Genomic DNA, 57,086 nt, shown 5'->3' with positions numbered 1-57,086 from the left:
GGACCGATCGCGGTCAACGCACAGACGCTGCTGAACGACGTGGTCTGGGGAAACAAGGGCGACACGTATTGGAGCGTCGTCTACACGCAGCCCCTGCCCTACGACCTGACCTTCACCGGCACGCTGGGCGCCTACACCTACAGCAAGGAAGGCACCTACCTCGGCACACGCGACACGGCCTTCGGCGTGAACTGCGCAGCCAACGAAGCCTTCGTCGTCAACGGCTGCTTCGTGGGCACCCGGCCGATCGGCAGCGCCTTTCGTCACCTGACGCTCGCGCTGTCAGGCCCGATCCCGACCACGCCCGTCAACTGGAACGTGGCCGTGATCATCGGCGGCGACAACCGCTTCGGCATCAAGCAGGACACGAAGATGACGGGCTCGGTCAGCGTCGTGTTCTGATCCTGGCTCACAGTGGCGTTCGCAGGTAAAGAATGACCTGCGTCAGCCGGATCGACAGCGCCACATAGAGCAGGACCGCTGAGAACTTCAGGAACCGGGGCTGGCGCAGCCGCGTCAAGCGGCGCAACCCGTCGAAAAGGTTGAGCCCCAGCAGCAGCGCGCCCAGGGCCGCGATCGCGTAGCCCGCGGTGTGAATCGCCCACATGCCACGCAGCGGCGACACGCCGACGTGGTTGATCGCATAGAGGCCCGCGCCGACGATGGCGGCGCCGGTCAGCACATTCCTGGCGTGCTGGAAGAAGGTGTTGAGGCCATCCTTCTCGAACAGTACAACGGCCATCGACCGCCAGGTGCGCCTGAGATTGACGCGTACGCCGGCAACGACAGGCGTGCGCTTTCCGGCAGGTTCCAGGTCGGTCTTCATACGGCCTCCTTCTCGCTCGCAAGCCCGCGCCCCGCGTCTTCGCGCCACCGATCGGCCATCGCCTGCGGAAACGCGCAGGCCTTGCGTGCCGAGGCGTCCATGAACACGGCAGTGAGCGTGCTCACCGCCACGACGTCATCCGCCTGGTCACCGCGCCGCATCTCGTGGCGGATGCGCAGCACTTTCGCCTTCACGTCGATCAGTTCGGAGTGGATCGACACCAGGTCGCCCGCGTGCAACTCGCGCCGGTACTGCGTCAGCTGCTCGACCGCCGCCATGCCGCGCCCAGCCTCCTTCAGCCAGGCCGGCGTGAGGCCGAGCGAGCCGAAGAACTGCCAGCCCGCCTCGTCGAACTTGCCCGTGTACCACATGACGTTCATGTGGCCCATGTGGTCGCACTGCCAGGGGTAGACGGTGCCGCGGTAGGTGAGTTGTTGCATCGCTGCGCTCCATTGGGTTGTCTGCTTGAGCGCTCAAATCTATGAGGCGACCACACGGCGTGCATGTCGAAGGCGACGCGTCTTGATTTCAAATGAAACGCAGCGCCCCGATTTCAAATGACACACACCGGTCGCCGGCGAGAAATGTGCAGTCAACCGGTCGTCCGCACGATTCGCCTCCATCAGCAACCCATCGCATGGAGCGCGACATCCCATGACAGACAAGCCATCGAATCCCGCACAGCAAGGCGCGGGGGCAACCCGAACCCTCTCGGCCGCGCTCGCGACCATCACCGCCGCCATGATCTCCGCCTGCGCCCAACTGCCGGCGCGCGAAGCGGAACCGCAGGTCAAGCCGGTCACGCAGTACGCCACCGCGCAGAGCTTTGCGGCCGCCCCGGCCCCGTGGCCTGTCGACGCATGGTGGCGCAACTACGAAGACGCTCAACTCGACCAGTTGATCGCCGAAGCGCTCGCCGACGCACCGAGCGTGGCAGCCGCGGACGCGCGACTGCGCCGTGCGCAAGCCTTCGTGCAGTCGGCCGATGCCGCACTGATGCCGCAAGTCGGCGCCAACGCGTCGATCACCAGCCAGAAGCAGAGCTACAACTACCTGAGCCCGCGCAACGCGACACCCGAAGGCTGGAACGGCTACGGCCGCGCCACGCTCGACTTCTCCTGGGAGATCGACTTCTGGGGCAAGAACCGCGCAGCCCTGGCCGCCACCACCTCGGATGCCGATGCGGCGCGCGCCGACGCGGCGCAGGCGCGGATCATCCTGGCGACGTCCATCGCCTCGGCCTATGCGGAACTGGCGCGCCAGCATGCCGCGCTCGACACGGCCCAAGCCGCGCTCACGGTTCGCAGCAAGACCGCCGATCTGCTGACGCGCCGCTTCGACAACGGCCTTGAAACCCTGCCAAGCGTCAAGCAGGTCGATGCGCGCCGCGCCTCGGCGCAGGCAGAGGTGCTGTCCATCGAGGAGCAACTGGCGCTGCAACGCAACCGCATCGCGGCACTGGTCGGTGCCGGACCCGATCGCGCGCTGAGCATTTCCCGCCCGACCGTGCGCCTGCAACGCGCCTTCGGCCTGCCCTCGCAACTGCCTGCCGAACTGATCGGCCGCCGGCCCGACGTGGTGGCCGCCCGCCTGCGCGCGGAAGCCACCGCCAAGCGCATTGACCAGGCACGCGCCGCCTTCTATCCGAACGTGAACCTCGTCGCCTTCATCGGCGTGCAGTCGCTCGGCCTGGACATGCTCAGCAAGAACGGCTCGTCGATCGGCAGCATCGGCCCGGCCATCTCCCTGCCGATCTTCGACGGCGGCCGGCTGCGTGCCCAGTTGGGCGGTGCCAATGCCGACTACGCGCAGGCCGTGGCGAGCTACGACGGCACGGTCGTCCAGGCGCTGCAGGACGTGGCCGATGCAGCCGTGAGCCAGAAGGCGCTCGGCCCGCAACTGGCGCGCACCGACGAAGCCGTGGGCGCCGCGCGCGAGGCGTGGCGGCTGCAGAACAACCGCTACGAAGGCGGCCTGTCGAACTACCTCGAAGTGCTGTCCGCCGAAGACACGCTGCTGGCCAACCTGCGCACGCAGAGCGACCTGCAATCACGCGCTTTCACGCTCGACGTCGCACTCGTGCGCGCCCTTGGCGGTGGCTACGTCGCCACACAGAACTGAACCCCTCTCTCTCGAACCTGAACAGGAGATCACCATGTCCAAGATGAAAACCGACCTGCTGCAAGCCGCTGGCGACGCCGTCGTCGCGCATGAGGATGAAACCGTCAAGCCCGCCGGCCCCAGCCGCAAGCGTCTCTTCGTGATGCTGGGCTTGACGGTGCTGACCGCAGCCACCGGCTATGGCGGCTACGAGTACATCCACGCCTCGCGCTTCATCTCGACCGACAACGCCTATGCCGCGACCGAGACGGCGCAAGTCACGCCCGCGATCAGCGGCATCGTGCGCGAAGTGCGCGTCGCTGACACGCAAGCCGTGCAGCGTGGCGATGTCGTGGTCGTGCTGGACGACACCGATGCGCGCCTGGCACTCGACCAGGCCGAAGCCGAACTCGGCCGCGCGGTGCGGCGCGTGCGCGGCTACGTCGCGAGCGACAGCAGCCTGGCGGCGCAGATTGCCGCTCGCGCGTCCGACCAGCAGCGCGCCGCGGCGCAAGTCGCCTCCGCGCAAGCCGACTTCGAACGTGCACGCGTCGACCTGTCGCGGCGCCAGGCGCTCGCCGACTCGGGCTCCGTGTCGGGCGACGAACTCACCAAGGCGCGCAACGCCTTCGACACCGCGCAGGCCAGCCTGGCGGCCGCGCAGGCGAATGCGCTCCAGTCGCGCGCCAACCACAAGGCGGCGATCGGCTCGCGCGAAGCCAACGCGGTGCTGATCGCCGACACCACGGAGGACACCAACCCCGAAGTCACGCTGGCCCGCGCCCGCCGCGACCAGGCGCGCGTGAACCTCGAACGCACGGTGGTCCGCGCGCCGGTCGACGGCGTGATCGCCAAGCGCACGGTGCAACTCGGCCAGCAAGTGCAGCCCGGCGCGGCGCTGCTGTCGGTCGTGCCGGTGGGCGACATGCATGTGGACGCGAACTTCAAGGAAGTGCAGCTCGACCGCGTGCGCGTCGGCCAGCCGGTCACGCTGGCGTCGGACCGTTACGGCAAGAAGGTGACGTACCACGGCGTCGTCGAAGGCTTGGCCGGCGGAACAGGCGCGGCCTTCGCGACCATCCCGGCGCAGAACGCGACCGGCAACTGGATCAAGGTCGTGCAGCGTCTGCCGGTGCGCATCCGCCTGGATGCGCAGGAGCTGGCGAAGCGTCCGTTGCAGGTGGGCCTGTCGATGCACGCCACCATCGACACGCGCAGCGTGCATTGAGGAGACCTGCCATGTCGCGAAACTCGACATCGGCTTGCGAAGCCGAAGCGCCGCTGCAAGGCGGCATGCTGTGGCTGGCGGCCATCGTGCTCGCGGCCGCGAACTTCATCGCGGTGCTGGACATGACGATCGCCAACGTCTCGGTGCCGAACATCGCCGGCAGCCTGGGCATCAGCAGCAGCCAGGGCACCTGGGTGATCACCTCGTACGCGGTGGCGGAGGCCATCATTGTGCCGCTCACCGGCTGGATCGCCGGGCGCTTCGGCGCGGTGCGCGTGTTCGCCACCGCGATGCTGCTCTTCGGCGCCTGCTCAGCGCTCTGCGGTGTTTCCAACTCGCTGGGCATGCTCGTGCTGGGGCGCGTGCTGCAAGGCCTCTCGGGTGGCTCGCTGATGCCGCTGTCGCAGACGCTGCTGCTGCGCATCTTCCCGAAGGACAAGGCGCCCGCTGCGATGGCCTTGTGGGCCATGACGACGCTGGTCGCGCCCATCCTCGGGCCGATTTTGGGCGGGTGGCTGTGCGACAGCTTCTCGTGGCCGCTGATCTTCTTCATCAACGTGCCGATTGCGATGTTCGTCGCGCCGATCGCGTGGCGCATGCTCAAGCGCTACGAGGCGCCGCTGGTGCGCGCACCGATCGACACTGTGGGGCTGATGCTGCTGATCGTCTTCGTCTCGGCCTTGCAACTGATGCTCGACCTTGGCAAGGAGCATGACTGGTTCGCCTCGACGGAGATCTGCATGCTGGCGGTTGTCGCGGCGGTGGGCTTCGTGGCCTTCCTGATCTGGGAGTTCACCGAGGAGCACCCGATCGTCGACTTGCGCGTGTTCCGCCATCGTGGCTTTACAGCCGGTGTCATCACGATCTCGCTCGGCTTCGGTGCGATGTTCGGTGCCAACGTGCTGACGCCGCTGTGGTTGCAGTCGTACATGGGCTACACGTCCACATGGGCGGGGTTGACGACGGCGTGGTCGGGCGTGCTCGCCGTGTTCTGCGCGCCGATTGCCGGCAAGCTGATCGCGAAGGTGGACCCGCGCCTGCTCATCTTTGCGGGGCTGCTGTTGTTGGCCGGGGTGATGGTGCTGCGCACCGTCGCGACCACCGACATGACCTACTGGCAGATCGCGATTCCGCTGATCCTCATGGGCCTGGGCCTGCCCTTCTTCTTCGTGCCGCTCACCGCGCTCACGCTGGGCAGCGTCGAAGAGCATGAGACGGCCGCGGGCGCCGGCTTGCAGAACTTCATGCGCACGCTGTCCGGCGCGTTCGCGACCTCGATGGTCACCACGATGTGGGAAGACCGCACCAGCGCGCTGCACGCCGAGATGGTGGGGATGATGGACCCCATGGGCGAGACCGCCGGCAAGCTCGCCGCGTCGGGCCTGTCGGGCGACCAGGTGCGCAGCATGATGGACAACCTGCTGCAAGGCCAGAGCGTGATGCTCGCGACGAACCAGATCATGTGGCTCGTGGGCGCTGCCTTCCTGCTCTCCGCGGTGGTGATCTGGATTGCGCCCAAGCCCAGCCGCAGCGTGGACATGACGCAGGCGGGGCACTGAGCCCGCGGGCCGGCGAGGCGGTTGAAAGAGTCTGGCTACCTCAACGCGTCAACAGGCGCGTCAAAGAGGTAGCCAGCGCCCCGCTCCGTGCGGATGTACTGCGGATGCGCCGGATCGACCTCGATCTTTCTGCGAAGGCGCAATATTTGCACGTCGATCGAACGGTCATAGACCTCCGCGTTGTGCATGCGGGAGAGTTCCAGCAACTGGTCGCGCGTCAGCACCCGGCGCGGCGCCGACAGGAAGGCGGTGAGCAAGCTGAACTCGCCGTTCGTCAGTTCCACCGGCTCGCCCTGCGCCGACTTCAGCCGCCGCAAGCCGACGTTCAGTTCCCACCCGCCAAAGCGGTAGGCGCGCACTTTGGAAATCTCGTCGGCCACGGTGGCGCGGATCCTGGCGCGGCGCAGCAGGGCGCGCACGCGCGCCAGCAGTTCGCGCGGGCTGAATGGCTTGGTCAGGTAGTCGTCGGCGCCCAGTTCCAGCCCCATCACGCGGTCGGCTTCGTCCGCCCGGCCGGTCAGCATCAGGATCGGGATTTGCGATTCCTCGCGCAGGCGGCGCGCGATCTGCATGCCGTCCTCGCCGGGAAGCCGGACGTCCAGGATGACCAGGTCGACCATCTCGCGCGACATGATGTCGGCCAGTTCCCGGCCCGACGCCACCGCGGTCACGCGCAGTTCGTTGTCGGCAAGGTATTCGGCGATCAGGTCGCGGACGGCGGGATCGTCGTCCAGCGCCAGCACATGCGGCAGCACGCTCGATACAACTTCCATGATGACCCCCACTTGGGTGGCCCGACGTCGGTGCCGGGCCCGCGCGGCCAATATCGTAGACGCGTCGAAGCGGTTTGGGCGATGTCCGCGACGGCTCTCGCCACGCGCCCGATTGCAGATGTAATCTTCGCGCTGTCGTCCTGCAACGCAGCCGCAATGGATCGAGGACTCAATGAAGCATCCAACGACGCTCCGGAGATCACGATGTGCCCCCGAACGCCAGCCACGCGCGCCCTTCGCGCGCCAGGGCGACCATGAACAACGCAGGCCCGACCGTGCTGGTCATCGACGCCGAACGGCAGACCTTCGAGCTGCTGCGCGAGTGGCTGACCGAATCGGGATGGCGGGTCGCCGACGAAAGCACGGGCGGCGCCTGGGCGCCCTTTCAACTGGTGCTGGTGGACGTGGCCTTTCCGCGCCGCGACGGCGCCGCGACCTTGCACCGCATCACGGCCGAACATGCCGGCACGCCGGTGCTGATGCTCTCGGCCATGTTTCACGCCAGCGTCGAAGCCTGCGGCGACTTGGCGCGCTCGCTGGGCGTGGCCTGCGTGCTGCCCAAGCCGGTGCGGCGTGAGGCGCTGACGGCCGTCGTTCGCCGCGTCTCGAACCCCCCGCTGCCATGAAGATCCCCACGTCCCTCGATGGCTGGCTGGCCCAGCGCTCGCTGCGGCGCAGCGTGCCGTGGATCGGGGCGCTATTCATCGCGGCGATCGTGGGATTTGCGGCGCTCGACATCGTGCGCGGCTACCGCGCCACGGTCGCGCAGACCGGCAGCGAACTCGACACGCAGGCACGCACCATCGCCGAGCAGACGGCCCGCACCTTGCAGGCGGTCGATGTGGTGCTGCGCCACATCCAGGACCAGTACCGCCAAGGCGTGGTCGATGCCATGGAGCCGGCGGCACTGCATGCCTACCTGCGCGACCAGGCCGTGGGCCTGGTGCAGATCGACGGCCTGGTGCTGGTGCGCGCCGACGGCATCGCCCGTGCCAACTCGCTGCGGCACCCGCTGCCCGAAGGCGTGCCCAGCGCGGCGAACGTCGATGTGTTCCAGGCCGCGCGCGAAGACATGACCGGCAAGCTGCTGGTCGGCAACGTCACGATCAGTGCCATCGATCGCGCGGTGGTGTTTCCGATGGCGCGCCGGCTTGAGACTGCCGATGGCAGGTTTGCCGGCGCGGTCGGGGCGCGGGGGCGTGTCGACTACTTCCAGCAGTTCTACCGCGACGTGCAGGGCGAGCCCAGCACCAAGATCTCGCTGCTGCGGCGCGACGGCATGCTGCTCGCGCGCCAGCCGAGCGCGGATGCGTCGCTGGGCAAGCGCCTGCCGCTGTCCGATGAGTTGCTGGCTGCGCAGGCCGGTGGCGCCGGGCCGGTTCGCACCGTGAGCCCGATCGACGGCGTGGAGCGCTTCGGCTCGTTGCAGGCGGTGCCGGACTATCCCCTGGTCGTGGCCATCACGCGTGATGTTTCCGCGGCGCTGGCTCCGTGGCGCGAAGAAGCCATCAGTTCCGCGGTGCGCACGCTGGCGCTGGCTGGCCTCGCCGCCGCCCTGCTGGCGCTGGCCACGCGGCAGCTCCGGCGCATCGACACGACACGCCGTTCGCTCGAAGCGGCGCGCGAGCGCTTCGCGCTGGCCGTGAGCGGTGCCGACGTCGGCATCTGGGACTGGGATCACGCCAGCAACCGCATGTTCGGCTCACCGCGGACGCGCGAACTGCTGGGCATGCAGCCGGGCCCGGATTCGGAGCCGGCGCGCGACTGGTTCAACCAGATCCATTGCCATCCGGACGACGAAGCGATCCGCTGGTCAGCGCTCGACGACCACCTCGCCGGCAAGACGCCCGCGTACGAAGAGGAGTACCGCGTGCTGCATCCCGACGGCGTCTACCGCTGGGTGCGCGTGCGCGGCGTCTGCGTGCGCGACGGGGCCGGCGGTGCGGTGCGCATGGCCGGCTCGGTGAGCGACGTCGATGCGCGACGGCGTGCCGAAGAAGGCTTGCGCCAGAGCGAAGAACGCTTCGCGCTCGCGGTCGCGGGCTCGAAAGACGGCGTCAGCGACTGGGACATCGTCAACGACCGCATGTTCACCTCGCCGCGGGCGATGGAGATCTGCGGCATCCAGTCCGACCTGACCGTGCGCACGCGCGCCGAGTGGCTCGCGTTGCTGCAGTTGCATCCGGACGACGCGCAACGCTACACCGATGACCTTGACCGCCATTTCCGCGGCGAGGTCGATGTGCGCGACGGCGAATACCGCGTGCGCCAGCCCGACGGCGAATACCGTTGGGTGCGCATCCGCGGCAAGTCGGTGCGCGATGCGGAAGGCCGCGCCATCCGCTGGGCCGGATCGTCCAGCGACATCGATGCGCAAAAGCGGGTCGAGCAGGCCTTGCGCCAGTCCGAAGAGCGCTACCAGCTCGCGGTGGCCGGTTCCAACGAAGGCCTGTGGGACTGGGACCTGCGGCGCGACATGCTCTTTCTTTCGCCCCGCGCGCAGACCCTGCTGGGACGCGAGCCCGGGGAGCCGCTGCGGCCACGGCGCGAGTGGATCAACAGCGGCCAATACCACCCCGACGACGAGGCCGCGATGCGGCAAGCGCTCTCGCAACATTTGCGTGGCCTGACGCCGCACTTCAGTTGCGAATACCGCATCCGCCACACCTCGGGCGAATGGCACTGGTATCGCCAGCGCGGCGTGGCGGTGCGCGACGCGCGCGGGCGCGCCTACCGCGTGGCCGGCTCGATGGAAGACGTGACCGACCGCCGCACCGCCGAGGCGGACCGCGACCGCTTCGAGGCGCAACTGCGGCAGGCGCAAAAGCTGGAGGCCATCGGCACGCTGGCCGGCGGCATCGCGCACGACTTCAACAACATCCTTGCGGCCATCCTCGGCTATGGCGAAATGGCGCAGAAGGAAGCGGTGCCCGGCACCGCGCAGCAGCGCCACATCGACGCGGCCATGAGCGCCGCGATGCGCGCCAAGTCGCTGGTCGAACGCATCCTCGCTTTCAGCCGCAGCGGCGTCGGCGAGCGCGTGCCGGTGCACGTGCAGACCATCGTGGCCGAAGCGCTGGAAGTCGTCTCGGCCTCGTTGCCATCGGGCATGGTGCTCGAACATCACATCGACGTGGGCGATGCCGCGGTCATGGGTGACCCGACGCAGCTGCATCAGGTGGTGGTGAACCTGTGCGCGAACGCGGCGCAGGCAATGCGCTCAACGGGTACGTTGCGGGTCGGCGTCTCGACCATCGAACTGGCGCAGCCGTTGGCCGTCACGACCAGCATACTGACATCCGGCAAGTACGTGCGCCTTGTCGTGGAGGACAGCGGCGCCGGCATCGCGCCCGGCGTGCTCGAACGCATCTTCGATCCGTTTTTCACGACCCGCGAAGTGGGTGTCGGCACCGGGCTGGGCCTGTCGCTGGTGCACGGCATCGTGACCGACTTGGGCGGCGGCATCGAGGTGCAAAGCCTGGTGGGGCACGGCACGACGATGACGGTGTTCGTGCCATGGCAACGCACGGTGGCGGCACCCGCGAGTGCGCCGCAGGAATTGCCCTCCGGTGCGGGCGAAACCGTGCTGCTCGTGGACGACGAGGAGTCGCTGGTGCGGCTGGGCGAAGAGATGATGGCGGACCTCGGCTACGAGCCCGTGGGTTTCGCGTCGAGCACGGCAGCGCTCGCGAGCTTCCGGGCCACGCCGCACCGGTTCCAGGCCGTGCTGTCGGACGAGGCAATGCCGGAGATGACGGGCTCCGAACTCGCGCGGGAACTGCGGCGCATCCGGCCGGACATTCCGATCCTGTTGATGAGCGGCTACGTCACGCCGGCGCTGACGACGCGTGCGCGCGAGATCGGCGTGCGGGATGTGTTGGCGAAGCCGTTGGTTGCTGGGGATATTGCTTGCAGCCTGGCGAAGGCGTTGCATGGGTGAGAGGCGCATTTTGGCCAATCGCGCACGCAGGGGACAGCATTCACGCCACCGCCCGATTGCGCCCCTCCCAATAGCTCGCCCGCAACGCCTTCTTGTCCACCTTGTCCAACGCAGTCAACGGCAGCGCCTCCGCGAACTCCAGCACCTTCGGCGCCTGCACCACGCCCTTGCGCTCGGTGACAAACGCGATGAGTTCATCAGCGGCTACCCGCGCGCCCTCCTTCAGCACCACCACCGCCATCACCGCCTCGCCCCACTTCTCATGCGGCACGCCGATGACGGCCGAGAGCGCCACGGCCGGGTGCAGCGCAAGGCAGTTCTCCACCTCGCTCGAATACACGTTGAAGCCGCCCGAGATGATCATGTCCTTGGCGCGGTCGACCAGGTACAGATAGCCATCCGCGTCGCGCCGCGCCATGTCGCCGGTGTGCAGCCAGTTGCCGGCGAAGGCCTTCGCCGTTTCTTCGGGACGGTTGAGGTAGCCCGACATCAGCAGCGGACCGCGCACGCACAGCTCGCCGATCTCGCCGACGGCCACCTCCTTGTGGTCGGCATCGAGCAGACGCACCTGGTTGCCCGGCAGGCTGCGGCCGCAACTGCCGAGCAGGTGCGGACGATCCAGGTCGTGCTCATCGCGGCGCAGGTAGCTGATGGTCATGGGCGCCTCGGCCTGGCCGTACACCTGCGCGAACACCGGGCCCATGCGGCTCAACGCCTGTCGCAGCCGCGCCGGCGCCATGGGTGCGGCGCCGTAGAGCACCAAGCTCAGGCTCGCGATGTCGTGCTCGCCCAGTTCGGGTGAATCGAGCAGGCCGTAGATCTGCGTGGGCACCAGGAAGGTCGTGGTGATGCGTTCGGCGGCCACCATCTTCAGGAAGCCGCCCGGCGTGAACCGGTCCAGCAGATGCACCGTGCCGCCTTGCAAAAAGGTCGTGAGGATCATCGCGCCCGCCGCGTGCGACACCGGCGTGGCCGCCAGGAAGCGCACCTCCTGTGGCCACTCCCAGCCCGCCAACTGTTGCAACGCCGACGTCACCACCGTGCGCTGGTGATGCACGATGCCCTTGGACTTGCCGGTCGTGCCGCCGCTGTAGGCGATCTTGAGGATGTCGTCGGGCCGCACCTGCAATTCGATGTCGCTGCCGTCCGATCCGGCCGACGCAACCAGCAGATCGGTGCCGTAGATGGCCGGCCCCAGCGTCAGAACATGCCTGACGATGCCGCGCTGTGTGAGCGCCAGCCCACGATCGGCATGCCGTGGCACATCGACGACCAGCGCCATCACCTTGGCATCCGCGAGGATGAAAGCCTGGTCATCTTCCGAGCCCAGCGGATGCAGCGGCGTGTACGTCAGGCCCATCAGATGCGCTGCGATGATGGTCGCCACCGACTCGGGCCGATTGGTCGCGAGCACCGCGATGCCGTCTTGCCGCTTCAAGCCCATTGACTCGAAGCAGCGCACCATGCGATGGCAGGCCTCTTCGAGTTGCCGGTACGTCATGCGCACACCGCCGCCAACCAGCGCCTCGCGCGTCGCGAAGCCCTTGAACGCGGAGCGGTACAGCTCGGCGAAGGTCGAGCCGTGAAAGAGCGCTTCGTCTGGATGTTGCATCCACCCAGTAGACAGGCCCTGCGCCGCCGCCCGACCACCCTCATCGGGGGGCCGGGGCCAGCCCTTTGTCAACGCGCCAACTATTGCAAGACCACGCCTCAGTCGACCAGATCCGGCTGCTCCTTGGTGATGCGCGCATACAGCAGCTGGAACTGGAACCAGCCCGCGACCGGCGTACCGATCACCTCCCGCGTGGCCAGTGCGTGCTCACGCGCAATCTGGATGGGCGTGCCGGCTGCCGAGGCGAGCAATTGCGCCTGGCAAGACCTTTCCATGGTGATGAACCACCAAGCCGCCTCGTCCACCGTGCCGCCCACCGTGATCAAGCCGTGGTTGCGAAGGATGGCAGCCTTGCCTTTGCCCAGCGCATTCGCAATGCGTTCGCCTTCGCTCAAATCCAGCACCACGCCGGTGAAGTCGTCGAACAGGCTGTGATCCTCGTAGAAGGCACAGGCGTCCTGCGTGATCGGGTCGAGCAGCCGTCCCAGCGAAGAAAACGCCTTGCCGTGCAGCGAATGCGCATGGGCTGCGGCCACGCAGTCCGGGCGCGCCTGATGCACCTGCGAATGGATGGCAAATGCCGCGGCGTTGACCGGGTGCCTGCCCTCCACCACTTCGCCATGATGGTTCACCAGGATCAGGTCCGATGAGCGGATCAGGCTGAAGTGCATGCCGAACGGATTGACCCAGAAGTGATCCGGCTTCTCGGGGTCTCGGGCCGTGATGTGGCCGGCCGCGCCTTCGTCGAAGCCGAATTTCGAGAACAGCCGAAAAGCCGCCGCCAGCTTGCGCTTGCGATTGATCCGCTCTTGCGCGGGGTCCTCGATCTTGGGAATGGCGGGCATGGGCATGATGCCCTTCGCAGGCGACGCGTTCGGGGGGTTTTGCATTCGTGGGCCTCCGGGTTTTGATGCGCGCAAAGCGGACCGCCAGATGCGCGGGCTGGCTGAAGCGATCGGCAAAAGCGGATCGTTCGAACGCATCGTAGCGCTGATGGGGGCGGCGTGCGGCGGCCGACCCCTCGCCTGTCAGCTTCTGACACTAAACCAAAGGAGAGGGCCACTCTCACCCAAAGACTAGTTTCCAGAGGGATGGTGCACCGGTACAACCTCTACACGATTGAGCAATGTGAAGGCGCCCATTTCCAGCGTTGCGGACTGCGGCCACAAGGCCGGCCATTTTCACGATGGTGCCCGCGTTTTTGGCGACTTCGATTTGAAGGAGAGCGCAATGGCCTTGCTTCGCCAATGCCTGCGGGAACTGCGTGTACAGCGTCATGAATGGGATGCCGCAGAGTTTGACTGGCCAGCGACCAGATCCGAGCGCGAGGAGGCCTTGCTGACGCTGCCGCGCTTCGACCAGATGGGCGCATGGCCGGCACGGTTCATCACCCAGGGCGGGATCCTTTCCGGTTGCGCGTTGGGGGTGGTCAATGGCACGTCGGAGTTCATCGCCCACTGGATGAAGGAAAAATTCATCTCGATCAAGTCGAGCGAAACGCTGCCGGAAGACAAGGCGCGCGTCCACTTCGAATTCGCCTACGAAGTGGGTGGTGCGCGCAAGGAGGGCATTGGCACGTTGTCGATCGGGGACAAGAAGGTCGAAGCCCCGCCGAAGCCGGGCAGCATGGGCGAGTGAGGTCGCCCGGCGCGCGCGCGGCGGACAACTACAGCTTCTGCTTTTCGATTGCCATTGGCATTCTCGGCAGATCCGCTTGCGGTGGGTTGCCCTGCAAGCTAGTGCGCCGCTCCTGCGTGCGCCCCAGCGCCGTTGACAGCAGCGCCCACAACAATGCCACCGGCAGCGCACACAAGGCGATGGCGCCAATCTTGAGCCCCATTGCCTGCAAGCTGCTGAAAACCCAGCCATAGAGCGCGTCGGAGCCGCGATAGACCACCACGTCGATCATGTTCTTGGCCTTGTACTTCTCCTCGCGCCCGACGACCGTGAAGAACACCTGCCGCGCCGGATTGGCGATGGCGAAGTTCATCCACCGCTGCACCACCTGGAACACCAGCACGACCATCAGCACGGGGCTCCACCACAGCACCACGAAGCCGACCACATACACCGCAGGCAGCGCAGCCGCCGCAATGCCGGTGCCGAAGCGCTTGAGGAAGTGCCCCGTCGCGAAGACCTGCGTGGCCAGCGTCAGCAGGCCCACGATCAGGTCGACGCTCGCGAAGATGCGGGTCTGCGCGCCGGCGCCCTGCACGCTGGATGACACCAGGTTCGCCTGCATCAGATAGAGGATCGTCGCGCCGAAGGACAGCAGGCTCACCCACGCGGCGACACCCAGCAGGTACGGCGAGCGCAGCAACCCCGACAGGCCGGCGAAGACACTGCCGCCCACACGCTGCGCCGCATCGCCATCACGCCGCTGCGCCGACCCCTGCGACGTGCCCGCGCTGCGCTCCAGGCGCGCCGCGCAGAACACCGCGATCTCCAGGAACACGATCGCCGCGATCAGCAGGTTGTGCGGCCCCAGCGGCACCGCGAGCGCAATGGTGATCACCGGCCCCAGCAACGCGCCGGCCGTACCGCCCGCGCCGATAAAGCCGAACAGCCGCTTGCCCTGCTCGCTCGTGAACAGGTCCGCCATGAACGACCAGAACACCGCGACGGCGAACAGGTTGAACACGCTCACCCACACGAAGAACACGCGCGCCACGATCACCGGCGCGACGTCCAGCGCCAGCAGCAGCCAGAACACCGCCAGGTTGAGCACGAAGAAGTGATAGACGATCGGGATGAAGCGCGCCCTCGGCAGACGCGCCACCAGCGCGCCGTACACCGGCTGCGCCGCCAGCAGCGTCAGGAAGGTTGCGGTGAACAGCCACGGCAGCGCGCGCGTGCCGCCGGCAATGCCCATCTGGTCGCGCAGCGGCCGCAGCACGTAGTAGCCCGCCAGCAGCGCGAAGAAATAGCCGAAGGACCACAGCGCGGCGGCCAGTTCCTGCGGCGTCGCCGGCACGGCCTTTCGCAACCAGCCTTGCAACACGCCCGGCAGCCCGCGCTGAGGCGCCGCCGACGTCATGGCGCCAGCGACAGCTTCTGCTTCAGTTCCGCCGCACTCACCGACTGCCCATAGCCCGGCCCGCCGCGCTGGAAGCGCTTGGCGTCGGCCAGCTTGCCGACCACCACCGGATCGAAGCCGGCGTCGCGCACCAGTTGCGCCGCCACCTTCAGGGCTTGAGCGTCGTCGCCGGCGATCGGGATCGCCAGCTTCGGATCGGGCCGGTTGGCCTCGCGCGCGAAGATCGTGTACGACATGGTGTTGAACGCCCGCACCAGCCTCGCGCCGGAAAGGTATTTTTGCGAGACGACACCGATGCCCTCCTGCTCCACCTCGTCGGCCACGGATGACCCGTCACGCCCTGCCACGGCGTTGCAGGCGTCGAGCATGACCTTGCCTTTGAAGCTGCCGCTGAAGTCCTTGCCGATCTGTGGCAATGCGCCGTAGGGGACGGCGATGAAGAGGGCTTCGCCGAAGGCGATGGCTTCGGCGACGGTGCCCGCCTTGGCGAGCGGGCCGAGACCGGCGACGAGGTCCTTGAGTTCTTCGGGGTGGCGGGAGGAGAAGAGGACCGGGTGGCCGGATTTGACCCAGAGGGAGCCGATGGTGCCGCCTATGCGGCCGGAGCCGATGATGCCGATGGGGATGGGGCGGGGGGTTGGTTGGGCACCCGCGTGATTCGGCCATAACACTGTGAAGCCAGCACAGGCGCCGACCGCCATGACCAAGCGGCGACGAGTAAGGTCGAGGGAAAGATGTGGAAGCATCGAAACCTCCTGGATTGGCGAACACAAGGTGCGTGTTACCCAAACATCTTGGCTCACGGGAACCAGGCGCGCAACCCCGCGGCCGTATGGCTCACTTCGACCCAGGAAATGGCGGGACGATAGGCCCCCCCGCCCGACAGAGCTATATCAAGCGGATGCTGGGTCGCTCGAAGTCATAGGGGCGTCGAACGAAACTATGTGCGAGGCCAAATCGACAAGGCGTGAAACAGGAGATGCCGACCACGCTTGTCGATTGCAGCCTCATCCCACGTTGCTTCCGTTCGAATTTGGAGATTCAGAGGAAGCAGACTGTTCGCTTCAATTGCGGCTCGCTTCGTGAGCCAATCACCATTTGAAATCGAACTGTTGAGACTACCAGTGACAAGTGTGAGATTGCCAAAAGTCTGCAATGCGGCGTTTCGAGCGCGGGTAGCTTGAACCCTCTCATCTGAAGCAGATTGGTCCCAAGGATTTTCAACACCGGCGGATCCGTCTGCAAGAGGCCAACGCTTTATCCATGACTGAGGCATCAGATGCTCTACGGTCAGCGGACCACTCAACCTCACCTGCTCAGACTTCGACGTGCGATACGCGTCACTTATCCTCTTGAGGATATGCACGATTCGGGCATTGTTCAACGCCGAGTACGCGTGTCCTGTCATCCACGCGTTGGTGAACTCCTCGTCACTTGGCCAATGATCCGTAGCACTTTACGTTGCATTGCCGTGCAACCAAGCGACACCTTGATCGCAATTTTGAAAGGCCTTGCGCTATCGTTGGGCGCCGCGCATTCCGGAGATCTGCCATTGTCTGAGAACCTTACGCAGAAACAGTGGGCCTCGCGAGTCTTGGACGTGTTGGAACAGAGAATCGACTCCAACACACATCGAGTTCGCTCGATCACGAGCATCCAAATGTGTGACGAATTGGGTGTGCGACGCCAAAGCGGAATGGCACTTGGGCAGGCGCGAAGCCTCCTCGATCTCGTCTGCATTCAGCTCGGATTGCCGCAAATTGGACGGTGTATGAGCTTTCAGAGCGAACGTGTTGAAGAAGGCGCGTGGGTTGATTGGGCGGAGTTCACGCCGATATTGGTTCATTCAGCACAGGTCCACGCGTGGCAAGCCACCGAGATCACCAAACTTCGAGCGGGGATTTCAGCCCTGCCAGACAGGGCGGTCAAATCGCAGTGGACAGAGCTTGAAAGCCAGAGTTCTTCACTTCTGCGAAGAATGCTGCTCGTAGCCCAGGGTGACGTACTTGCTTCTCATGCTGCGTCCGCGGCTCTCATCCACGCCACCGCCTCGTCTCGCCCTGCGACACCCAACTTACCGTAGATGTTTTTCAGATGCCACTTCACGGTATCGATGGACAAACCGAGCGCCAGCGCAATTTTCTTGTTAGGCATCGCTTGCGCAAGTAAGCCCAGCACGTCTCGCTCGCGTTCACTCAATGGTTCAACGGGACGCCTTCCCCCACTTGTCTCCACATTGATCGCGGCTTTCGCATCGGTCGCGTGCAGCCCTCTCCCCGCACTCCCCAACCTCTCCGCATAAAACCCCAACACCGGATCCAACTGCGCATCCCTGGCAACTTCAGCGACGAGTTCGAGCACCCCCGGATCCGCATCCAGCAAACTCCTCACCAACCCCAGCCGATGCCCGCGCCGCAGCGCAGCCACCGTGCATTCCCTCGCCGCATCCATCCGCCCGCGCCGCCGCTCGATGGTCGCCTGGATCAACTTCAACTGCGCAATCAACCGCTGCCGTCCGCGCAGCTCGATGTTCGCAATCAGCGGCTCGATGCGCCTTGCCGCGTCGTCAAGATCCCCGCGCGCCATCGCCCACTTGATGCGCGCCCGCTCGGTGACGATGGCGATCTCGCCCAGCGCGCTTTGCGCCGCGTTCGCATGCCGCGCGTCGATCTCGCTGGCGCGGGTCAGCGCCACTTCGGCCTCGGCCACGTCGCCTATCTGCAAGCGGTATTGCATCTGCAGGACCAGGCTGTGCACCAGCAGGCGGTCCAGGCCCAGCGCGGCGCTGTAGTCCTCCAGCCGCTCCAGCCAGGCCATGGCTTCCATCCTTCGCCCCGCCACCCAGTGCGATCCGGCCAGCGTGCGGTGCACGCGCAGCACGGAGTCGGGCATCGACACGCGCTCCAGCGCATCGACGCGGTCTTCCAGCAGTTGCAAGGCGGCGGCGGCTTCGTCGTGTTCGTAAAGCACCTCACCCAGCAGCGCGGTCGCGAGGTAGGCCGGGTCGATGCAACTGCTGCCGCCTTCGTTGGCTTCGCGCAGCACGTCGCGGTAGATGCGCTCGGCCTGCGTCATGCGGCCTTCCATGGCGTAGCTCAGGCCGACCAGGGCACGGCCTTGCAGCGTGCCCGATGGCGTGCCGCGCAAGGGCACCCCGTTGATCAGGCGGATGGGGTTGTCCTGCTGGATGCGCCGGGCGTGGTCGTATTCGCCGCGGTGCATGTAGAGCCACGACAGGATGTTGTCGCGCCCGCCGATGGCCATGGCGTCCGCGCCTTCGGGCGCCGCGAGCAGGCGCGGCAGCAGCGCGATGGCGGCGTCGGTGTCGTCCTGCTGCACGGAGAGCGTGGCCTGCATCAGCGTGAGCGAGAAATGGCTGATGGCGTCGTCGGGCGGAATGTCCTTGCGCAGGCGCTCGATGTTGTCGGCAAAGGCGGCGAACTCGCGCGCGAACAGCTCGACGCGGATCATCCACAGCCGCAGGCCGACGCGCGCCTGCACCTGGGCGGCCGGCAGCTGGCGCACCAAGCCGATGAGCTTGCGCAGTTCGCCGCGCACGGCCAAGCCGTTGGCGGACTTTTCGACCAGCGCCGCGGCGGCTGCGCCCTCACCCGCGGCCACGGCCTGACGCACGGCTTCGTCGATGTGGCCGTGGTCGCGAAACCATTGCCAGGCGATGTGGTGCACCTGTTGCTGGTCGGCCTCGCTGCGCGCGTCGAGGCGCTCGCGCAGGGTTTCGCGCAGCAGCGGGTGCAGGCGGTACCAGGTCTCGCGCTCGGTGCTTTCCACGGGCACGATGAACAGGTTCTCGGCCTCAAGCCGTGCGAGCAGGGGCGCCATGGCGGGATCGCCTTCGGGACGGCCGAGCAGCACGGCGCACAGCGGCGCGCAGAAGCGGCTGCATGCCGACACGCTGATGAGCAGGTCCAGTTCCAGCGGCGAGAGGCGCGACAGCACTTCCTTTTCGAAGTAGGCGGCGAAGGCCTGCGGGTCTTGCACGTGCGTGCGCACGAAGTCGCCGGGGGCCTTGGCGTCTGCTGACGACGTGCCGGCTACCAGTTCCTGCCGGCGCTTCTTCCAGTTGATGGCCAGCAGTTGCAAGCCGGCGGCCCAGCCGTCGGTGAGTTCGTGCAGCAGCATCGCGTCGCGGTGGTCGATGCTGCCGAGCTGCGATTGCAGGAAGCGCTCCGATTCCGCGGGCGAAAAGCGCAGGTCGCGCACGTCGAGTTCCAGCACCTGGCCTTCGGCGCGCAGGCGCTCAAGCGACACGGGCGCGCTGCTGCGCGAGGCCAGCATCAGGTGCAGGTTGGCGGGCGCGTAGTCGAGCAACCATTGCAAGGCCTCGTGGATGCGCGGGTCGTCCAGGTGGTGCAGGTCGTCGAGCACCAGCACCAGGTCGCGCGGGTGGGCGGCGATGGAGCGCACCAGGGCGATCAGCGTGCGCTCGACGGCCTCGCTATCGACGCCGCGGCCGGCGAAGTCCGCCGCCTCCTGCGTGACGCCGGGCGCGGTCTGGGCGAGGCTGGCCAGCAGGTAGTCGAGCAGGCGGGTGAGTTCGTTGTCCTCGGGCGTCAGGGTAAGCCAGGCGACGTCGAAGCCCAGCGGCAGCAGGGCCTGGCGCCAGGCCACGAGGGTGGTGGTCTTGCCGGCGCCTGCCGGGCCTTGCAGCACCAGGCAGCGGCGGCGGCGGGCTTCCATCAGGCGGGTCAGCAGCGCGTCGCGCGCGACGATGCGGCCGGCGCTGCGCGGGGGGACCATCTTGGTGGTGACCAGCGGCTTCAGCGCGGAGGCGTCGGGTGCGCGTTCGGGTTTGCGGGGCTGGGGCTTGGTGGGCATGTGTCCGCGGCATTGTGACTCGCAGGAGCCAGTCAACGTCAAATCCGCAGGCATCCGCCCGCCGCCCCCCTGATTCATCGTCGGAACGGCCGAGCGCGTGCCATCGGCCATCAACCCATTGCCGGACCCGACAGTTCAACCCGGCCGGGTCGCTGAACAGAGCAGAAGCTCGTTGGGCCCGCTCCAGCCCTGCGCGCTTTGAAATGTCTGGAGTGCCGCCTCCATCTCCTGCCAGGCCGCCTGCCTGGCGGGCGCATCCAGCGGCGCGAGGACTTCCATGATGGGCGAACCCGAGCTTCGAACGAAGGCGATGTAGGCGGCGGCATCGGGGAGTTCGAACGGTGCGTCCAACGACGCCACCGTCACGTCGGCATATCCCGCTGCGGTCAGCAGGCTTGCCATCCTTCCGGGTGCAGACAGGCTGAACAGGCCACCTTCGGCGCAGGGCGAGGCGCTGGCGTCCAGGCCCCGGTGCTTGCGGGCCAGCTTCATCATGGTCGAGATGCAGGGGTTGTTCGCGGGTTCGCCGAACACCAGGGCGACGAATCGACCTCCCGGCCGCAATGCCTGGAACGTCGCAGCCAGCGCAGCGTCCGGACGCATGCAGAACATGAGCCCGAGCCTGCACAGCACCGCATCGAAGGGCGCCTCGCCGTGCAGGGGCTGCTGGGCATCGGCGACGGCGAAGCGGACATTCGGCAGGCCGGCGTCCCGGATGTTCTGTCGGGCGAAGTCCAGGATCCTCGGGGATATGTCGGTCGCCAATACGTCGCCGGACGACCCGACGGCTTGTGCGATGTCCTTCGTCTGGTCGCCGGCACCGGCGGCCAGGTCCAGCACGCGCGCGCCTAGTTGCAGCCGTGCTTCGGCCAGCATCGCCGCGGTGGCCTGGCGCAGCCAGGCACGGACGAGCGGCGTGCTCCGGCTCCAGCCCTCGGCCGCACGGTCCCAGGCGTCGATAACGGTGCCCGTCATGCGTCGCCCCGAATGCCGGCGCTGACCAGCAGCGGTGCCCACGTCCTGCGGTCGCCCTCGATTTTCGCGGCCAGTTGCGCAGGCGTGCTGTGCACGGCGACCATGGCCGAATCCTCCAGCCGCCTCGCCAGTTCGGCGCGCGCGACCGCGCTACGCACCGCCTCCGACGCCTCGTCCGCGACGTTTGCCGATGCGCCGCCCGGCAGGAAGAAGGCGAACCACTCGCGCATCACCGATCGCGCGTAGCCCTGCTCGGCCAGCGTGGCCACTCCCGGCGAGAACCGGCTGCGCTTGCGACCGGAAGTGCCGAGCAGCCTCAGGCGACCGCTGGCCAGTTGCGGCAGCAGCAGGCCTTCCGGCAGCGCGAGCACGGCCACCTGGCCGCCGATCAGCGCCACCATGGCGGGGGGCCCGCCGGCGTACGGCACATGGCGCCAGTCCAAGCCGGCCTGATTGAACAGCATGACCTCCAGGATGTGCGGCAGGGTGCCCGTTCCCGGTGACGCCGCGTTGGCTTCGGCGGGGTGACGCCGCATCCACTCGACCAGCGCATGCATGTTGGCGACTTCCGCAGGCACGGCAGGACCCACGAGCACGCCGAGGTCCATCTCCGCGGCGAGCGACACAGGAAGCAGGTCGCGCACGGGGTCGTAGCCGAGCTGCTCGTACAACGTGGGGTACAGGCTCGCGATTGCTCCCTGCCCGAGCAGCCAGGTCGATCCATCGGCCGGCGCCGACCTGAGTGCCTGGACGGCGATCTGCCCCGCTGCACCGGGTCGGTTGTCGACGACGACCTGCTGCGCAAACACGCCCGTGAGCTCCTCGCCGAAACGCCGCGCCACGATGTCGGGCACGCTGCCCGCGGGGCCGGTGCAAATGATGCGAAGGCGTTCGCGCTTCGCTGCGGAATGGGTTTGCGCGAAGCCGGCCGGGGCCAGGATCGCAGCGGCGGCACCGGCGATCAGCACACGGCGCCGTGGCAAGTGGCCATTCGCAAGGGGGCGTGTCTTCATGGTGTGCTGCCTCGAAGTGATGGAGTGTTTGGACGAGCCAGCGTAGGGCCGCAACGATTCGCCGAAAAGGCGCGGACTTGCGGAACGGGGCCGCAATAGTGCATAACGGACCATGCTCGACTGGAACGACCTGAAGTACTTCGTCGCGGTGGCGCGGCATGGCAGCACGCTGGCGGCGGGCCGCGCGCTGGAGGTCGATCAATCGACCGTGCAGCGGCGGCTGACCGCGTTGGAGCGGCACATCGGGCGCGCCCTGGTTCAACGCCACACCAGCGGCTACAGGCTCACCGACTTCGGCATGGAGATGCTCGACACCGCCCGGCAGGTCGAGCAGGCGGTCGATGGCTTCGAGCAGGCGCTGGTCGTCTCAAGGCGCAATGCGGCAGGCGTGATTCGTCTCACTTGCCCGGAGCCATTGGTCAATCGGCTGACCAAGTCGGGGCTGCTGGACCGCTTTCATGCGCAGCATCCCGACATGCACGTGGAATTCGTGATGAGCGACAAGTACGTCGACCTGCGCACCGGCGAGGCCGACGTTGCGCTGCGATCGGGCGACACCGACGATGCGGCGCTGGTGGGGCGAAAGGTGGGCGACTCGCTGTGGGCCGTCTACGCGAGCAAGGACTATGTGGCGCGCCATGGCAAGCCTTCTTCCATCGAGGAGTTGGCGCTGCATCCGCTGGCGGGGTTCGAAGAAAACATGTCAGGCCACCGGGCGAGCCAGTGGCTGCGCCAGGTGGCACCGAACGCGAACGTTGCGGCCCGTAGCGGCAGTGTGCTCGGCTTGCTGCTGTCGGCGAAGGCCGGCGTTGGCGTCGCACCCCTGCCGACGGCTCTCGGCGACTCGGAGGCAGACCTGGTGCGGGTGCTGGGGCCCATTCCTGCACTGTCGCGGGACTGGCGGCTGCTGGCGATGCCGGAGATCCGAAAGACGGCACGCGTCAGCGCATTCTTCGACTTCATGGTTGCTGAGATCGAGGCGCTGAAGCCGATCATCACGGGGTAGGCCTGACCCCGCCACCTTGCCGCATGCCCGGCGTCCGTCCTTCCGCACAATGCGTTCATGACGCCGACGAAGACGCAGTAGCGACGGACGGCCGCCTTTACCCTTTCCACGGGTTGATCACCGCTGCACCGGCGGCCTCGAAGGGGGCGGTGTCGCGGCTGGCAACTGTGAAGCCGTTGGCTACGGCGATGGCTGCAATGCAGCCATCGGCCGTGGCAATGGCACGTCCCATTGCCCGGGACTTGGCCATCAGTGCGGCAAAAGCCGGGGTGCAAGCCAGATCGAAGGGCAACACGCGCCCAGCAAACAGCGGCAGCACCTGCTTCTCCAGGTTTTGCTGCAAGCCTGATCGCCGCTTGCCGGCGGGCAGGAGTGCAACGCCGGCGCGCAGTTCGGCAACTGTGATGGCAGACAAAAAGAGGGTTTCCAACGGCTGGGCGTCGATCCATTCGATGACCCGGATGTCGGGCGCATGGCGAAGTGGCTCCGACACCACGTTGGTGTCCAGGAGGATCATTCGAAGCTCACCGGACGGGCGGGAGCCGTGTCGCGCACCTGCTCGAAGACGACAAATTCCTCATCGGTCAATCTGGCCTGCCGGCCCATGGCGGCAAGCAGCGAGCCAAGCTTCACCCGCCCCTGCGGGCTGACGACGGATTCAAGAATCTCTCGCACCTCGGCCTCCATGCTTTGGCCGTGCTGGGCAGCTCGCACGCGGAGGGCCCGGTGCACTTCGTCAGAAATATTGCGTACGGTGAGCATGGCCATCTTCATTTCCTCGATTGGCTTTCAATGCATGCATTTTAACTGATTGACTGCAAATGCGCGGTCCGGCTGAGTTTGGCCGAACCCGCGCGCCCGGACTCAGTCGGCCACCCCCACCCCGCCACCCGATCGGGGTAGTGCCCCCCCGGTACGCCCCTCCCAGAATCTCCTTCAAGACAAGGAGACCCTGTGAACATCAACCGTACCGTCTACCGCGAAGACCACGAAATGCTGCGCGACACCGCGCGCCGGTTCTTCGAGCGTGAATGCCTGCCGCGCCAGGCCGAATGGGACAAGGCTGGCCGCACCGATCGCGAGACCTGGCTGAAGGCCGGCCGCGAAGGCCTGTTGTGCGTGACCGTGCCGAGCGAATACGGTGGCGGCGGTGGCGACTTCGGCCACTCCTGCGTGCTGGCCGAGGAACTGCATCGCTCGGGCGTCTCTGGCTTCAGCCTGTCGGTGCACTCGGACATCACCGCGCCCTACATCGTGCGCTTCGGCACCGAGGAGCAAAAGCAGCGCTGGCTGCCGAAGATCTGCCGCGGCGAGACGATCATGGCCATCGCCATGACCGAACCCGGCACCGGCTCCGACCTGAAGTCGATCCGCACCACCGCCGTGCGCGACGGCGACGAATACGTCATCAACGGCAGCAAGACCTTCATCAGCAACGGCCTGAACTGCGACATGGTGCTGGTGGCCTGCAAGACCGACCCGAAGGCCGGCTCCAAGGGCGTGAGCCTGATCATGGTCGAGGCCAACCGCGCCGGCTTCCGCCGCGGCCGCAAGCTGGAGAAAGTGGGCCAGCCGGCCGCCGACACCACCGAACTCTTCTTCGACAACGTGCGCGTACCGGTCGACAACCTGCTGGGCGAAGAGAACAAGGGCTTCGTCTGCCTGATGCAGGAACTGGCGCAGGAGCGGCTGATCATCGCCGTCTACTCCGTGGCCAAGCTCGAGCGCCTGCTGGAGCAGACCATCGAGTACGTGAAGGAGCGCAAGGCCTTCGACGGCACGGTGTGGGACTTCCAGAACACCAAGTTCAAGCTCGCCGACATCAAGGCGCAGACGGTGGCCGCGCGCACGCTGGTCGACTACTACATCGGCGAGCACATGACGCGCCGTATCAGCGTGCAGGAAGCCGCGATCGCCAAGTTGTTCGCGACCGAGACGCTGTGGAAGTGCATCGACGACATGGTGCAGCTGCACGGTGGCTACGGCTACATGCTGGAGTACCCGATTGCGCGCGCTTTCACCGACTACCGCATTACGCGCGTGTTCGGCGGCACGAGTGAAGTCCAGCGCGACCTCATCTCGCGCAAGCTCTGAATCCATCCCTCAGGACCATCACATGACTGAAAAAGTAATCGTTGCCGGCGTCGGCATGATCCCCTTCGCCAAGCCGGGCAAGAGCCTGAGCTACACCGAGATGGGCGCCGAAGCCACCCGCCGTGCGCTCGCCGATGCGGGCATCGGCTACGACGCGGTGCAGGAAGCCTACGTGGGCTACGTCTACGGCGACAGCACCTCGGGCCAGACGGCGTTGTATGAAGTCGGCATGACGCGCATCCCGATCGTCAACGTGAACAACAATTGCTCGACGGGCTCCACCGCGCTGTACCTGGCACGCAAGGCGATTGCCTCGGGCGACGCGGATTGCGTTCTCGCGCTGGGCTTCGAGCAGATGCAGGCCGGCGCCCTCAAGTCGCACTGGGACGACCGCCCGCCGACGCGCGAGCGCTTCCTGCCCGTGCTGCGCGGCCTGACGCCCGACATGGACGGCATGCCCCAAGCCATTCGCACCTTCGGCGGCGCCGGCCGCGAATACATGGAGCGCTACGGTTGCAGCATGGAGACCTTCGCGGCCGTGCGCGCCAAGGCCAGCCGCCATGCGGCCAACAACCCGCTCGCCCTCTTCCGCAAGATCGTGACGACCGAAGACGTCATGAACGACCAGGTGATCCTGCCCGGCGTGATGACGCGCCTGATGGCCTGCCCGCCCACCTGCGGCGGCGCAGCGGCGCTGCTGGTGTCGGAGCGATTTGCGAAGAAGCACGGCCTGCGCACCGACGTGCAGATCCTCGCGCAAGCGATGGCCACGGACCCGATCGAGTCCTTCGAGCCGCCGTCGATGCTGAGCTGGATCGGCACGCACATGACCAGCGCCGCCGTGAACCGCGTGTACGAAACGGCGGGCGTCGGCCCGGACGACATCGACGTGTGCGAGCTGCACGACTGCTTCGCGCAGAACGAAGTCATCAGCTACGAGACATTGGGCTTTTGCCCGGAAGGCGGCGCCGAGAAGTTCGTGAAGGACGGCGACAACACCTATGGCGGCAAGGTCGTCATCAACCCGTCGGGCGGCTTGTTGTCGAAGGGCCATCCACTGGGCGCGACGGGCCTGGCGCAGTGCTACGAACTCACGCATCAATTGCGTGGCAGCGCGGACCAACGCCAGGTCGAAGGCGCGCGCCTCGGCTTGCAGCACAACGTCGGCCTCGGCGGCGCCTGCGTCGTCACGCTGTACGGCAAGAACTGAACAACGCGGCCAGCACCATGGACCTCACATTGAGCCCGAGCCAGGCTTCTTTTCGCGAAGAGGTACGCGGCTTCATCCGGGACCGCCTGCCGGCCGGGATCCGCGAGCGCCTGAGCAAGGGTCATGCAGCCCGCAAGCAGGACGTCGTGGCGTGGCAGCGCATCCTGCACGAGCGGGGATGGGCTGCGCCGCATTGGCCGCAGGAATACGGCGGTGCGGGGCTTGGCACTGCCGAACGGCTGATCCTCGTCGAGGAACTGCAACGCGCCGCTGCGCCGCAGCCGCTGCCCTTCAACGTCGCGATGCTGGGGCCGGTGCTGCTGCGCTTTGGCACGGAGGCGCAGAAGAAGTTCTTCCTGCCGAAGCTGGCGCGCAACGACCTGTGGTTCTGCCAGGGCTTCTCGGAACCGGACTCGGGATCGGACCTCGCGTCGCTGCGCACCAAGGCGGTCCGCGACGGCGATGAATACGTGGTCGACGGCCAGAAGATCTGGACCACCTCGGCCCATCACGCCGACTGGATCTTCGCGCTGGTGCGCACCGAGCAGGCAGCGCGCAAGCAGGACGGCATCTCGTTCCTGCTGATCGACATGAAGACGCCGGGCGTCTCGGTGCGGCCCATCGTGTCCATCGACGGGCAGCATCACCTGAACGAAGTGTTCTTCGACAAGGTGCGCGTGCCGGTGGCCAACCTCGTGGGCGAGGAAGGTCGTGGCTGGGATTGCGCCAAGTACCTGCTGGCGAGCGAGCGCACCAACATCGCGAGCATCGGCCTGTGCTGGGAGCGCCTGGGCTACGCGCATGAACTCGCCGAGAAGATCCAGCAAGGCGGCAAGCGCCTGATCGACGACGCCAAGGTGCGCACCGAACTCGCCATGCTCGGCGCCGAAGTGCGCGCGCTGGAGCTGACCAACTGGCGCTTCCTGCTCGACCCCGAGATCGGTCACAAGAACCCGGGCTTTGCGTCGGTGCTGAAGGTCAAGGGCTCGGAGACGATGCAGGAGCTGACCTCGCTGATCGCACGCCTCGCCGGCCCGGCCGGCCTGGAGCGCCGCGACGGTGAAGGCCCCGATGCCCTGCACCCGCTCGCAGCCGCGTCGCCCCGCTACTTCTTCTTCCGCGCAGCCACCATCTACGGCGGCTCCAGCGAAGTGCAGAAGGACATTCTGGCCAAGACACTCCTGGGATGAAGCGCCATGCAATTTGAATTGAACGAAGAGCAGCAGGCATTGGCGGAAAGCCTTTCGCGTCTGCTGGATGACCACTACGGCTTCGAGCAGCGCCGTGCGATTGCGGGCTCCGAGGCGGGATGGAGCGAAGCGGCGTGGAGCAAGCTCGCTGAACTCGGCGTGACGGCCCTGGGCATTCCCGAAGCGTTTGGTGGGCTGGACGGTGGCGCAGCCGATCGGCTGCCGGTGATGCAGGCCTATGGCCGTGCGTTGCTGCTGGAGCCATATCTGGCGTCGAGCGTGCTGGCTTCGACTGCGGTGCTGTCGGCGGGCAGCGCGGCGCAGAAGGATGCGCTGCTGCCGGCTCTCGCGCATGGCGAACTGCGCATGGCGTGGGCGCATGACGAAGCGGCCGGCCGGCACGAATCTCTTTGGGTCGAAACGCGTGCCCGTCGCGATGGCGAACAGTGGCGTCTCGATGGCGCCAAGTCGCTCGTGCTGCATGCCGGTGCGGCGAGCCGCTTCGTCGTGAGCGCGCGCGTCAGCGGCCAGCCCGGCGATGAAGACGGCCTCGCCCTCTTCCTCGTCGATGCAAGCGCCGCCAAGCTGCGCACCTACCGCCTGATCGACGACACGCCGGCCGGCGAACTCGTCCTCGACGTCACCACAGCGGAACCACTGGGCGACGCGACGAACCACGCGCATGCCGCAGCCGCCATCCGCGCCACCATCGCCGCCGGCACCGCAGCCGTCTGCGCCGACATGGTCGGCACGATGGAAGCCGCCTTCTCGCTCACGACCGCCTACGTCAACACCCGCAAGCAGTTCGGCCGCCTCATCGGCGAATACCAGGCGCTGCGCCATCGCATCTCCGAGATGGCCGTCGTGCTGGAGCTGGCGCGCAGCATGGCCATTGCCGCTGCGGTCGCAGTGGACGATCCGACCGGATCCAACTCAACCACCGACCTGCCCCGCGCCAAGCTCGCCATCGGCCGCTACGCGCGAGCCCTGTGCCAGCAGGCGATCCAGTCGCACGGCGGCATCGGCATGACGGAGGAATACGCGGTGGGCCATTGCCTGCGCCGCATCCACGTGCTCGACCATCTTTTCGGCGACGTGGACGCGCAGGCCGCGCGCCTCGACCGCATGTGACCCATCAATCACGGAGACAAAGCATGAAGACCTTCAAGACCATCCACCTGCTAAGCGCCGCGCTGACCGCGCTGGCAACCTTCGCCCTGCCCTTGCAGCAAGCGCAGGCCGCTGACCCCTTCCCCTCGCACCCCGTGCGCTTCATCGTGCCGCTGGGCCCGGGCAGCGGCTCGGACACCATCACGCGCCTGGTCGCCAAGCTGGTCACGCCGGAACTCAAGGGACAGTCCACCTTCATCGACAACAAGCCGGGCGGCGACGCGGTGCTGGCCGTACAGGCCCTGCTGGCTTCGCCGGCGGACGGCTACAGCGTGCTGATGCTCTCGCCCTCGTCGATGGTCATCAACCCGCTCATCAACGACAGCCTGCCCTATGACGCGCAGAAAGACCTGCGCCCCGTCGCGACCATGCTGCGCAGCGCCGCGGTGCTGGTGACGGGCGCATCGTCGCCGTACAAGACGTATGCCGAAGCGATGGCTGCCGCGAAGAAGTCGCCCAAGAACGTCAGCATGGCCAGCTACAGCAACCACTACCGCATCGGCGCGCTGATGCTGCAGCAGGGTGCTGGCGTGGAGTTCAACTACATCCCCTACAAGACGCCGGGCCAGGTGCAGACCGACCTGATGGGCGGACAGGTGGACCTGGCGCTATTGGACGTTGGCGGTGCGCTGCCGCTGATCGCCTCGGGCAAGGTGCGCGCGCTGGCGGTGACCGGCAAGGAGCGCCACCCCAAGCTGGCCAACGTGCCCACGGTGCGTGAGAGCGGCCAGCCCAACTACGACCTGTATGTGTGGATCGGCCTGGGCGTTGCGGCCAAGACGCCCGAGCCCGTGGTGAAGACGCTGGAAACTGCGCTGCTCAAGGCGATGGCGCAACCGGAGTTCAAGACCTACGTCACCGAGACGGCAGGCGCCGAGGTCTACACCGTCGGCAGCAAGGAAATGGCAGAGATGATCGCTTCGGAGACCGCGCGCTACCGCGCCTTGTCAAAGCAGGTCGATCTCGCGCAGAAATGATGAAGGAGCAACAGATGAAGCAGCTTTGCAAGGACCGCGTGGTCGTCGTCACCGGCGCAGGCCGGGGTTTGGGGCGCGAGTACGCGCTGGAATTCGCACGCCACGGCGCGAAGGTCGTGGTGAACGACCTGGGCGGCCGCGGTGACGGCGGTCCCGGCTCGGCCACCGGCCCGGCCCTCGAAGTCGTGGCCGAGATCGAAGCCATGGGCGGGCAAGCCATCGCCAACGGCGACGACGTCGCGGACTGGAAAGGCGCCAAGCGCATGATCGACGCCGCCATCGACACCTTCGGCGGCCTCGACGTGCTGGTGAACAACGCCGGCATCCTGCGCGACCGCACGCTGGTCAACATGGAAGAGGAAGACTGGGACGCGGTGATCCGCGTGCACATGCGCGGCACCTTCGCACCTTCGCGCCACGCCGCAGCCTACTGGCGCGAGGAATCGAAGGCCGGTCGCCAGCGCGTGGCACGCCTCATCAACACCAGTTCGTCCTCGGGCCTGTACTGCAACGCCGGCCAGTCGAACTACGGCGCGGCCAAGGCCGGCATCGCCGCGCTGTCGGTGATTGCATCGCGCGAGCTGGACCGCTACGGTGTGACGGTGAACGCCATCTACCCGACCGCCATGAGCCGCCTGACCGAAGACATCTTTGCCAGCCCCAAGTGGCAGGCGATCCGCAACGAAGCACCCGGCTTCGACCCGCTCGACCCGTCGAACGTCGCGCCGCTGGTGGCGTGGCTGGGGAGCGAGGCGTCGAGTGGCATCACGGGGCGCGTGTTCGGCGCGCGCGGTGGGCGCATCACGGTGGCGGAAGGCTGGCATGCGGGTCCGCGCATCGAGAAGACGGGGCGCTGGACGGTGGAGGAGCTGGGTGATCTGATTCCGGATCTGGTGAAGAAGGCTGCGCCGAATGCATTGACGACGGGTGAGATTCCTGCAAGCGAGGGTGTGCCGGCGTGAACGCCGTGCTGCACCGACCTAAGCAAACGGAGATATTGCAATGACCACCCAATTGCTCGAAGCGTTCCGCCTTGCGCAGTTGCCCGAGGAGGCGCAGGCCTTTCGCAAGGAAGTGCGCGAGTTCCTGGCAACGCAACTGGAGCCCGCGGCGCCTGAAGTTCGGGCGCGCACGTGGATGGGCTTCGATGCGGCGTTCAGTCGGCGCCTGGCCGAGCGCGGCTGGGTCGGCATCACCTTGCCGGCGCAATACGGCGGCGCAGGGCTCGATGCCTTTCGCCGCTTCGTACTCGTCGAGGAAATGCTTGCAGCCGGCGCACCCGTCGCAGCGCACTGGATCGCCGACCGCCAGAGCGGCCCGCTGATCAACAAGTTCGGCACCGAGGCGCAGAAGGATTTCTACCTGCCGCGCATCTGCCGCGGCGAAGCCTTCTTCTGCATCGGCATGAGCGAGCCCAATTCCGGCTCCGACCTGGCCAGCGTGCGCACGCGCGCGACGAAGGTCGACGGCGGCTGGCGCCTGACGGGCCGCAAGATCTGGACGACCAACGCGCATCGCTCGCACTACATGATCGCACTGGTGCGCACCTCGGGCGCGCCAGAGGATCGGCAAGGCGGCTTGTCGCAACTGATCGTCGACCTCTCGCTGCCCGGCATCAACATCCGCCCGATCGTCGACCTGACGGGTGACGCGCACTTCTCGGAAGTGACCTTCGACGACGTGTTCCTCAAAGACGATGCGCTCATCGGCGACGAAGGAAGCGGCTGGATGCAAGTGAACGCTGAACTGGCTTTCGAGCGCAGCGGTCCGGAGCGTTTGTATTCAAGCATCGTCTTGCTCGACACCTGGCTGGCCACTCTGCGCAAGACGGGCTTCTCGCCTTCTGACGCGACACTGATCGGCGGCTTCACCACGCAACTCGCGACGCTGCGCAGCCTGTCGGTTGCGGTGACCACCAAGCTCGCGCGCGGTGAAAGCCCCGTCGTCGAAGCGGCATTGGTCAAGGACATCGGCACGGAGTTCGAGCAAACGATTCCGGCCGCCATCGAGGCAGCCGTCGCGGCCGACCCGACGCGTGCCGTCGACGCCGACCTGTACCGCACCCTCACCTACCTGAGCCAGATCTCGCCGACCTTCTCGCTGCGTGGCGGCACGCGCGAAATCCTGCGCGGCATGATCGCGCGCGGCCTCGGTTTGCGCTGAAGTAAAAGGAGACAAGAACATGTTTACAGAAGCCATCGAGGCCATCCTCGTGGACCAGTGCACGCCGGCCGCGATACGTGCGATCGAGAACGGCGGCTCGCCTGCCGAACTGTGGAAGTCGCTGGCCGGGAACGGGTTCCTCGAACTCATGGCCAGCGAAGACGCGGGCGGCGCGGGGCTCGACCTGGAAGCGATCTTTCCGATCTTCGTGGCCTTTGGCCGGCACGCCGTGCCGGTGCCTGCCGCGCAGAGCATTGCAGCGCGTGGCTTGTTGCGCGATGTGGCGGCGCCCGAAGGCATGGTCACGCTCGTGGGCCATGCGCGGCGTGAAGCCGATGGATCGGTGAGCGCGGCCAATGTCGCGTTCGGCAGCATCGCGGACTTTGCGCTCGCGAATGTCGACGGGCAACTCGTGCTGCTCGATTGCAAGAAGGCGGCACGCACCGCGACCGGCGTGCGCGGGAGTCTCGTCGCATCCTTGCGTTGGAACAAAGAGGCCGTCGGCACACCCCTCGGCGACAACGGCAGCGAGGTCGCAGTGTTCAGCGCCGCCCTGCACGCCGCCGCCATGGCCGGCGCGATGGAGCGCATGTTCTCGATGACGCTGGGCTACTGCAACGACCGCGTCCAGTTTGGCCGCTCCATCGGCAAGTTCCAGGCGATCCAGCACCAGCTCAGCGTGATGGCTGAGCACGTAGCCTGCGCCGGCGTCGCCGCCGAGCTGGCCTTCAAGGCCGGCGCCAAGATCCCCGCCCTGCTGTCAGCAGCCACCGCCAAGTCGCGCACCAGCACATCGGTGCCATTGGTCGCATCGACTGCGCACGCACTGCACGGCGCCATCGGCGTCACCGAGGAATTCGACCTCCAGCTCTACAGCCGCCGCCTGCACGAATGGCGCATGGCCGATGGCAGCGAGGCGTACTGGAACCGCATCGTCGGCGAGTCGACGATCGGCAACGCCGCGCCGTCGGTGCTGCAATTCGTCATGGAGGAGATCCTGTAAATGAACAACTTTCTGAAATACGAGCTAGACGGCCACATCGTCACGCTCACGATGAACGACCCCGAGGCCCGCAACGCCCTCACCGGCAACAGCGCCGTGCCCGAGTTCCTCGCGGCCATCGATCGCATCCACGCCGACCATTCGGTGCGCGCCGTCATCCTGACCGGCGCCGGCTCGGCCTTCTCGTCCGGCGGCAATGTGAAAGACATGGGCCGCTACAGCGAAATGGCGCCAATGGAACTGCGGCGCGAATATCGCCTTGGCATCCAGAAGCTGCCGCTTGCGTTGTTCAACCTCGAAGTGCCGGTGATCGCCGCAGTCAATGGCCACGCCATCGGCGCGGGGCTGGACCTCGCCTGCATGTGCGACATCCGCGTCGCGGCGGAAGAAGCGAAGTTCGCCGAGAGCTTCGTCAAGCTCGGCATCATCCCGGGCGACGGTGGTGCATGGCTCCTGCCGCGCATCATCGGCCTCTCGCGCGCGACCGAGCTCACGCTGACGGGCCAGATGATCGACGCCAAGCAAGCCGCCGAGTGGAACCTGGTCTCTCGTGTGGTGCCACGCGAGCAACTGATGCCAGCGGCCCGCGAACTCGCCGAGCAGATCGCCGCCAACCCGCCACACGCCGTGCGCCTGGCCAAGCGTTTGTTGCGCGAAGCGCTGCACAGCCGCCTCGATACGCTGCTCGAAATGTCGGCCGCCTTCCAGGTGATGTCGCACCAGACCGCCGACCACCACGAAGCTGTCGCGGCGTTCATCGAGAAGCGCAAGCCCGAGTTCCGCGGCTAAGCACACGCTGTCACCAACAAGACGCCGGCCCTGCGCCGGCGTTTTCATTTTCCCCGGGCGCGAAGTACAGTTTCGCTCCGCCGTGCGCACGCAAGCCAGCAAGCGAATCAAAGGAACCCGCCCCATGTCCCTCTTCAACCTCACCGGCAAAGTCGCCATCATCACCGGCTCGTCCCGCGGCATCGGCCGTGCGATCGCCGAACGTCTTGCCGAGCACGGCGCCAGGGTCGTCATCTCGTCGCGCAAGCCCGGCCCGTGCGAGGAAGTGCGCGACGCCATCAACAAGGCGCACGGCGAAGGCGCGGCCATTTCCATACCCGCCAACATCTCGTCCAAGGACGACCTCAAGCACCTGGTCGACGAAACCACGCGCCAGCTCGGCAAGGTCGACATCCTCGTGTGCAACGCGGCGTCCAACCCGTACTACGGCCCCTTTGGCGGCATCGAGGACGACCAGTTCCGCAAGATCCTCGAGAACAACGTCATCGCCAACCACTGGCTCATCAACTTCGCGGCGCCGCAGATGATCGAGCGCAAGGACGGCGCGATCATCATCGTCTCGTCCATCGGTGGCCTGCGCGGCTCATCGGTGATCGGTGCCTACTGCGTGTCGAAGGCAGCGGACATGCAACTCGCACGCAACCTTGCCGTGGAGTACGGCCCGCACAACGTGCGCGTGAACTGCATCGCGCCGGGGCTCATCAAGACCGACTTTGCAAAAGCGCTGTGGGACGACCCCAAGACGCTGGAGCACCGCAACGCGACCACGCCCCTGCGCCGCATCGGCGAGCCGGACGAGATTGCCGGCGCGGCGGTGTTCCTCGCGTCCAGGGCTGGCTCGTTCATGACCGGCCAGAGCCTGGTCATCGATGGCGGCGTGACGTGCTGAACGACGCTGGCACCGGGCGGCTGCGCACGCTGCCCAAGGCAGAGGTTCATGCCCACCTCGAAGGCTGCTTCGAACCCGCCGTGCTCGAACAATGGGCTGCGCAGGCGGGCGTGCCGATGCCCCGCCCGCGCGAGCGCCTTTTCGAGTTCGAAGGCCTGGCCGACTTCCTGCACTTCCTCGACTGGGCCTGCGGCCTGGCTTCCACGCGCGAACGCCTGGCGGAACTGAGCCATGGCTACGCCCGGCGCCTGGCCGACAACGGCGCGGGCTACGCAGACGTGATCTTCAACCCCACGCACTGGAAGGCGTGGCACGGGCGCCTGCCTGACATGATCGACGCGATCGATGCCGGCTTCAAGGCGGCGGAACAGGACGGACTTCCGCCGGTCGGCCTCTGCGTGAGCCTGTTGCGCACGCAATCCGCGGACGCGGCGGCCGAACTGGTCGATGCGCTGGTGGCCTTGAAGCATCCCCGCGTGGTCGCGCTTTCCATCGACGGCAACGAGGCAGCCGCCGGACGCACCGGTCCACGATTTGCAGAAGCTTTCAGGCGTGCAGGCGCGGCGGGCCTTCGACGCACCGTGCATGCCGGGGAATCCAGTGGCGCCGACGGCGTGCGTGACGCCATCGAACTGCTCGGCGCCGATCGCATCGACCATGGCGTGCGCGCCATCGACGATCCGGCCGTCGTGCAACTGTTGGTCGATCGGCAGATTCCCCTGGGCATCTGCCCGACGTCGAACCTCGTGCTGGGTGTCTACCCGTCGATCGAGGACCACCCTGTCGATCGCCTGCGCCGCGCCGGTGTCGCCGTGTCGCTCAACACCGATGATCCTGTGCTGCTGGGCGCCAGCCTGGTTGGCGAGTACGCGCTGTGCAGCAAGGCCTTCGGCTGGTCAGACGACACCCTCCGTGCAGTCGCCCGCACGTCGATCGATGCCAGCTTTGCGAATGCCGACGTGAAGGCCCGACTGGTCCAGGCGCTTTCAGCCTGGTGAAGCTCAGGGAGGCGCGTGCCCCATGAGCCGCGACGCCAGGATGCCCGCGCGCAGCGCGTTGTAGCGCGCCACGAAATTCACCAGCACGCTCGCCGTCCAGGCGAAGGCGAAGATGCCCGAGATCGCGATGATGGGTGGCACGACGCGCCACGCACGCGGCAGGGAGAAAGGCTCGCCCAAAGCGGTGTAGCAGTTGGCCGCAAAGTAGGTTGCCGCCGACCAGTCGCCCACGATGTCGCCGAACACCAACGCCGCCGACCACACCACGATTTCGGCCAGGTGCAGTGCGAGCAACATCATCACCGTCACGACGAACACGAGGTCGGCACGCCAAAGCGAACCATGGCGGCGCAACACCTGCAAGCGCTTGATGAAGATGCTGGTGATGAGGCGAATCCAGAACGCATGGAACATGATCACCAGCACCAGCACGCTGCCGCCAAACATGATGTCGGGAAGCGGCAGGGCCTGCGTCAGGGCGTTCTCGACCAGTGCGGGTCGCAGGGTGGCAAGATCCGCCGTCGTCGTCGTGACGATCTTGGGCAACAGCGACTCGGTATCGTTCATCGGGACGAATTGTCTGCTCCCGGGGGAAGCAACGTCAATGCGCGAGCTCGGCTGCCCGCGGCGATCGCTGGCCGGCCGCGCCGCAGTCGTACGGCAACTCACGCGCCACCGTACGGACCCGTTCGGGCGCCCTTTCAGGCGACGGCAGGCTGCGCCGTCACGCGAGCGAACGCGCTGGCAGCGCGTGCCGCATCACGCATGAGCCGCGACACGATCTGCGCAGCGGGCGCAATCTCGTCCGCGAATCCACCCGCCGGGCCGAGCGACACGATGCCGCCGTCCACATCACCGCCTTCATACACACGCTCGCGCGTGCGGGAAGAAAGAATCAGGTCGCCGAATTCGCCGTGACTGCGCGCCCCGCCCGCCTCCAGACGTTGCACTTCGCGCGCCGCGTCGTTGTGCAGCACGCGCCACGTGTCGTTGAGCGAACCGAGAATCGCCGTGGAGCAGTATTGGTCGGCATCGACGATCCGCTGCTTGAGCGCCTCGTGCGCGCGAATCTCCCGGGCGACCATGAAGCGGCTGCCCATCACGACGCCGTCGGCGCCCAGCGCCAATGCCGCTGCAATCTGGCGCCCGCTGCCGATGCCTCCGCCGAGCACCAGCGGCAGCCCGATCTTTTCCAGTGCATAGGCACCATTGACGAAGGCTGATAGCGAGTTCGCGCCCGGATGCCCGCCCTCCTCGCAGCCGACCAGCGCAATGCCATCGACGCCCAGCCGTGCCGCGCTTTCGGCATGTCGCACGCTCGGGCACTTGTGAATCAACAACCCGCCGCCGTCATGAATCGCATCGACGAAAGGCTCGGGCGAATCACCGGCGCTCTCGAAATGCCGCACGCCCTCTTCCAGCGCAATGTCGATCCAGGCCGGTACGTTCCTGTTCGCGCCCGGCCTGCGCGACAAGGTCAGGTTGACACCAAAGGCCTTGCCATCGGTCAACTCCCGGCAACGTCTCAGGTCCGCACGCAAGTCATCCAGCGAGTCGAACGACCGCGCCGTGATGAACCCCATCGCCCCCGCATTGACCACCGCCGCAACGATGCCCGACTGCCCCAGATGGTGCATCCCTCCGAGCAGGATCGGATGGCGGATGCCAAACAGCTCTGTGATGCGCGTGCGAAAGACAGCCATGCGCGTCAAGCCACTTGGCGCAGTCGACCCGACCAGTGCGGCTCGCGCAGTTCGCGCTTCAGCACCTTGCCCGCCGCCGACAGTGGCAGCGCCTCGCGGAATTCGATGCTCTTGGGGCACTTGTAGCCTGCGATGAAAGTCTTGCAGTGCGCGTGCAGGCTTGCGTCGTCCAGTTCGACACCGGGCTTGCGCACCACCACCGCATGCACCGCCTCGCCCCACTGCGCATGCGGGACGGCGATGACGGCGCACGCCTGCACAGCCGGATGCCGCGCGATCACGTTCTCGACCTCGGCCGAATAGACGTTCTCGCCGCCACTCACGATCATGTCCTTGATGCGGTCCACGATGAAGACATGCCCGCCTTCGTCCATGCGGCCACCATCGCCGGTGTAGAGCCAGCCATTGCGCAGGGCGCGAGATGTCTCCTCCGGCTTGTTCCAGTAACCGAGCATCACGTTGGGCCCGCGCACGATGACCTCGCCCACTTCACCGCGCGTCACTTCGTTGCCGGTGTCATCGACGACTTTCACCGCAACGCCCAGGCCCGCACGGCCGGCCGAACGCGAGAGGCCCGAAGCGCGGCCTTCAGCGCCATGGTTCTCCGGTGGATTGGAGGTGGCACTGCCGCACTCCGTCATGCCATACGAATGCGTGAACGCCACGCCGGGCAGCAGCGCCATCGCGCGCTCGAGCACCGATTCCGCAATCGGCGACGCGCCATACACCATGCGCTTGAGCGTGCCGAGGTTGAAGCAGTCGAACTCCGGATGCGTGATGAGCGCCTGCAGCATCGTGGGCACCAACAGCAGATCGGTCACGCCTTCGCGCTCGATCGTCTGCATCACCTCGCGCGCGTCGAAGCTGGCCACCAGCACATGCGTATCGCCCGCAATGAACTGCACCAGCGCGCGGCCGATGCCACCCATGTGAAACAGCGGCGCCACGTGCAGCGCGATGCTGGCCTCGGGCACCTGCATCTGCGCCAGGCGCTGGATGCCGATGGCCCACAGCGTCCAGTGGCTGTGCATCACGCCCTTGGGGAAGCCGGTCGTGCCGCCGGTGTAGAGGATGCAGGCCAGGTCCGCGCCGGCACGGTCGGCATCTGCGACCGGCTTTGCGCCCTCGACCAGCACCTCGAAAGACAGCATGCCCTCGGGCGTCTCGCCATCGCCGGCGTAGATGAAGCGCGGCACGCGCCTGGCCGTCGCGCGGATGCCCTCGACCCGGTTCATGAAGTGATCGTCGACGATCAGGATCGTGGTGTCGCTGTCGTCGAGCGAATAGACGATCTCCGGCACGCTCCAGCGCGTGTTGACGGGGTTGAGCACGCCGCCGCCCCACCACGTGCCCATCATGTATTCGAGCCAGCGGTCGGAGTTGACGCCCAGCATGCCAACGCGGTCGCCCGGCGCCATGCCGATGGATTGCAACGCGCCGGCCAGCCGGGCAACCCGCTCACCGAATTCGCGGAAGGTCTGGCGTCGGCCATGGAAGACTGTGGCCACGCGATCGGGCGTGGACTGGATCGAGCGCTGCAGCGCAAGCGTCATGGACATTTTGTCTTTTCTTTCAGTGGGCGACGGCCGCTTGGGGCTGGGCCGATGCGGCGCGCGCTTCCTGCTCCTGCAGTTCGCGCCAGGCGATCTTTCCGGTGGCGTTCTTGGGCAGCGCGTCGACGATCTGCACGATGCGCGGCGCCTTGTAGGTCGCCATGTGTTCGCGGCACCAGGCCAGCAGGCTGGTGCTGTCTTCCCGGCTGCCGCTGCGCAGCGTGACGACGGCCTTCACCGTTTCACCGCGACGCTCGTCCGGCGCAGCGATCACGCAGGCTTCGAGGATCGACGGATGCGCATGCAAGGCCGCCTCGACCTCCGCCGGCCACACCTTGAAGCCTGACGCATTGATCATTCGCTTCAAGCGGTCACGCATGAAGACGTAACCTTCCTCGTCCATGCTCGCCAGGTCACCCGTGCGGAAAAAGCGCTTGCCATCGATCACGATGAAGGTCTGCGCATTGGCCTGCGGATGGTTCCAGTAGCCGAGCATGATCTGCGCGGCATGCACGACGATTTCGCCGGACTCGCCTTGGGCAACGGGCTGCAGCGTCTCGGGGTCGACGATGCGCAGGTCCACGCCAAAGGTCGCGACGCCCAGGCATCCCTTCTTCGGCTTGTGCAGCGGATTGGCGCACAGGAAGTTGGCGCTTTCGGTCAGGCCGTAGCCTTCGACAAAGTCGAGGCCATAGCGCGACTTGAGGATCTCGTTCACGTGCTGCGGCGTCGCGGCGCCACCGCCGGTCACCACCGTCAGGCTGCTCAGGTCGCGATTCTCGATGCCGGGCTGCGCAAAGAAGTCGACCAGCATCGCCGGCAGCGCGGCCCAGAACGTCACACGATGGCGCTCGATCAGCACCGCCGCTGCCTCGCGGTCCCAGCGCGGCATCAGCACGATGGTGCCGCCCCAGAAGATGGCCGAGTTCACGTTGTTCTGCAGGCCCAGCAAGTGGAACAGCGGTGCAACGGCGAGGTACACCGACGAGGGGTTGGTGCGCCGCCACAGCGACGAACCGACGCAAGAAGTCATCACGGTGCGATGCGTGTGCACGCAGGCCTTGGGCTTGCCCGTGGTGCCCGAGGTGTAGGGCAGCATGGAGAGATCATCCGGGCCGGCGCGATGCGGCGCGGGCTTGCAGGCGCGCGCCAGCGCGGCGTTCCATGCGGTGGCCGCTTCAGGCAGTTGCACATCGGCCATGTGCGTGCGCAGCCAGTCGGGCGCCGGCAGGCTCGCATCCTCTTCGCCCAGCGCGTCGCCGTAGGCGTGCACGACCAGCTTTCGCAGCGAGCCGGTGCCGAGCAAGGGCGCGATGCGGTCCATCAGCTCGCTGGCCACGAAAGCCACCACCGCACCGCTGTCGTTGACGATGTGCTCCAGCTCGTCGCGCAGCAGCATCGCGTTGACCGGCACGAAGACCGCATCGGCACGCAGGATGGCGAAGTAGGCGGCGATGAACTGCGGGCAGTTCTGGCTGAACACGATCACCCGGTCGCCCTTGACCACGCCGCACTCGCGCTGCAGGTAGCCGGCCATGCGCTCGACGTCAGACAACAGTTGCGCGTAGCGCACGGCGTTGCCGAAGAACTGGATCGCTGTCTTGGCCGGGTAGCGCTGCGCCGAAGTCTCGAGGTTGCGGAACAGGCTGGTCTCGGGAATGTGCGCCACGCGCGGCAGCCCCTGGCGGGCACGAGATGCGTCGATGGCGAGCGGGCTGGTGGGCCGTTCGATCACGTCGCCCTGCGTGGGGCAAGGGTGGAAGGCGCTGGCTGCATGCATGTTGGCGTCCGGTATGGCGGTTTTGTCTCTACGATGCATTCGAGTAGACCGCGCGGCGAGCGCAATCCTGCCACCCCGAACGGGTGGTCTCCACGGCCGCCGGCGGCGCGCCGACCACCCACGCAGGGTGGGGCCGCCGCGGCCCGCCTCGCCGAGCATTGCAACAACGCATCACCCAGGACAAAGGCCCCATGGATTCCAACGCCACCCGACCCGCCCGCCGGCTGCTCCACACCCGCGAGATCGTCTGCCAGGGCTACCTGCGCGACGACGGCATGCTCGACGTGGAAAGCACCATGCGCGACATCTCGCCCAACGGCTCGGACCTGTTCTTCAAGCCCCTGGGCGCGGGCGAAGACCTGCACCGCATGCGCATCGCCATGACGGTCGACATGGACCTGGTGATCCGCGACATCGAGGTCCACACCGAAGCCGCACCCACGCCTTGGTGCGCCGGGAGCAACGCGAACTACGACGCGCTGAAGGGCCTCACCATCACCGGCGGCTTCACGAAGAAGGTGCGCACGCTCGTGGGCGGCAGCAAGGGCTGCACGCACCTCACCGAACTGATGGGCCCCGCCGCCACGACGGCCATGCAAACCTGGCACGCCTTGCGGCGCGAGCGCGGCGGCCTGCGCGCCACGCTCGCCATGTCGGGCCCGATGCCCAAGCCCGCGCTGGCCGACACCTGCCAAGCCTACCGCAGCGGCGGCGAGGCACTCAACGCGATCTGGCCGCTGGAGCGAAGGGCGCAGTAAAAATCACCGGCTCACGGTCACTTGCTGGACGCTGAACGCGTCATGGGGCGCGCCTTGGGAGTACATGCAGAAGTTGTAGCCGAACTGCCCGACGAAGAGGGCATTGGGCACGGTCCATGTCTTCTCGTGGAGGTGGGTCCCCTTGATGGCGGACCAGCCGCCGGCGCGCACCAGGTTGTTGACGTCGGCCGAGGCGATCAACGCGTCCGACTCGTAGAGCATGTAGAAGCCAGGCTCGCCGGTGCCGTGGCCCCGAACGGTGGCGGTGATGCGAATCGGCCTGGTGGCGTACGCATAGGACATGAAGGTCGGGTCCACCGCAAAGCAGGCGCCGATCGTGCCTTCCAGGTTGTACTCGGCCACGTTGTTCACGACACTGATGGCGGGTGGCTTCACGATGAAGACGCCATCCGGCGTGGCGCCCGCCACCATTCGCACGGTCCGCGACGCGCTGTGGTCGCCGTTCCACGGAAAAGGCTTGCCGCTGCTGGCGGCTGCTTCGCCCAACCATTGACTGGCCTGTGCAGAGCCAGCCGCAGCGATCAGGAGCGCAGGGGCTTCGGTGATCGCGGGTGTACGCGTGGCCGTCACGGCGCCGGTGCGCGGATCGACCGCTGTCACCTCCGATGGCAGCGAGAGCACCGTCGATTGACCTGGCCGCGACCAAGCTGACAGCACCACGCCTTTGGGGCTCTCGAAAACGAAGCCGTACCAGGCGCCACCGGGTTGCGTCCAGCCAGCGTAGCGGGGTTGCCCGCCCAGCCAGGTGCGCAGGCTGCGCATCGCATACCAGGCCGGCCGCTTCGTGCCGTCGGCGGTTGTCAGGCCCATCTTCAGGCCTTCGCTGTCGCTCGGGTCGAACCAGTAGACGCGCGCCACGCCCTGGGCGATGGACATCGTGTAGATCTTGGCCAGCGCGTCCGCCTGCATTTGCGGGCCGACGCCATCCGCGGCGGATGTGTTGGCGGAAAAGCCGATCTCGGTGAACCATATGGGCACCGCGGCCTTCGCGGGATCCTTGTCCTGGAGCAGCTTGCGCACGCGGGGCACGATGGACATGAACTGCCCTTCCCAGCCCTCGGACAGCAAGGAGGCCACCTCGTAAGGATGCAGTGTCACGAAGTCGTACTTGCCAGCGGCGCCGGCCGCGAGGCTTTCGGCAAGAAAGGCAACGTGGTTGCTCTTGGCAGATAGGCCGATCTGCACCGTCGGGTCCACCGCCTTCGCCGCATGGTAGGCAACAGCAACCACTTTCGCATAGGACGCGGGTGATGGGTCCGCAGTGAAGTTGGGCGGCTCGTTCCACACTTCCCAGTACTTCACGCGGCCCTTGTGTCGCCGCAACTGTTCGGTGACGTATCGGCGCCAGCCGCGCAGGTCATCGACCGGCAGCGCAAAGGGCGTGCTGGAGCTCCACATCAGGTAGCCGACTGCCGACATGCCGGCATCCGCGATCGGCGCCAACTGATCGTTGCCCGGCTCGTCAATGAAGCCGCGCACGGTCGTGACGCCGGCATCGCTCATCGCAGGCAGCCAGGTCGCAGGCCTCGTCTGCAGCAGTGCCGACGGCGCCACACCCCAAAGGTGATTGCGCTTCTCGATGGCAGCCACCCTGTCGAGCGCCCAAGTGGAGGCCGGGCCATCGCCCGATGCGACTGCCTGCAACGCATCAGCATCCATCTGCGCGGGCGGGTCCTTGCCCGCGTCTGTCGCGGCGCGGGTCGGCGGCTTGGGAAACTCCGCCTGCTGCGCAACGGCGTCGATGGAGACCATTGATGCGGTGTCGAGCGCGCTCGAAGACTGCGCATCGCCACCGCTGCCTCCGCCCCCACAGGCTGCCAACGACAGCGCAAGCGCGAGCAGAACTTCAATGGTGAAAAAGCGGCGCGGCGCCGGAAGGTCGAGGTGCATGGCGTGAGACTCCCGTCCGTGCGAGCGTGTGCGTCGCAAGCCAACTTCGGCTTCAACAGCGCCCCTGATGTTTGAATATCGTAGTGGGAAGCCCCGCTCGAAAAGCAGGCGCCAAACGTGAGGAGTCGTAAAGAGATCAAGCTCGCTGAAATGACATCAACCACTTTGGTGCGTGACCCAAAGCTGTCACATCCCGCTTGTAGGCTGGTGATCGAACGGAACTGTCCGTTCGCGCACCAGGATGTGCCTGCGGTGTCAGCCAATGCCGATAGTTGGGCACGCGCGGGTGCGTTCCTGCCAAAAGCGGCGCCAACGGCACGATTTCTGCTCGCAAAGCTTTCATGTTCCCGTATTCAACGGCTGACCCGTTGCGCCCTGCATCCGCATGAGCCTGACCGTCAGCACTTCAACGACCGATGTCCGCCAGCGCGTGTTCGCTTCCGGTGCAAGCGCCGCCATGACCGACGTGCAGGACGAGCCGCGCCTGTCGGAATACAGGGACATCCTGATCGACCACAAGTGGTTGATCGTGGTCGTCGTTGCATTGGCCCTGCTGGTGGGCGCAGCGTATGCCTACATGGCGACGCCGGTCTACCGCGCCAGCCTGCTGCTGCAGATCGAAGACGCCACCCCCGACCGCAAGAGCAACCTGGCTGAAACCTTCGGCCTGTTCGAGGTCAAGACGCCGGCCACCGGCGAGATCCAGGTGATCGGCTCCCGCATGGTGCTGGATGCCGCGGCGGACCAGGTGAACCTGCAAGTCAACGCCCAGCCACGCTATCTGCCCTATGTGGGGCGGTGGCTTGGCCGTCGCACCACGGAGCTGTCGGAGCCGGGCTTTCCAGGCCTTGGCGGCTACGTGTGGGGCGCCGAGCGCATCAAGGTGGCGCGCTTCACCGTGCCGGGTTCGCTCGAGGACACCGAGCCCTTCACCATCATTGCCGAAGGCGGGGGGCGCTACACCGTGCGCCACGAATTGCTCCCGGCCCCGCTGGAGGGCGTCGTCGGGCAGCCGCTGCGCCAGTCGCTGCCCGACGGCGACCTTGAGATCCTGTTGAGTGAACTGGCCGGCAAGCCCGGTGCTGAATTCACCGTCTCCGTGACATCGCGGTTTCGCGCCATCGAACAGTTGCAGGGACGCCTGCAAATGGGCGAGCAGGGCCGCCAGTCCAACGTCATCGGCGTGAGCCTCGAAGACAGCGACCGGGTTCGCCTGGCCCTTGTACTCAACGCCATCGGCGACCAGTACCTGCGACAGAACATGGAGCGCAAGTCGGCAGAAGCCGAGAAAACTCTTGCATTCCTCGAAGCGCAACTGCCCCTCTTCCAGCGCCAGCTCCAGGGGTCGGAAGACGCCTATGCGCTCTTTCGCAACAAGAACGGCACCGTCGACTTCGACGAGGAAGCCAAGGTCTGGCTGAAGAAGACATCCGACTTGCAAACCAGCCTGCTCGAGTTGCAACAACGCCGGCGGGAAGCCGACGTTGCCTTCACCGGCAAGAGCGACCGCATGCTGACCTTGAACAGCCAGATCGGTGCCATCCAGAGCGAGCTCAACGCGCTCAACGCGCGCATCGCCGGCATGCCCAACCTGCAGCGCGATGCATTGCGGCTGGAGCGGGACGTGCGCGTCAACAGCACGCTGTACCAGTCCATGCAGAACAACGCATTGCAGATGCGATTGGTCAAGGAAGGCAAGATCGGCAACGTGCGGCTGCTGGACAAGGCGGTGGTCTCCAAGGTGCCGGTCAAGCCGCAGAAAACGCTCGTGCTGGCTTTCGCGCTGCTGCTGGGGATGATCGTGGGGCCGGCGCTCGCGATCCTGCACACGCGATCGAAGCCCGGCATTCGCAACCCCGAGGAGGTGGAGAGCCACACCGGCCTGGAGATCTACGCCGTCGTTCCCCACAGCCTGGAGCAAACGCGCCTCGACCGGAACACCAGCAGACGCAGGCCCGGCCTGCTGGCCGATGCACATCCCCACAGCCACCCCATCGAAGCCTTGCGAACCTTGCGCGTGGGCCTCAAGCCCGCCATGGCGCAAGCGCCCGACAACCGCATCCTCATCACCGGCGCGACGCCCGGCATTGGCAAGAGCTTCGTCTCCAACAACTTTGCAGCGCTGCTGGCGCAGTCCGGCAAGCGGGTGTTGCTGATCGATGCAGACCTGCGCAAAGGTGCGCTGGGCGGGGCCTTCGGCCTCAAGCGGGAGGGCGGCTTGTCCGAAATGCTCAGCGGCGAAATCAGCACGGAAAAAGCCATCCATGCCGGCGTGCGCCCCCGGCTGGATGTGCTGACCACGGGCAGGCTCCCCCAATTTCCCACCGACATGCTGGAGTCTCAGCAGTTCACCGATGCGCTGGACATGCTCTCATTGCGCTACGACGTCGTGCTCATCGACACGGCTCCGGTGCTGGTGGCGGCCGACGCGGCGGCCGTGGCCCCTGCATGCGGTGTCGTGCTGCTGGTGGTGCGGGCCGAGAAGAGTCAACTGGGGGAACTGAACGAGAGCATCCGCCGGCTGGGCCAGGCCGGTGCAGCGATCAGCGGCGTGCTGTTCAACGGGATGGACTTCAGGCGTCGATACAGCGGCAGCCAGGGGTACCGGCCGGGTTCGTATCGGTACTCGCATTAGTTGCCTATAGGCTGCATGGCTGCATGACTGCGGGCTGTCGGAATTCAGCTCGGCCAAGGCGGCCCGTGATGATCCAGCGCCCCGGGGAGCAAGGCGGCTTTCATTCGAGCCGGCTACACATGGCTGTTGAGGCTCGCCGTTCGTCTGCGAAGCCCATGGCCATCGAGGCAGATGCCGGTGTAGCCCTCGGCCCGTCCGATGGCCACGTTCAAGTAGTAGAGGGCACGGCCGGCTTTGCCCTTCAATAGCGACAGGCAAGCGCCGCCTGCGGGCCGAACGAGATAGTTCGCCAAATACAGGAATCCGCAAGCGTGTTTTGCGATGACATGGCCCATGCCCCTGGCGTAGCCGCGCGCCTTTTCTCGCATGGCACGGTCGGGCTGATGCGTATTGAGTTCCGGATGATGGGCAAAGACTTCCGGGTCGTAGTACACGGTGAAGCCGGCTTCGAGGGCTCGAATGGTGATGTCCGGGCCCTCGCACGCTTGCCAGGGCGTCGATGCGCCCACGCCAATGTCCTCGTCGTAGCCCTTGAGCTGTTCGAGCACCGGGCGCTTGAAGAACACCACCCATTCAATCTGGGTGGTGAACACGTTGCGCAAGGTCACTCGCTGCGCAGTCTTTTCGAACCGACCATTGATGGACCGGCCATCGGGCGCAGCAGCGCGCCCGCACACCATGTCGGCACCCGTTTCATGGAATCGCGCCAGGACTTTCTTGATCAACGAGGGCGGATACAGGCAATCGTCATCGGGGAAGCACACGATGTCGCCGCTGGCTCTTGCGATGCCAATGTTGCGGCCGCGGCTGAGGCCTCTGGCGTTGGGGCTTCGAATGTAGTGAAGCGGATATTTGACGTTCAACGCGCTGCACGCCTTCTGCAGGCGCTCATCGGCGTTCTGGTCAACGACGATCAATTCGAAGTCGTCGCAATCAAGCAACTCCAACGCAAGGACGAACTGAAGAACTTCGTCAATCCTGCCGAGGGTTGACATGACCAATGACACTTTCATGGGCACCATCCCTCAGAAGCGAAGAATGCGCCCGGGGTCCACGCGGCCCCGAACCCAGTCCCACAGGGCCAGGACGTTGCCTGCCAATCGGCCCCGCCTGTCGACCCAGGGCTCCGGCCTCAGGCTGCGAAGCAGGTTGGCAAGGATGTTCTTCATGGTTCCTTCGAAGGCCTGGCGTGGCGACATGTGGCCCTTGCGCATGATGTAAATGCGGTTGGCCACCTGCGAATAGCCCAAGGGCTTGCCCCGGCTTCGACCGGACTTCTTGGTTCCCAGGTGGACCCCTTTGAGCACGCTCGCTTTCACGATGCGCCCATGCGGCGCGAGCTGCCTTGAAAAGTCCACGTCTTCCAGCCAGCCATACAGCGGCAATCGCTCGTCGAAGCGATAGTTTTGCAGGCGCACCGGTGCCAGCCGGATCGCCATGTTGCAGCCGTAGGCGTTGTACGTTGGCGAGAGCGATGAAGGGGCTGAATCAGGAACGGCCTGTGCAAGAAAATGCGCCCCTTCCTCATAGCTCAATCCGGGGCCGAGGATGCCATCTGCCAACACCTTGCCGGTCGCCACGACCACGTCCACCTGCACGTTGAACAAGTTCTCGATTTCCTTCAGGTAGTCGTCGGCAGGCAGGAAGTCGTCGTCAAAGAAGACGATGACATCCGCGTCCGTCGCGTCGATCAGCGCGTTGCGCTGTGCCGGCAGGCCGATCGGCCCGGAGACGATGCGGGTGGGGGAAGGAAATCCCTCAAGGCAAGCGGGCTCAAGATCCTCGGGCCGCGCCGGGCAGATGAGCAATTCATCCGCAGGTCGGGACTGTCTTGCGAGGAAGCGGACGGTGTCGGCCAGCAATTCCCGCCGACCGGCAGTCGCGATGGCGATGGCGATTTTCAGATTCATGAATCAGTGGCCTTTTCCAGCTTCTAGCGTCTTGCGACCGACACCATGACGTCCCTGAGAAAGGAGCGCCAGCGCAGCGAACTGTCTTGCGCGTTGCGATAGCCTCCGCCCACCAGCATGGCCAGGCTCCGGAACAGGGCGGAAATCCGGTTGCCGTCGTAGACAGCGCCCCTTCCTTGCAGTTGGCGCAGCGCCCGTTCGTAGACATCCACGGCCTTCTTTCGATCGAAGCACGGAAAGTCCCGCCCGGTATCCGCAGGCATGGCTTCGACCAGTTGCAGCATCTTTCGTGTCGCCGCGACATACACGGCGTTCTCCGCCTTGAGCGCCTCGACGGTTTTCTTGACCAATCGACCGGTCGACTTTCCGTAGATGTTCTTTCCATGCTGGCGATATGCGGCCAATGGCTCCGCGATTTCCACGGTCTTGCCCAAGGTCTGGCCAAGAAAGAAAGCCCATCGGTCATGCGCAATGAGATGGCGGTCATCGATGTAGTCGACGAAGCGCTGATCCGGCGGCACAAGGCCCAGGATGCGTCGGTCCACAAGCATCGAGAATCCCCAGAACGTCGACCACACGTCGTAGGCAAGCTGCGCCTTGACGGCCGTCGCGACGATGCCCTGGTCATAGCTCCCGAGGGGCCAATCGTCTTCGTCGATCAAGGTGGCCTGATGCACGATTTGCGTGACGCCCTGCTGCGTCATGTGCCTTGCGCACACCTCCAGTTTGTCTTCGCGCCACACATCGTCCTGGTCGCAAAAGGAAATCCAGTCGCCGCTGGCCAAGCCAGCCGCCGCAAGAAAGTTTTCCCGAAAGCCTTTTGCGACGGGGTTCTTCCGGTGAATGACCGGAAACGGGGCGGTCTGGCGGAATCGATCGATGATGTCGTTCGTGCGATCGGTGGAGCCGTCGTCCGAAACGATCAACTCGAGAGGCGCCTTGCTTTGACATGCCAGGCTGGCAAGTTGCTTCTCCAGGAATGCCTCTCCGTTGAAAGTGGCGAGCACCACTGAAATCGTTGGAGGCATCACAGCGCAAGCTCCGTCGGCAGCGGGTGATGCATCGGCGCTGAAGCTGGTGTGGGCGCCGCCTTCATCAGTCCGGTGGCGGCCAACGGTTGCCCGAGCACTGTCTCGAGCAAGCAGCGCGCGGCCCTGTCCCATGTGAAATGCGCAGCGTGCACACGTCCACGTTGCCGCATGTCTTGGCGAAGCGCTTCATCGGTGCACATCCGCACGATCTGGCTCACCCATGGATCGGGGTCGTGGGCGTCGGCCCACAGCACGGCGTCGCCGCAGACTTCGGGAAGTGCGCCGCAAGGCGCGGCGATGACCGGACACCCGAGCACCATCGCCTCCAGCGGCGGAATCCCGAAGCCTTCCGTGGTCGAGGGAAAGGCCAGCGCGCTCGCCTGCCGGATCAGGCCCGACAGTTCTTCGTCGCTGATGAATCCCAGGAACATGGCGTTGGGCGGGACCGGGTGGCCCAGGCGCTCGAAATCCTTGCGCTTCGCAGGCCCGAAGAGCACCAGCGTGACGTCGCGCAGCGCGGGCGAGTGAAAGGCCTTCAAAAGCACCGCGATGTTCTTGTGCGGCTGGGTGTTGGCCAAGGCGACCACGTAGCGCTTGCCCGCCAGACCGGCCGCTTCCACCTTGGCGTCATCCGGGGCAATCCTCAGGATGTGGTCGCATCCGTTGTGGATCACGCGGATCTGCGCGGCAGCGGCCACGCCGAAGTGGTCCAGTTGCTCACGTGAAAACTGGGACACCGTCAGCAAGGCCTTGTTGCGTTGGCCGAGCCTGGGCAGCATCGTGCGGTACCAGGTCCGGAACGCCAGGGAATAGGAGTCGGGCGAACTGTAGACCTGTGCGTCATGGACCATGGTGAAGGCATCGCGATGCCCGAACGGCCCCATGTTGCAAAGGCTGACAAGCGTCTCGCCCCTGGCAAGACGCGGAAGCACCAGCTGTTCCCACAGCACCCCGTTGAGCCGGCGCAGCAAGGGCCCGACCTCGCCCGGCCGATGGCCGCTTTGCACGCGAATGCGCGACAGCCGCAGGTTCGGGTCCTGGCCGCGCGGCACGAGCACGCGGCACGGCACGGCCGCGGCTAGCGCCGGATTGCTGGCGAACAGCGCATCCAGCGCCATCAACAATTCGCGCGCCACCCGATAGACGCCGGATCGACTCGTTTCGCGCTGCAGGAACTTGCCGTTGATGACCAGGCTGGGCAAGGCCCTGCCCTGGCTCACGACAAGCGGCATCTGATCAATGGGATTGTTTGACATGGGCCTCCATTGCGTCATTCGGACTCGTTGGCATGCGGGCAGCCGAAGGGCTGCCACTGGCCCGCGCCCCGGCGAATCGCTTGCGAATGATGTTCAGCAAGTGCTGTTCCAATCCAGGCGGCCGACCCGCCAGCCGCCACGCCAGCCAGGCCACCAGTGCATAGACCAGCAGATACAGCACGCCCAGGGGCACGGCCCACATCAGCAATCCAGCCGTGCTGGAGGCGGCCAACAGCATGGGCTTCGTGAACCACAGAAGCCCACCTGCGACAAGCATCGCCAGCATGGGCCTCGCCAGCGTCATGACCTGGGCCGTCAAGCCGATGCCGATGAGGCGGCGCACGATGAACATCGTGGTCAGCGTTCCCGCCACGGTGGCGATGGCACTCCCGGCGATGGCGCCTGGAATGCCATACTGCACGGCGCCCAACCACACCAGCGGCAGCCTGACCAGCAATTCGATCAGGGTGCGGATGGCCACCCAGCGTGTGCGGTCCAGGGTCATGGCCAAGGGTGCCATCAGCATGGAAGGCAGCGAGAGCCATGCGACCGCGCTGATCCATCGCAACCACTCCGCAACGGGCGCCCAGGCCGGCCCCAGCGCCACTCGGACCAGCGCCTCCGGCCACAACAAGAGAACGCCGATGACCGGGCCCATCACGAGCGCGATGGCACGGGACAACTGCAGATAGCGCGAAGCCCTGCCGTCGCCGCCCGAGGCCATCGCCGCCATGGCCGGACGAATCAGGGGCTGGATCAGGGCCTGGATGGGGATCTCCGATATCTGCTTGCCCATGGCGTACTGGCCGAACGCCGTCACGCTGATGAGCCGCGGCAGCAGCAGCCGGTCAATCTGCCAATTCAGGGCCGCGCACACCTGGGAGAGAAAGTTCCAGCCCACCAGGCTCGAGAACTGCGTCCAGTGCGAAAGCGTCAGGCGCAGGCGCAAGGGTGCGATGAAGTACGACAAGATCGCCGACACCAGCGGCGCACACACGGTGGCGGCCGCAATGGCCCAGTAGCTTCGCGTGACGACCGCGATGACGACCGACACGACGAATGCAACGGACTTGCCGGACAACTCCATCACCGCGTCGGGACGGAAGTTGAAGGCGCGCGCATATTCCACCATGCGCGGATTGACCAGCCCACGCATCACCGGCGCCAACGCCAGCACCGCAAGCAAGCCGGTCAGCCTCGGCTCGTTGTTGAACGCCGCCAGCGGCCAGGCAACCGCAAGCAGGAGCAGCGCGATGAAGAGCCCACGCAGGACGCTGAGCGTGAAGGCCGTGTGCAGCATGTCGGCCGTCAGTTCCGGCACACGAATCAGCGCGGCGGCCGTGGGCAGTTCGAACAAGGCTTCGACGATGTACACCGCGGCCATCGCCATGGCCACCAGGCCGAATTCCGCTGGCCCCAGGAAGCGCGCCAGGCACAGAAGCATGGCCAGGTCGATCAGCTTGGCGGCGAGCCGCGTGCCGACCGTCCACGCGCCGGCCCCGACCGCGCGGCTGGCCATGCTCGGGCGTTCATCGGTCGGCATGCGCGCTCCGTTGGATGACCAGGCGCTGCTGCGGGTGGTGGCGCAACGCGTTGTTCGTGCGGCGCGCCGTTGCGGGCGGCGCCTGCGCCGTGGCCTCCAGGGCATTGCTTGCGATCGCCACCGCAAAGCCGTAGAAGAACGCGTTGAACAAGCCGAAGTCCGGCGTGGTGCCCACCATCAAGCTGGAGAAGAACGCGGGCAGGTAGGACCAGCGGACGGCCGACAGCAGTGCTTGCCCTTGTGCGTCGTCTCGTGCTGCTTTGCGGATCAACAGGGTCTGGAACACGAACAGGAAGTAGAAGGTCGCGCCGATCACGCCCGCATTGCTGGCCATGGCGACGGCAAAGTTGGAGGCGCGCGTGCCTCCCAGGCCAACACCAAGACCATGGGTCGCCAGCAGCGCGTTCAGGGACACCTGCGTCCACATGCTGCGCTCCTCGAAGGAGTCGGTGGTGGACTTTTGCAGCACCATCACGTCGAACATCTCTTGTATGGGAGCGAACAACCGCGGAACGGCAAGGATGACCAGGAGGAACAGGCATATCCCCACGGCGCCCAGCCAGAACTCGTTGGTGATTCCGCGTCGAAGGTAAGGGTTGCGGCCCGCTGCCAACACGCGCCAGCACCACTCCGCCGTTGCGGCGGCAACAAAAAGACCAAGCCCCAGGAAGGCCGCCGACGAGGTCGACAGCCACACCATCAACAGCAACACGCCCATCAACAAGGGAACCACGCGATCGCGCAGCGCGCCCTTTGCCATCGCGCGCCGGAAGAAGTAGAGCGACGCCAGGAAGGCCAGCGCCAGGCTTCCGAAAGACGATGCCTCCGGCATCAGCCCGACGACGCGCTTGACGTCCAGCACTTCCACGTCCGTGAGCAAGGCGTAGCTCGCGGTGCGAAAGAGTTCAAGAACAGGCTGGAGCGGCAGATACTGCGACGCCACATCGAGGCCGCCAGTGAAAACCGTCAGCGCCGCACCCAGGCACAGCGCCATCAGCGCGTGCCGCCGCATGGACTTTGCGCGCAGCATGCGCGCGAAGGTGAAGACCGTCAGCACCGAAATGCTGATGTACACGAATTGCGAAATGTTCTGCACGGTCGGCACCAGGGGCGCGGTGTCCGACAGCGCGCCGGCGCGCACCGGCACGATCTGAACCGTGCCCGAAAAGAAGCGCGGCATGAACATGGTCGCAATGCCCGCCACGAGCCAGAAGAGAAACAGCAGGAGCAGACCGGACCGCTTCAACGCGGTGTCGAGTGCTTGCGCAAAGCCACTCAGGCTGCCCAATTGCCGCACGATCAGCAAGATGGCAACAATCGGCGTCGGCGTCAGCGTGAGGCCCCCGGTCACTTCCGTGGGAATGGCCGCGAAGGAGCCGAAAGGCATGGAGGCGAAGAACAGGTACACCATCGCCTGCCGCGGAAGGAACAAGGTCCACACGGCAATGCACCAGAAGACGGCGATGGGGATCGATTCCATGCGTGTGCCTCGTCAGGCGGGAAGGCGCCGTTGGCCGGCAAGCAGGGAGTCGATGTGTTCGGACAGCCGCGCCCTGAACACTTCCGTGTCGAAGGTTCGCGCGTGCGCCTGCATCACGTCCGGGCAGTAGGCGCCCGCCGCGGCTTCGAAGCGCTCGATCGCATCGATCATGGCCTCCGGGCTTTGTTCGTGGAAGAACAGGCCCGTGCTTCCTTCGACCACGGTTTCCAGTGCGCCGCCCTTGGCATAGGCGATGACCGGCCGACCACTGGCCGTCACCTCCAGCGGAACGATGCCGAAATCTTCCACGCCCGGAAACAGCAAGGCCTTGCAGTGTGCGAAGTGGTGCGTCATGGTCGCGTCATCGACCGCGCCCAGGAACTCCACCGTCGGGCCGGCCAGGCGACGCAGCGCAGGGCTCGCGCCTCCGCCGATGACGACGAGTGGCTTGCCCATCCGCGTGCAAGCCTCGACGGCAATATCGATCCTCTTGTAGGGCGTGATTTGCCCCGCACAAAGGTAGTAGTCGCCCGCCTGCGCCACAGGGGTGAAGCGCGACAGGTTCACCGGCGGATGGACGATGTGCGAAGTGCGGCGGTAGTACTTCTCGATGCGCCGGGCCACGATGGCCGATATGGCGATGAAGTGATCGACGCGATGCGAGGTGCTCACGTCCCATTGGCGCAGCGATGGCGCCGTCAACGACATCACGGCGCGCGTCAGCGGACCTGCCGATGCACGGTACTGGGGATACAAATCCCAGATGTAGCGCATCGGCGAACAGCAGATGCAGATGTGCATGGCGTCCGGGCCGGGAATGATGCCCTTGGCAGGGCCGGCCTCCACGGAAATGACCAGGTCGTAGCCCGTCATGTCGAAAGACTCGAGCGCGTAGGGCATCAGCGGAAGCATCTTCTGGTAGTGCTTCACGCCGCCGATCTTTTGCAGGAAGGACGTGGTGATGCGATGCCGCTTGAGCTTGTCCGAAATGGCCTGCGGATCGCACACCAGCGTGAAGATGTCTGCGTCGGGGTACAGGTCGCACAGCACTTCGAGGACCTTCTCGCCTCCGCGCATGCCGACCAACCAGTAGTGAACAAGAGCGACTTTCATGTCAGTAGGCGTTCTTGTTGACGAAGCCCTTGATGAGGGTCAGCGCGATGATCTGCAGATCGAATTTCAGCGACCAGTTCTCGATGTAGTAGATGTCGCACTCGACGCGCTTGGACAGGTCGGTGGAGCCTCTCCAGCCATTGACCTGCGCCCATCCGGTGATGCCGGCCTTGACCATGTGCTTCTTCATGTAGTCGGGGATCTGGTGCTTGAACTGGTCGACGAAGATCGGCCTCTCGGGCCGCGGTCCGACAATGGACATGTCGCCCGTCAGCACGTTGATGAACTGCGGCAGTTCATCGAGGCTCGTGCGGCGCAGGAACGCACCGATGCGCGTTGCGCGCGACTCGCCGGGCTTGGCCCACACGGCGCCGCTGGCCTGTTCTGCATCCACAGACATCGACCTGAACTTCAGCATCCAGAACTTCCTGTTGTTCCAGCTGACGCGTTCCTGTCGATAGAACACCGGGCCGGGTGAATCGAGCTTGACCGCGATGGCGATCGCTAGCATCAAGGGCGAGATCATCATCAGGATGAGCGCCGACAACACGATGTCCTCCAGCGCCTTGATCACGCGCGCCTCGCCCTGCAGTGGCGTCTGCTGCAAGGTGATCACCGGCAATCCGGCAATCTCTTCCACTGAATGGTTCAGAAGGTGCAGGCCGAACAGGTCAGGCACCAACTTGATGTCGGCCGTGGAGTGCTTCAGCTGGTTGAGGGCGTAGGAGATCTTCGATTGATCCCGCATGGGCAACGCGAGCCAGACCAGGTCGATGCTGCGTGACTCCACGAAGGCGCCAAGGTTGTCGAGCCGGCCCAGCATCGGTGCGCCCGTCAATTCACCCCGGTCGGAATGCGTCGAGAACCAGCCGCGCACCTCGATGCCACAGGAATCGTCGCGCCGAATGGAGTCGACCAGGCGTTGTGCATCGGGATTGGCACCCACCACCACCGAGACGCGCGTATCGACGCGCTGAACGCTGAGCCAGCGTGCCGTTGCGCGCACAGCGAGTCGCAAGAGAGCGGCGCCACCAATGCTGAACAAGAGCCAGCCGCCCCACCACAGTCTCGATGTGTCGTTGCCATCCCGCATGGCCAGCGCATACACGGCCATCATGCAGAACATGAGTACCCACAGGTTCACGAGCTTGAACAGTTCGGCCCCCATCGCGCGACCGCGCCGGCGCCTGTACAGTGAACTGCCGTTGAGCACGATCACTGCGAACAACACACCTCTCGTTACCACATGCACGTAGTCGGTGCTCATCTCCATGGTGCCGAAGCGCACTGCATAAGCAAGCACGCCGCTCATCACGAAGATCACCAGATCCCCGGTCCTGAGGACCAGGTCCAGCAAGGGACTGAATTTTCCCAATGCTGACAAGGGCGTTTCACGGAAGCCGGTTGCAGAAGTAGACAGCATCAGACTCGCCCGAAGGCCTGGTTTGAAGAGCCATGTAACCGGCAGTTGCCGGACGTCTCGTCTCCTATCTTTTTCTTTATATGAAGGTGCAATTTCGGTGCCAGAAGCATGGCTTGCGAGAGCTACAACATCGTGACGGCGTGTCGTCTGACAGTGGGTCTCTTCGCACGTAGGCCTTGTCCTTCAAACATGCGCGCGTGAGTCCGCTTCTTGTTGCGACAACTGAATGCGCGCTCTTGAAACAAGGGCCTTGGAGAGGGTGAGAGAGGTCTTGTGTCTGTGTGGCGCACCACGCTGGTGATGACGCGCACCGACTTCTTCTTGCACTGGCGTTCGAAGCAACTTGCGACTGCTGATTCCTCACCTCGTGCTAATAGAGCAGTGCAGTCTGTAGCGTCTACACAAACCTGCATTGGCCTCGAAGCTCTCCGCACAACTGGCACACATCGTGCGTTGACGCTACGAACGCCTGGCTGACGACAAGGCCCCAGGTTGCATACGTTGGACGCAAGACTTCCGATGTGCCAACCGGAAGCCATCAAAGCCTCAACGTTGGCATGTTGATCTTTTTCTTCGGGCGCAGGCTCCTTCGGCCTGCGCCGCTTCGGCAGTCCACAGCAACTACGAAAGCAGAAACCCGTGATCACAGCATTCGAAGTCAACAAGGCGCGCCGACAACTTTTGAAAATGCATTTCGAAAGCGGCGTGGGTCATATCGGCGGCAATCTGTCATGCATCGACGCCATGATGGTTTCGTTCCACGACGTCCTGCGCAAGCAGGATCGCTTCGTGCTCTCCAAGGGTCACTCCGCCGGCGCGTTGTACACGGCGCTCTGGAGCATCGGGCGATTGAGCGACAAGGATCTGTCGATGTTCCACAAGGATGGAACCTTGCTGGCAGGCCATCCCCCCGCGTCCGGCATTCCGGACATCCTGTTCGCAACGGGCAGCCTCGGCCACGGCCTGTCGCTGGCCGCCGGCACTGCGCTGGCCATGCGATTCGACGGCTCCGACGGGCGCGTGGTCTGCCTGACTTCCGATGGCGAGTGGCAGGAAGGATCGACCTGGGAGGCCTTGGTCTTTGCGTCGCATCACAGGTTGTCGAATCTCTCGGTGCTGGTGGATCACAACGGCTTGCAGGGCTTTGGCTCCACGCATGAGGTGGCGTCCATGTTTCCGCTGTGGGAGCGCCTGAAGGGTTTCGACATCGACCTGCAGGTGATCGACGGGCACGATCTCGACGCCATTCGCGCGGCCTTGCAAACGCGTGGCACGCGCCCTTCTTTCATCATCCTGAAGACCAGCAAGGGCAAGGGTGTCAGCTTCCTCGAAGGTCGCATGGACTCGCACTACCTGCCCATCTCGGCGGAGCAGTTCGAACGGGCCATGGATGAATTGACGACTGAACTGGTGGCGACATGAGAACCCAGTTCTGCGATGCAATGGTCCAGCGCTCGACCAACGAGCGCATGATCTTTCTCACCGGCGACCTGGGCTTCATGGCGCTCGAACCGCTTCAGGCCGCGCTCGGCATTCGCTTCATCAACGCTGGCGTTGCCGAGCAGAACATGATCTCGGTGGCCGCCGGACTGGCGCGGCAGC

At 65.9% G+C, this 57,086-nt stretch carries 48 protein-coding genes and 1 pseudogene (2 of these 49 only partly in view); 23 read left to right on the top strand and 26 right to left on the bottom strand.

Going from position 1 to position 57,086, the window contains the following annotated elements:
• Window positions 1–402 carry the 3' portion of a TorF family putative porin gene (locus QTI66_RS17745; protein ID WP_286561149.1) on the top strand. 522 nt of this gene lie to the left of the window's left edge, so the window shows 402 of its 924 coding nt (coding positions 523–924); its start codon lies beyond the left edge, outside the window; its stop codon occupies window positions 400–402.
• 7 nt (window positions 403–409) lie between these two features.
• On the opposite strand, the gene QTI66_RS17740 is transcribed toward QTI66_RS17745, so the two are convergent.
• Both QTI66_RS17740 and QTI66_RS17735 read right to left on the bottom strand, forming a co-directional pair.
• The gene (locus QTI66_RS17740; RefSeq protein WP_286561148.1) at window positions 410–826 is read right to left on the bottom strand and encodes a hypothetical protein; all 417 of its coding nucleotides are present in this window, start codon (window positions 824–826) and stop codon (window positions 410–412) included.
• Complete coding sequence (locus QTI66_RS17735) at window positions 823–1,266, bottom strand: acyl-CoA thioesterase (protein ID WP_286561147.1); 444 nt, start codon at window positions 1,264–1,266, stop codon at window positions 823–825. Before QTI66_RS17735 ends, QTI66_RS17740 begins: the two co-directional genes overlap by 4 nt.
• A 214-nt stretch (window positions 1,267–1,480) precedes the next feature.
• Between QTI66_RS17735 and QTI66_RS17730 the strand changes: the two genes are divergently transcribed.
• The 3 genes from QTI66_RS17730 to QTI66_RS17720 all read left to right on the top strand — a co-directional run bounded on the left by QTI66_RS17730 (window position 1,481) and on the right by QTI66_RS17720 (window position 5,713).
• Window positions 1,481–2,947 (top strand): efflux transporter outer membrane subunit, encoded by a 1,467-nt coding sequence (locus QTI66_RS17730; protein WP_286561146.1) that lies wholly within the window; start codon window positions 1,481–1,483, stop codon window positions 2,945–2,947.
• 142 nt (window positions 2,948–3,089) lie between these two features.
• Window positions 3,090–4,154, top strand: a complete 1,065-nt coding sequence (locus QTI66_RS17725; protein WP_286561504.1) for an HlyD family secretion protein — start codon at window positions 3,090–3,092, stop codon at window positions 4,152–4,154.
• A gap of 11 nt (window positions 4,155–4,165) precedes the next feature.
• Window positions 4,166–5,713, top strand: coding sequence for a DHA2 family efflux MFS transporter permease subunit (locus QTI66_RS17720; RefSeq protein ID WP_286561145.1), 1,548 nt, complete (start codon window positions 4,166–4,168; stop codon window positions 5,711–5,713).
• 35 nt (window positions 5,714–5,748) lie between these two features.
• Here the strand turns inward: QTI66_RS17720 and QTI66_RS17715 are convergent, their stop codons facing one another.
• Window positions 5,749–6,486, bottom strand: coding sequence for a response regulator (locus tag QTI66_RS17715; protein ID WP_286561144.1), 738 nt, complete (start codon window positions 6,484–6,486; stop codon window positions 5,749–5,751).
• Window positions 6,487–6,740: 254 nt separating this feature from the next.
• Between QTI66_RS17715 and QTI66_RS17710 the strand changes: the two genes are divergently transcribed.
• Window positions 6,741–7,112 carry a response regulator gene (locus tag QTI66_RS17710; protein WP_286561143.1) on the top strand — a complete coding sequence of 124 codons (372 nt, stop codon included), beginning with the start codon at window positions 6,741–6,743 and terminating at the stop codon, window positions 7,110–7,112.
• Window positions 7,109–10,426, top strand: a complete 3,318-nt coding sequence (locus tag QTI66_RS17705; protein WP_286561142.1) for a PAS domain-containing protein — start codon at window positions 7,109–7,111, stop codon at window positions 10,424–10,426. Before QTI66_RS17710 ends, QTI66_RS17705 begins: the two co-directional genes overlap by 4 nt.
• 40 nt (window positions 10,427–10,466) lie before the next feature.
• Here the strand turns inward: QTI66_RS17705 and QTI66_RS17700 are convergent, their stop codons facing one another.
• Window positions 10,467–12,038 (bottom strand): AMP-binding protein, encoded by a 1,572-nt coding sequence (locus tag QTI66_RS17700; RefSeq protein WP_286561141.1) that lies wholly within the window; start codon window positions 12,036–12,038, stop codon window positions 10,467–10,469.
• 98 nt (window positions 12,039–12,136) lie between these two features.
• Complete coding sequence (locus QTI66_RS17695; RefSeq protein WP_286561503.1) at window positions 12,137–12,889, bottom strand: class II aldolase/adducin family protein; 753 nt, start codon at window positions 12,887–12,889, stop codon at window positions 12,137–12,139.
• A 379-nt stretch (window positions 12,890–13,268) separates the two neighbouring features.
• Here QTI66_RS17695 and QTI66_RS17690 point away from each other — a divergent pair, with 379 nt between their 5' ends.
• Window positions 13,269–13,676, top strand: coding sequence for a hypothetical protein (locus QTI66_RS17690; protein ID WP_286561139.1), 408 nt, complete (start codon window positions 13,269–13,271; stop codon window positions 13,674–13,676).
• 28 nt (window positions 13,677–13,704) lie between these two features.
• Here QTI66_RS17690 and QTI66_RS17685 read toward each other — a convergent pair whose 3' ends face one another.
• From QTI66_RS17685 to QTI66_RS17660, 6 genes and pseudogenes are all read right to left on the bottom strand, one after another.
• Window positions 13,705–15,075 (bottom strand): NTP/NDP exchange transporter, encoded by a 1,371-nt coding sequence (locus tag QTI66_RS17685; protein ID WP_286561137.1) that lies wholly within the window; start codon window positions 15,073–15,075, stop codon window positions 13,705–13,707.
• Window positions 15,072–15,776 carry an NADPH-dependent F420 reductase gene (locus tag QTI66_RS17680; protein ID WP_286561136.1) on the bottom strand — a complete coding sequence of 235 codons (705 nt, stop codon included), beginning with the start codon at window positions 15,774–15,776 and terminating at the stop codon, window positions 15,072–15,074. The genes QTI66_RS17685 and QTI66_RS17680 overlap by 4 nt, the downstream gene beginning before the upstream one ends.
• Before the next feature lie 239 nt (window positions 15,777–16,015).
• A pseudogene (locus QTI66_RS17675) lies at window positions 16,016–16,504 on the bottom strand (HNH endonuclease family protein); the annotation flags it as partial.
• A gap of 584 nt (window positions 16,505–17,088) precedes the next feature.
• Window positions 17,089–19,911, bottom strand: a complete 2,823-nt coding sequence (locus tag QTI66_RS17670) for a winged helix-turn-helix domain-containing protein (protein ID WP_286561135.1) — start codon at window positions 19,909–19,911, stop codon at window positions 17,089–17,091.
• Window positions 19,912–20,046: 135 nt separating this feature from the next.
• Window positions 20,047–20,886: a class I SAM-dependent methyltransferase gene (locus QTI66_RS17665; RefSeq protein WP_286561134.1), complete on the bottom strand. Its 840-nt coding sequence runs from the start codon at window positions 20,884–20,886 to the stop codon at window positions 20,047–20,049.
• Window positions 20,883–21,899, bottom strand: coding sequence for a tripartite tricarboxylate transporter substrate-binding protein (locus QTI66_RS17660; RefSeq protein ID WP_286561133.1), 1,017 nt, complete (start codon window positions 21,897–21,899; stop codon window positions 20,883–20,885). Before QTI66_RS17660 ends, QTI66_RS17665 begins: the two co-directional genes overlap by 4 nt.
• 112 nt (window positions 21,900–22,011) lie before the next feature.
• On the opposite strand from QTI66_RS17660, the gene QTI66_RS17655 reads away from it, so the two are divergent.
• Window positions 22,012–22,905 (top strand): LysR family transcriptional regulator, encoded by an 894-nt coding sequence (locus QTI66_RS17655; RefSeq protein WP_286561132.1) that lies wholly within the window; start codon window positions 22,012–22,014, stop codon window positions 22,903–22,905.
• A 97-nt stretch (window positions 22,906–23,002) separates the two neighbouring features.
• On the opposite strand, the gene QTI66_RS17650 is transcribed toward QTI66_RS17655, so the two are convergent.
• Entirely contained in the window at window positions 23,003–23,422 is a 420-nt protein-coding gene (locus QTI66_RS17650; RefSeq protein ID WP_286561131.1) for a type II toxin-antitoxin system VapC family toxin, read from the bottom strand.
• The gene (locus QTI66_RS17645; protein ID WP_286561130.1) at window positions 23,419–23,673 is read right to left on the bottom strand and encodes a FitA-like ribbon-helix-helix domain-containing protein; all 255 of its coding nucleotides are present in this window, start codon (window positions 23,671–23,673) and stop codon (window positions 23,419–23,421) included. The genes QTI66_RS17650 and QTI66_RS17645 overlap by 4 nt, the downstream gene beginning before the upstream one ends.
• A 186-nt stretch (window positions 23,674–23,859) precedes the next feature.
• Between QTI66_RS17645 and QTI66_RS17640 the strand changes: the two genes are divergently transcribed.
• The 11 genes from QTI66_RS17640 (at window position 23,860) to add (ending at window position 35,388) form a co-directional block, all read left to right on the top strand.
• Complete coding sequence (locus tag QTI66_RS17640; protein WP_286561129.1) at window positions 23,860–24,999, top strand: acyl-CoA dehydrogenase family protein; 1,140 nt, start codon at window positions 23,860–23,862, stop codon at window positions 24,997–24,999.
• A gap of 22 nt (window positions 25,000–25,021) precedes the next feature.
• Entirely contained in the window at window positions 25,022–26,209 is a 1,188-nt protein-coding gene (locus tag QTI66_RS17635) for a lipid-transfer protein (protein ID WP_286561128.1), read from the top strand.
• A 17-nt stretch (window positions 26,210–26,226) separates the two neighbouring features.
• A complete protein-coding gene (locus QTI66_RS17630; RefSeq protein WP_286561127.1) occupies window positions 26,227–27,399 on the top strand; it encodes an acyl-CoA dehydrogenase family protein in 1,173 nt (390 codons plus the stop codon).
• A gap of 6 nt (window positions 27,400–27,405) precedes the next feature.
• On the top strand, window positions 27,406–28,530 hold the full coding sequence (locus tag QTI66_RS17625; RefSeq protein ID WP_286561126.1) for an acyl-CoA dehydrogenase family protein: 1,125 nt from the start codon (window positions 27,406–27,408) through the stop codon (window positions 28,528–28,530).
• A 23-nt stretch (window positions 28,531–28,553) separates the two neighbouring features.
• Window positions 28,554–29,546 (top strand): Bug family tripartite tricarboxylate transporter substrate binding protein, encoded by a 993-nt coding sequence (locus QTI66_RS17620; protein ID WP_286561125.1) that lies wholly within the window; start codon window positions 28,554–28,556, stop codon window positions 29,544–29,546.
• A gap of 14 nt (window positions 29,547–29,560) precedes the next feature.
• A complete protein-coding gene (locus QTI66_RS17615; RefSeq protein WP_286561124.1) occupies window positions 29,561–30,508 on the top strand; it encodes an SDR family oxidoreductase in 948 nt (315 codons plus the stop codon).
• Window positions 30,509–30,548: 40 nt separating this feature from the next.
• The gene (locus QTI66_RS17610; protein WP_286561123.1) at window positions 30,549–31,709 is read left to right on the top strand and encodes an acyl-CoA dehydrogenase family protein; all 1,161 of its coding nucleotides are present in this window, start codon (window positions 30,549–30,551) and stop codon (window positions 31,707–31,709) included.
• A 19-nt stretch (window positions 31,710–31,728) separates the two neighbouring features.
• A complete protein-coding gene (locus QTI66_RS17605) occupies window positions 31,729–32,712 on the top strand; it encodes an acyl-CoA dehydrogenase family protein (protein WP_286561122.1) in 984 nt (327 codons plus the stop codon).
• A complete protein-coding gene (locus QTI66_RS17600) occupies window positions 32,713–33,501 on the top strand; it encodes a crotonase/enoyl-CoA hydratase family protein (RefSeq protein WP_286561121.1) in 789 nt (262 codons plus the stop codon). It begins immediately after the preceding gene.
• A 124-nt stretch (window positions 33,502–33,625) separates the two neighbouring features.
• A complete protein-coding gene (locus QTI66_RS17595; protein ID WP_286561120.1) occupies window positions 33,626–34,390 on the top strand; it encodes an SDR family NAD(P)-dependent oxidoreductase in 765 nt (254 codons plus the stop codon).
• On the top strand, window positions 34,384–35,388 hold the full coding sequence (add, locus tag QTI66_RS17590; RefSeq protein WP_286561119.1) for an adenosine deaminase: 1,005 nt from the start codon (window positions 34,384–34,386) through the stop codon (window positions 35,386–35,388). The genes QTI66_RS17595 and add overlap by 7 nt, the downstream gene beginning before the upstream one ends.
• Before the next feature lie 3 nt (window positions 35,389–35,391).
• Here the strand turns inward: add and QTI66_RS17585 are convergent, their stop codons facing one another.
• The 4 genes from QTI66_RS17585 to QTI66_RS17570 form a co-directional block, all read right to left on the bottom strand.
• The gene (locus QTI66_RS17585) at window positions 35,392–35,955 is read right to left on the bottom strand and encodes a hypothetical protein (protein ID WP_286561118.1); all 564 of its coding nucleotides are present in this window, start codon (window positions 35,953–35,955) and stop codon (window positions 35,392–35,394) included.
• 134 nt (window positions 35,956–36,089) lie between these two features.
• Window positions 36,090–37,091 (bottom strand): NAD(P)H-dependent flavin oxidoreductase, encoded by a 1,002-nt coding sequence (locus QTI66_RS17580; RefSeq protein WP_286561117.1) that lies wholly within the window; start codon window positions 37,089–37,091, stop codon window positions 36,090–36,092.
• Window positions 37,092–37,096: 5 nt separating this feature from the next.
• Complete coding sequence (locus tag QTI66_RS17575; protein WP_286561116.1) at window positions 37,097–38,650, bottom strand: long-chain-fatty-acid--CoA ligase; 1,554 nt, start codon at window positions 38,648–38,650, stop codon at window positions 37,097–37,099.
• A gap of 13 nt (window positions 38,651–38,663) precedes the next feature.
• The gene (locus QTI66_RS17570; protein ID WP_286561115.1) at window positions 38,664–40,424 is read right to left on the bottom strand and encodes a long-chain-fatty-acid--CoA ligase; all 1,761 of its coding nucleotides are present in this window, start codon (window positions 40,422–40,424) and stop codon (window positions 38,664–38,666) included.
• A 191-nt stretch (window positions 40,425–40,615) separates the two neighbouring features.
• On the opposite strand from QTI66_RS17570, the gene QTI66_RS17565 reads away from it, so the two are divergent.
• Window positions 40,616–41,182 (top strand): DUF2889 domain-containing protein, encoded by a 567-nt coding sequence (locus QTI66_RS17565; RefSeq protein WP_286561114.1) that lies wholly within the window; start codon window positions 40,616–40,618, stop codon window positions 41,180–41,182.
• A 3-nt stretch (window positions 41,183–41,185) separates the two neighbouring features.
• Here the strand turns inward: QTI66_RS17565 and QTI66_RS17560 are convergent, their stop codons facing one another.
• Window positions 41,186–43,093: a glycoside hydrolase family protein gene (locus QTI66_RS17560; RefSeq protein WP_286561113.1), complete on the bottom strand. Its 1,908-nt coding sequence runs from the start codon at window positions 43,091–43,093 to the stop codon at window positions 41,186–41,188.
• Window positions 43,094–43,478: 385 nt separating this feature from the next.
• On the opposite strand from QTI66_RS17560, the gene QTI66_RS17555 reads away from it, so the two are divergent.
• The gene (locus QTI66_RS17555; protein WP_286561112.1) at window positions 43,479–45,728 is read left to right on the top strand and encodes a polysaccharide biosynthesis tyrosine autokinase; all 2,250 of its coding nucleotides are present in this window, start codon (window positions 43,479–43,481) and stop codon (window positions 45,726–45,728) included.
• 113 nt (window positions 45,729–45,841) lie between these two features.
• Here QTI66_RS17555 and QTI66_RS17550 read toward each other — a convergent pair whose 3' ends face one another.
• The 8 genes from QTI66_RS17550 to QTI66_RS17515 are packed head-to-tail and all read right to left on the bottom strand — an operon-like array spanning window position 45,842 to window position 55,484.
• Entirely contained in the window at window positions 45,842–46,723 is an 882-nt protein-coding gene (locus tag QTI66_RS17550; protein ID WP_286561502.1) for a glycosyltransferase family 2 protein, read from the bottom strand.
• Between the two features lie 30 nt (window positions 46,724–46,753).
• Window positions 46,754–47,638: a glycosyltransferase family 2 protein gene (locus QTI66_RS17545; protein WP_286561111.1), complete on the bottom strand. Its 885-nt coding sequence runs from the start codon at window positions 47,636–47,638 to the stop codon at window positions 46,754–46,756.
• 23 nt (window positions 47,639–47,661) lie between these two features.
• On the bottom strand, window positions 47,662–48,666 hold the full coding sequence (locus QTI66_RS17540; protein ID WP_286561110.1) for a glycosyltransferase: 1,005 nt from the start codon (window positions 48,664–48,666) through the stop codon (window positions 47,662–47,664).
• On the bottom strand, window positions 48,666–49,925 hold the full coding sequence (locus QTI66_RS17535; protein ID WP_286561109.1) for a glycosyltransferase family 4 protein: 1,260 nt from the start codon (window positions 49,923–49,925) through the stop codon (window positions 48,666–48,668). Before QTI66_RS17535 ends, QTI66_RS17540 begins: the two co-directional genes overlap by 1 nt.
• Entirely contained in the window at window positions 49,906–51,468 is a 1,563-nt protein-coding gene (locus QTI66_RS17530) for an oligosaccharide flippase family protein (protein ID WP_286561108.1), read from the bottom strand. The genes QTI66_RS17535 and QTI66_RS17530 overlap by 20 nt, the downstream gene beginning before the upstream one ends.
• Window positions 51,455–52,948 (bottom strand): hypothetical protein, encoded by a 1,494-nt coding sequence (locus tag QTI66_RS17525; RefSeq protein ID WP_286561107.1) that lies wholly within the window; start codon window positions 52,946–52,948, stop codon window positions 51,455–51,457. Before QTI66_RS17525 ends, QTI66_RS17530 begins: the two co-directional genes overlap by 14 nt.
• 12 nt (window positions 52,949–52,960) lie before the next feature.
• A complete protein-coding gene (locus QTI66_RS17520) occupies window positions 52,961–54,061 on the bottom strand; it encodes a glycosyltransferase (RefSeq protein ID WP_286561106.1) in 1,101 nt (366 codons plus the stop codon).
• A gap of 1 nt (window position 54,062) precedes the next feature.
• A complete protein-coding gene (locus tag QTI66_RS17515) occupies window positions 54,063–55,484 on the bottom strand; it encodes an undecaprenyl-phosphate glucose phosphotransferase (RefSeq protein ID WP_286561105.1) in 1,422 nt (473 codons plus the stop codon).
• A gap of 594 nt (window positions 55,485–56,078) precedes the next feature.
• On the opposite strand from QTI66_RS17515, the gene QTI66_RS17510 reads away from it, so the two are divergent.
• On the top strand, window positions 56,079–56,906 hold the full coding sequence (locus tag QTI66_RS17510; protein ID WP_286561501.1) for a transketolase: 828 nt from the start codon (window positions 56,079–56,081) through the stop codon (window positions 56,904–56,906).
• A protein-coding gene (locus QTI66_RS17505; protein ID WP_286561104.1) for a transketolase family protein crosses the window boundary here: on the top strand, window positions 56,903–57,086 show its 5' portion. Its footprint extends 728 nt past the window's final position; 184 of the gene's 912 nt are visible here — the first part of the coding sequence; it begins with the start codon at window positions 56,903–56,905; the stop codon falls past the right edge of the window. Before QTI66_RS17510 ends, QTI66_RS17505 begins: the two co-directional genes overlap by 4 nt.

This window comes from Variovorax brevis (assembly GCF_030317105.1).
In the GTDB taxonomy this organism is placed as follows: Bacteria; Pseudomonadota; Gammaproteobacteria; order Burkholderiales; family Burkholderiaceae_C; genus Variovorax; species Variovorax brevis.
The sequence above is the reverse complement of the archived record's forward strand: the minus strand, read 5'-3'. Positions and strand labels throughout refer to the sequence as shown.

What these genes read in the sequence shown, in the direction of transcription:
- QTI66_RS17740 (WP_286561148.1), bottom strand. Translation starts at nt 826, where the DNA reads ATGAAGACCGACCTGGAACCTGCCGGAAAGCGCACGCCTGTCGTTGCC.
- QTI66_RS17735 (WP_286561147.1), bottom strand. Translation starts at nt 1,266, where the DNA reads ATGCAACAACTCACCTACCGCGGCACCGTCTACCCCTGGCAGTGCGAC.
- QTI66_RS17730 (WP_286561146.1), top strand. Translation starts at nt 1,481, where the DNA reads ATGACAGACAAGCCATCGAATCCCGCACAGCAAGGCGCGGGGGCAACC.
- QTI66_RS17725 (WP_286561504.1), top strand. Translation starts at nt 3,090, where the DNA reads ATGCTGGGCTTGACGGTGCTGACCGCAGCCACCGGCTATGGCGGCTAC.
- QTI66_RS17720 (WP_286561145.1), top strand. Translation starts at nt 4,166, where the DNA reads ATGTCGCGAAACTCGACATCGGCTTGCGAAGCCGAAGCGCCGCTGCAA.
- QTI66_RS17715 (WP_286561144.1), bottom strand. Translation starts at nt 6,486, where the DNA reads ATGGAAGTTGTATCGAGCGTGCTGCCGCATGTGCTGGCGCTGGACGAC.
- QTI66_RS17710 (WP_286561143.1), top strand. Translation starts at nt 6,741, where the DNA reads ATGAACAACGCAGGCCCGACCGTGCTGGTCATCGACGCCGAACGGCAG.
- QTI66_RS17705 (WP_286561142.1), top strand. Translation starts at nt 7,109, where the DNA reads ATGAAGATCCCCACGTCCCTCGATGGCTGGCTGGCCCAGCGCTCGCTG.
- QTI66_RS17700 (WP_286561141.1), bottom strand. Translation starts at nt 12,038, where the DNA reads ATGCAACATCCAGACGAAGCGCTCTTTCACGGCTCGACCTTCGCCGAG.
- QTI66_RS17695 (WP_286561503.1), bottom strand. Translation starts at nt 12,889, where the DNA reads ATGCCCATGCCCGCCATTCCCAAGATCGAGGACCCCGCGCAAGAGCGG.
- QTI66_RS17690 (WP_286561139.1), top strand. Translation starts at nt 13,269, where the DNA reads ATGGCCTTGCTTCGCCAATGCCTGCGGGAACTGCGTGTACAGCGTCAT.
- QTI66_RS17685 (WP_286561137.1), bottom strand. Translation starts at nt 15,075, where the DNA reads ATGACGTCGGCGGCGCCTCAGCGCGGGCTGCCGGGCGTGTTGCAAGGC.
- QTI66_RS17680 (WP_286561136.1), bottom strand. Translation starts at nt 15,776, where the DNA reads ATGGCGGTCGGCGCCTGTGCTGGCTTCACAGTGTTATGGCCGAATCAC.
- QTI66_RS17670 (WP_286561135.1), bottom strand. Translation starts at nt 19,911, where the DNA reads ATGCCCACCAAGCCCCAGCCCCGCAAACCCGAACGCGCACCCGACGCC.
- QTI66_RS17665 (WP_286561134.1), bottom strand. Translation starts at nt 20,886, where the DNA reads ATGACGGGCACCGTTATCGACGCCTGGGACCGTGCGGCCGAGGGCTGG.
- QTI66_RS17660 (WP_286561133.1), bottom strand. Translation starts at nt 21,899, where the DNA reads ATGAAGACACGCCCCCTTGCGAATGGCCACTTGCCACGGCGCCGTGTG.
- QTI66_RS17655 (WP_286561132.1), top strand. Translation starts at nt 22,012, where the DNA reads ATGCTCGACTGGAACGACCTGAAGTACTTCGTCGCGGTGGCGCGGCAT.
- QTI66_RS17650 (WP_286561131.1), bottom strand. Translation starts at nt 23,422, where the DNA reads ATGATCCTCCTGGACACCAACGTGGTGTCGGAGCCACTTCGCCATGCG.
- QTI66_RS17645 (WP_286561130.1), bottom strand. Translation starts at nt 23,673, where the DNA reads ATGGCCATGCTCACCGTACGCAATATTTCTGACGAAGTGCACCGGGCC.
- QTI66_RS17635 (WP_286561128.1), top strand. Translation starts at nt 25,022, where the DNA reads ATGACTGAAAAAGTAATCGTTGCCGGCGTCGGCATGATCCCCTTCGCC.
- QTI66_RS17630 (WP_286561127.1), top strand. Translation starts at nt 26,227, where the DNA reads ATGGACCTCACATTGAGCCCGAGCCAGGCTTCTTTTCGCGAAGAGGTA.
- QTI66_RS17625 (WP_286561126.1), top strand. Translation starts at nt 27,406, where the DNA reads ATGCAATTTGAATTGAACGAAGAGCAGCAGGCATTGGCGGAAAGCCTT.
- QTI66_RS17620 (WP_286561125.1), top strand. Translation starts at nt 28,554, where the DNA reads ATGAAGACCTTCAAGACCATCCACCTGCTAAGCGCCGCGCTGACCGCG.
- QTI66_RS17615 (WP_286561124.1), top strand. Translation starts at nt 29,561, where the DNA reads ATGAAGCAGCTTTGCAAGGACCGCGTGGTCGTCGTCACCGGCGCAGGC.
- QTI66_RS17610 (WP_286561123.1), top strand. Translation starts at nt 30,549, where the DNA reads ATGACCACCCAATTGCTCGAAGCGTTCCGCCTTGCGCAGTTGCCCGAG.
- QTI66_RS17605 (WP_286561122.1), top strand. Translation starts at nt 31,729, where the DNA reads ATGTTTACAGAAGCCATCGAGGCCATCCTCGTGGACCAGTGCACGCCG.
- QTI66_RS17600 (WP_286561121.1), top strand. Translation starts at nt 32,713, where the DNA reads ATGAACAACTTTCTGAAATACGAGCTAGACGGCCACATCGTCACGCTC.
- QTI66_RS17595 (WP_286561120.1), top strand. Translation starts at nt 33,626, where the DNA reads ATGTCCCTCTTCAACCTCACCGGCAAAGTCGCCATCATCACCGGCTCG.
- QTI66_RS17585 (WP_286561118.1), bottom strand. Translation starts at nt 35,955, where the DNA reads ATGAACGATACCGAGTCGCTGTTGCCCAAGATCGTCACGACGACGACG.
- QTI66_RS17580 (WP_286561117.1), bottom strand. Translation starts at nt 37,091, where the DNA reads ATGGCTGTCTTTCGCACGCGCATCACAGAGCTGTTTGGCATCCGCCAT.
- QTI66_RS17575 (WP_286561116.1), bottom strand. Translation starts at nt 38,650, where the DNA reads ATGTCCATGACGCTTGCGCTGCAGCGCTCGATCCAGTCCACGCCCGAT.
- QTI66_RS17570 (WP_286561115.1), bottom strand. Translation starts at nt 40,424, where the DNA reads ATGCATGCAGCCAGCGCCTTCCACCCTTGCCCCACGCAGGGCGACGTG.
- QTI66_RS17565 (WP_286561114.1), top strand. Translation starts at nt 40,616, where the DNA reads ATGGATTCCAACGCCACCCGACCCGCCCGCCGGCTGCTCCACACCCGC.
- QTI66_RS17560 (WP_286561113.1), bottom strand. Translation starts at nt 43,093, where the DNA reads ATGCACCTCGACCTTCCGGCGCCGCGCCGCTTTTTCACCATTGAAGTT.
- QTI66_RS17555 (WP_286561112.1), top strand. Translation starts at nt 43,479, where the DNA reads ATGAGCCTGACCGTCAGCACTTCAACGACCGATGTCCGCCAGCGCGTG.
- QTI66_RS17550 (WP_286561502.1), bottom strand. Translation starts at nt 46,723, where the DNA reads ATGTCAACCCTCGGCAGGATTGACGAAGTTCTTCAGTTCGTCCTTGCG.
- QTI66_RS17545 (WP_286561111.1), bottom strand. Translation starts at nt 47,638, where the DNA reads ATGAATCTGAAAATCGCCATCGCCATCGCGACTGCCGGTCGGCGGGAA.
- QTI66_RS17540 (WP_286561110.1), bottom strand. Translation starts at nt 48,666, where the DNA reads ATGCCTCCAACGATTTCAGTGGTGCTCGCCACTTTCAACGGAGAGGCA.
- QTI66_RS17535 (WP_286561109.1), bottom strand. Translation starts at nt 49,925, where the DNA reads ATGTCAAACAATCCCATTGATCAGATGCCGCTTGTCGTGAGCCAGGGC.
- QTI66_RS17530 (WP_286561108.1), bottom strand. Translation starts at nt 51,468, where the DNA reads ATGCCGACCGATGAACGCCCGAGCATGGCCAGCCGCGCGGTCGGGGCC.
- QTI66_RS17525 (WP_286561107.1), bottom strand. Translation starts at nt 52,948, where the DNA reads ATGGAATCGATCCCCATCGCCGTCTTCTGGTGCATTGCCGTGTGGACC.
- QTI66_RS17520 (WP_286561106.1), bottom strand. Translation starts at nt 54,061, where the DNA reads ATGAAAGTCGCTCTTGTTCACTACTGGTTGGTCGGCATGCGCGGAGGC.
- QTI66_RS17515 (WP_286561105.1), bottom strand. Translation starts at nt 55,484, where the DNA reads ATGCTGTCTACTTCTGCAACCGGCTTCCGTGAAACGCCCTTGTCAGCA.